Source organism: Methylobacter svalbardensis, assembly GCF_037671525.1.
Classification (GTDB): Bacteria; Pseudomonadota; Gammaproteobacteria; order Methylococcales; family Methylomonadaceae; genus Methylobacter_A; species Methylobacter_A svalbardensis.
Map to the genome: position 1 here is coordinate 1 of NZ_JAWPOH010000003.1, position 57671 is coordinate 57671.

The 57671-nt window shown below is 48.0% G+C and carries 51 protein-coding genes, 1 tRNA gene and 2 pseudogenes (1 of these 54 running past the window's edge); 19 read left to right on the forward strand and 35 right to left on the reverse strand.

Features of this window, described 5'->3' with window-relative positions; all coding sequences use genetic code 11:
* Positions 1 to 332: 332 nt before the first annotated feature.
* The 7 genes from RW114_RS01665 to RW114_RS01695 all read right to left on the reverse strand — a co-directional run bounded on the left by RW114_RS01665 (position 333) and on the right by RW114_RS01695 (position 14862).
* Positions 333 to 1613, reverse strand: a complete 1281-nt coding sequence (locus tag RW114_RS01665) for a nucleotide sugar dehydrogenase (protein ID WP_340120987.1) — start codon at positions 1611 to 1613, stop codon at positions 333 to 335.
* 333 nt (positions 1614 to 1946) lie between these two features.
* Complete coding sequence (locus RW114_RS01670) at positions 1947 to 6026, reverse strand: tetratricopeptide repeat protein (RefSeq protein ID WP_340120988.1); 4080 nt, start codon at positions 6024 to 6026, stop codon at positions 1947 to 1949.
* 263 nt (positions 6027 to 6289) lie between these two features.
* A complete protein-coding gene (locus RW114_RS01675; protein WP_340120989.1) occupies positions 6290 to 10318 on the reverse strand; it encodes an Ig-like domain-containing protein in 4029 nt (1342 codons plus the stop codon).
* The gene (locus tag RW114_RS01680) at positions 10315 to 10953 is read right to left on the reverse strand and encodes a hypothetical protein (RefSeq protein WP_340120990.1); all 639 of its coding nucleotides are present in this window, start codon (positions 10951 to 10953) and stop codon (positions 10315 to 10317) included. The genes RW114_RS01675 and RW114_RS01680 overlap by 4 nt, the downstream gene beginning before the upstream one ends.
* A 386-nt stretch (positions 10954 to 11339) precedes the next feature.
* Complete coding sequence (locus RW114_RS01685) at positions 11340 to 11522, reverse strand: hypothetical protein (protein WP_340120991.1); 183 nt, start codon at positions 11520 to 11522, stop codon at positions 11340 to 11342.
* Positions 11519 to 13531 (reverse strand): polysaccharide deacetylase family protein, encoded by a 2013-nt coding sequence (locus tag RW114_RS01690; protein ID WP_340120992.1) that lies wholly within the window; start codon positions 13529 to 13531, stop codon positions 11519 to 11521. The genes RW114_RS01685 and RW114_RS01690 overlap by 4 nt, the downstream gene beginning before the upstream one ends.
* Positions 13528 to 14862: a glycosyltransferase family 2 protein gene (locus RW114_RS01695; protein WP_340120993.1), complete on the reverse strand. Its 1335-nt coding sequence runs from the start codon at positions 14860 to 14862 to the stop codon at positions 13528 to 13530. The genes RW114_RS01690 and RW114_RS01695 overlap by 4 nt, the downstream gene beginning before the upstream one ends.
* 584 nt (positions 14863 to 15446) lie before the next feature.
* Here RW114_RS01695 and RW114_RS01700 point away from each other — a divergent pair.
* Together RW114_RS01700 and RW114_RS01705 are read left to right on the forward strand one after the other, a co-directional pair.
* A pseudogene (locus RW114_RS01700) lies at positions 15447 to 15545 on the forward strand (transposase family protein); the annotation flags it as partial.
* Positions 15546 to 15701: 156 nt separating this feature from the next.
* Positions 15702 to 16079 (forward strand): helix-turn-helix domain-containing protein, encoded by a 378-nt coding sequence (locus tag RW114_RS01705; protein ID WP_340120994.1) that lies wholly within the window; start codon positions 15702 to 15704, stop codon positions 16077 to 16079.
* 152 nt (positions 16080 to 16231) lie between these two features.
* Here the strand turns inward: RW114_RS01705 and nadC are convergent, their stop codons facing one another.
* Positions 16232 to 17062: a carboxylating nicotinate-nucleotide diphosphorylase gene (gene nadC, locus RW114_RS01710; RefSeq protein WP_340120995.1), complete on the reverse strand. Its 831-nt coding sequence runs from the start codon at positions 17060 to 17062 to the stop codon at positions 16232 to 16234.
* Positions 17059 to 17241 (reverse strand): annotated as a pseudogene (locus RW114_RS01715) (hypothetical protein); the annotation flags it as partial. The gene nadC and the pseudogene RW114_RS01715, both read right to left, overlap by 4 nt.
* Before the next feature lie 386 nt (positions 17242 to 17627).
* Here RW114_RS01715 and ampD point away from each other — a divergent pair.
* On the forward strand, positions 17628 to 18170 hold the full coding sequence (gene ampD / locus RW114_RS01720; protein ID WP_340120996.1) for a 1,6-anhydro-N-acetylmuramyl-L-alanine amidase AmpD: 543 nt from the start codon (positions 17628 to 17630) through the stop codon (positions 18168 to 18170).
* 188 nt (positions 18171 to 18358) lie between these two features.
* On the opposite strand, the gene lspA is transcribed toward ampD, so the two are convergent.
* The 5 genes from lspA to RW114_RS01745 form a co-directional block, all read right to left on the reverse strand.
* Complete coding sequence (gene lspA, locus RW114_RS01725; RefSeq protein WP_340121134.1) at positions 18359 to 18832, reverse strand: signal peptidase II; 474 nt, start codon at positions 18830 to 18832, stop codon at positions 18359 to 18361.
* A 7-nt stretch (positions 18833 to 18839) separates the two neighbouring features.
* Positions 18840 to 21671 (reverse strand): isoleucine--tRNA ligase, encoded by a 2832-nt coding sequence (gene ileS / locus RW114_RS01730; RefSeq protein WP_340120997.1) that lies wholly within the window; start codon positions 21669 to 21671, stop codon positions 18840 to 18842.
* Positions 21655 to 22608: a bifunctional riboflavin kinase/FAD synthetase gene (ribF, locus tag RW114_RS01735; protein ID WP_340120998.1), complete on the reverse strand. Its 954-nt coding sequence runs from the start codon at positions 22606 to 22608 to the stop codon at positions 21655 to 21657. The genes ileS and ribF overlap by 17 nt, the downstream gene beginning before the upstream one ends.
* 145 nt (positions 22609 to 22753) lie before the next feature.
* Positions 22754 to 23032, reverse strand: a complete 279-nt coding sequence (locus tag RW114_RS01740) for an Lpp/OprI family alanine-zipper lipoprotein (RefSeq protein WP_340120999.1) — start codon at positions 23030 to 23032, stop codon at positions 22754 to 22756.
* A 195-nt stretch (positions 23033 to 23227) separates the two neighbouring features.
* Entirely contained in the window at positions 23228 to 23770 is a 543-nt protein-coding gene (locus RW114_RS01745; protein WP_340121000.1) for a L,D-transpeptidase family protein, read from the reverse strand.
* Positions 23771 to 23841: 71 nt separating this feature from the next.
* Between RW114_RS01745 and RW114_RS01750 the strand changes: the two genes are divergently transcribed.
* Complete coding sequence (locus RW114_RS01750) at positions 23842 to 25476, forward strand: alpha-D-glucose phosphate-specific phosphoglucomutase (RefSeq protein ID WP_340121001.1); 1635 nt, start codon at positions 23842 to 23844, stop codon at positions 25474 to 25476.
* A 608-nt stretch (positions 25477 to 26084) separates the two neighbouring features.
* On the opposite strand, the gene RW114_RS01755 is transcribed toward RW114_RS01750, so the two are convergent.
* The gene (locus tag RW114_RS01755) at positions 26085 to 26576 is read right to left on the reverse strand and encodes a sugar phosphate nucleotidyltransferase (protein ID WP_340121002.1); all 492 of its coding nucleotides are present in this window, start codon (positions 26574 to 26576) and stop codon (positions 26085 to 26087) included.
* 431 nt (positions 26577 to 27007) lie between these two features.
* Between RW114_RS01755 and RW114_RS01760 the strand changes: the two genes are divergently transcribed.
* The 7 genes from RW114_RS01760 (at position 27008) to RW114_RS01790 (ending at position 32171) form a co-directional block, all read left to right on the forward strand.
* Positions 27008 to 27445 (forward strand): hypothetical protein, encoded by a 438-nt coding sequence (locus RW114_RS01760; RefSeq protein WP_340121003.1) that lies wholly within the window; start codon positions 27008 to 27010, stop codon positions 27443 to 27445.
* Positions 27446 to 27547: 102 nt separating this feature from the next.
* Complete coding sequence (locus RW114_RS01765) at positions 27548 to 27670, forward strand: hypothetical protein (protein WP_340121004.1); 123 nt, start codon at positions 27548 to 27550, stop codon at positions 27668 to 27670.
* A gap of 318 nt (positions 27671 to 27988) precedes the next feature.
* Complete coding sequence (locus tag RW114_RS01770) at positions 27989 to 29140, forward strand: alpha/beta fold hydrolase (RefSeq protein WP_340121005.1); 1152 nt, start codon at positions 27989 to 27991, stop codon at positions 29138 to 29140.
* 218 nt (positions 29141 to 29358) lie between these two features.
* Positions 29359 to 30318: an ABC transporter substrate-binding protein gene (locus RW114_RS01775; RefSeq protein ID WP_340121006.1), complete on the forward strand. Its 960-nt coding sequence runs from the start codon at positions 29359 to 29361 to the stop codon at positions 30316 to 30318.
* 10 nt (positions 30319 to 30328) lie between these two features.
* Complete coding sequence (locus RW114_RS01780; RefSeq protein WP_340121007.1) at positions 30329 to 31075, forward strand: ABC transporter permease; 747 nt, start codon at positions 30329 to 30331, stop codon at positions 31073 to 31075.
* Positions 31072 to 31800, forward strand: coding sequence for an ABC transporter ATP-binding protein (locus RW114_RS01785; RefSeq protein ID WP_340121008.1), 729 nt, complete (start codon positions 31072 to 31074; stop codon positions 31798 to 31800). Before RW114_RS01780 ends, RW114_RS01785 begins: the two co-directional genes overlap by 4 nt.
* A gap of 122 nt (positions 31801 to 31922) precedes the next feature.
* Positions 31923 to 32171 (forward strand): hypothetical protein, encoded by a 249-nt coding sequence (locus tag RW114_RS01790; protein WP_340121009.1) that lies wholly within the window; start codon positions 31923 to 31925, stop codon positions 32169 to 32171.
* 75 nt (positions 32172 to 32246) lie between these two features.
* On the opposite strand, the gene flgL is transcribed toward RW114_RS01790, so the two are convergent.
* The 11 genes from flgL to flgB all read right to left on the reverse strand — a co-directional run bounded on the left by flgL (position 32247) and on the right by flgB (position 43061).
* Entirely contained in the window at positions 32247 to 33563 is a 1317-nt protein-coding gene (flgL, locus tag RW114_RS01795; protein WP_340121010.1) for a flagellar hook-associated protein FlgL, read from the reverse strand.
* An 11-nt stretch (positions 33564 to 33574) separates the two neighbouring features.
* Positions 33575 to 35353, reverse strand: a complete 1779-nt coding sequence (gene flgK, locus RW114_RS01800; RefSeq protein ID WP_340121011.1) for a flagellar hook-associated protein FlgK — start codon at positions 35351 to 35353, stop codon at positions 33575 to 33577.
* A 46-nt stretch (positions 35354 to 35399) separates the two neighbouring features.
* Positions 35400 to 36440, reverse strand: a complete 1041-nt coding sequence (gene flgJ, locus RW114_RS01805) for a flagellar assembly peptidoglycan hydrolase FlgJ (protein WP_340121012.1) — start codon at positions 36438 to 36440, stop codon at positions 35400 to 35402.
* Between the two features lie 120 nt (positions 36441 to 36560).
* Positions 36561 to 37664, reverse strand: coding sequence for a flagellar basal body P-ring protein FlgI (locus tag RW114_RS01810; protein WP_340121013.1), 1104 nt, complete (start codon positions 37662 to 37664; stop codon positions 36561 to 36563).
* Between the two features lie 13 nt (positions 37665 to 37677).
* Positions 37678 to 38361: a flagellar basal body L-ring protein FlgH gene (locus RW114_RS01815; protein ID WP_340121014.1), complete on the reverse strand. Its 684-nt coding sequence runs from the start codon at positions 38359 to 38361 to the stop codon at positions 37678 to 37680.
* Between the two features lie 18 nt (positions 38362 to 38379).
* Positions 38380 to 39168: a flagellar basal-body rod protein FlgG gene (gene flgG, locus RW114_RS01820; RefSeq protein WP_340121015.1), complete on the reverse strand. Its 789-nt coding sequence runs from the start codon at positions 39166 to 39168 to the stop codon at positions 38380 to 38382.
* A 198-nt stretch (positions 39169 to 39366) separates the two neighbouring features.
* Positions 39367 to 40110, reverse strand: coding sequence for a flagellar basal-body rod protein FlgF (gene flgF, locus RW114_RS01825; RefSeq protein ID WP_340121016.1), 744 nt, complete (start codon positions 40108 to 40110; stop codon positions 39367 to 39369).
* A 53-nt stretch (positions 40111 to 40163) separates the two neighbouring features.
* Complete coding sequence (flgE, locus tag RW114_RS01830) at positions 40164 to 41540, reverse strand: flagellar hook protein FlgE (protein ID WP_340121017.1); 1377 nt, start codon at positions 41538 to 41540, stop codon at positions 40164 to 40166.
* Between the two features lie 15 nt (positions 41541 to 41555).
* Positions 41556 to 42239 carry a flagellar hook assembly protein FlgD gene (locus tag RW114_RS01835; RefSeq protein WP_340121018.1) on the reverse strand — a complete coding sequence of 228 codons (684 nt, stop codon included), beginning with the start codon at positions 42237 to 42239 and terminating at the stop codon, positions 41556 to 41558.
* 10 nt (positions 42240 to 42249) lie between these two features.
* Complete coding sequence (gene flgC / locus RW114_RS01840; protein WP_340121019.1) at positions 42250 to 42666, reverse strand: flagellar basal body rod protein FlgC; 417 nt, start codon at positions 42664 to 42666, stop codon at positions 42250 to 42252.
* A 2-nt stretch (positions 42667 to 42668) separates the two neighbouring features.
* Complete coding sequence (flgB, locus tag RW114_RS01845) at positions 42669 to 43061, reverse strand: flagellar basal body rod protein FlgB (protein WP_340121020.1); 393 nt, start codon at positions 43059 to 43061, stop codon at positions 42669 to 42671.
* A 297-nt stretch (positions 43062 to 43358) separates the two neighbouring features.
* On the opposite strand from flgB, the gene flgA reads away from it, so the two are divergent.
* The 5 genes from flgA to RW114_RS01870 all read left to right on the forward strand — a co-directional run bounded on the left by flgA (position 43359) and on the right by RW114_RS01870 (position 46658).
* Positions 43359 to 44057, forward strand: a complete 699-nt coding sequence (gene flgA, locus RW114_RS01850; protein WP_340121021.1) for a flagellar basal body P-ring formation chaperone FlgA — start codon at positions 43359 to 43361, stop codon at positions 44055 to 44057.
* 80 nt (positions 44058 to 44137) lie between these two features.
* Positions 44138 to 44446 carry a flagellar biosynthesis anti-sigma factor FlgM gene (gene flgM / locus RW114_RS01855; protein WP_340121022.1) on the forward strand — a complete coding sequence of 103 codons (309 nt, stop codon included), beginning with the start codon at positions 44138 to 44140 and terminating at the stop codon, positions 44444 to 44446.
* A gap of 2 nt (positions 44447 to 44448) precedes the next feature.
* Positions 44449 to 44943, forward strand: coding sequence for a flagella synthesis protein FlgN (locus tag RW114_RS01860; RefSeq protein WP_340121023.1), 495 nt, complete (start codon positions 44449 to 44451; stop codon positions 44941 to 44943).
* Positions 44944 to 45129: 186 nt separating this feature from the next.
* Positions 45130 to 45206: transfer RNA gene (locus RW114_RS01865), tRNA-Arg, on the forward strand.
* Between the two features lie 189 nt (positions 45207 to 45395).
* Entirely contained in the window at positions 45396 to 46658 is a 1263-nt protein-coding gene (locus RW114_RS01870) for a DEAD/DEAH box helicase (RefSeq protein ID WP_340121024.1), read from the forward strand.
* Between the two features lie 176 nt (positions 46659 to 46834).
* Here the strand turns inward: RW114_RS01870 and dbpA are convergent, their stop codons facing one another.
* From dbpA to ffh, 9 genes are all read right to left on the reverse strand, one after another.
* Complete coding sequence (dbpA, locus tag RW114_RS01875) at positions 46835 to 48223, reverse strand: ATP-dependent RNA helicase DbpA (protein WP_340121025.1); 1389 nt, start codon at positions 48221 to 48223, stop codon at positions 46835 to 46837.
* Between the two features lie 216 nt (positions 48224 to 48439).
* Positions 48440 to 49216 (reverse strand): acyl-ACP--UDP-N-acetylglucosamine O-acyltransferase, encoded by a 777-nt coding sequence (gene lpxA, locus RW114_RS01880; protein WP_340121026.1) that lies wholly within the window; start codon positions 49214 to 49216, stop codon positions 48440 to 48442.
* Between the two features lie 5 nt (positions 49217 to 49221).
* Positions 49222 to 50106: a site-specific tyrosine recombinase XerD gene (gene xerD / locus RW114_RS01885; protein WP_340121027.1), complete on the reverse strand. Its 885-nt coding sequence runs from the start codon at positions 50104 to 50106 to the stop codon at positions 49222 to 49224.
* Positions 50103 to 50588 (reverse strand): methylated-DNA--[protein]-cysteine S-methyltransferase, encoded by a 486-nt coding sequence (locus RW114_RS01890; protein ID WP_340121028.1) that lies wholly within the window; start codon positions 50586 to 50588, stop codon positions 50103 to 50105. The genes xerD and RW114_RS01890 overlap by 4 nt, the downstream gene beginning before the upstream one ends.
* A gap of 153 nt (positions 50589 to 50741) precedes the next feature.
* On the reverse strand, positions 50742 to 51083 hold the full coding sequence (rplS, locus tag RW114_RS01895) for a 50S ribosomal protein L19 (RefSeq protein ID WP_305269899.1): 342 nt from the start codon (positions 51081 to 51083) through the stop codon (positions 50742 to 50744).
* 14 nt (positions 51084 to 51097) lie between these two features.
* Positions 51098 to 51835 (reverse strand): tRNA (guanosine(37)-N1)-methyltransferase TrmD, encoded by a 738-nt coding sequence (gene trmD / locus RW114_RS01900; protein ID WP_340121029.1) that lies wholly within the window; start codon positions 51833 to 51835, stop codon positions 51098 to 51100.
* An 8-nt stretch (positions 51836 to 51843) separates the two neighbouring features.
* On the reverse strand, positions 51844 to 52350 hold the full coding sequence (gene rimM, locus RW114_RS01905; RefSeq protein WP_340121030.1) for a ribosome maturation factor RimM: 507 nt from the start codon (positions 52348 to 52350) through the stop codon (positions 51844 to 51846).
* A 7-nt stretch (positions 52351 to 52357) separates the two neighbouring features.
* Positions 52358 to 52609 (reverse strand): 30S ribosomal protein S16, encoded by a 252-nt coding sequence (rpsP, locus tag RW114_RS01910; RefSeq protein WP_340121031.1) that lies wholly within the window; start codon positions 52607 to 52609, stop codon positions 52358 to 52360.
* A gap of 283 nt (positions 52610 to 52892) precedes the next feature.
* Positions 52893 to 54254 carry a signal recognition particle protein gene (gene ffh, locus RW114_RS01915; RefSeq protein WP_340121032.1) on the reverse strand — a complete coding sequence of 454 codons (1362 nt, stop codon included), beginning with the start codon at positions 54252 to 54254 and terminating at the stop codon, positions 52893 to 52895.
* Positions 54255 to 54492: 238 nt separating this feature from the next.
* Here ffh and RW114_RS01920 point away from each other — a divergent pair, with 238 nt between their 5' ends.
* From RW114_RS01920 to RW114_RS01930, 3 genes are all read left to right on the forward strand, one after another.
* Positions 54493 to 55284 (forward strand): cytochrome C assembly family protein, encoded by a 792-nt coding sequence (locus tag RW114_RS01920; protein WP_340121033.1) that lies wholly within the window; start codon positions 54493 to 54495, stop codon positions 55282 to 55284.
* Between the two features lie 67 nt (positions 55285 to 55351).
* Entirely contained in the window at positions 55352 to 56800 is a 1449-nt protein-coding gene (locus RW114_RS01925; RefSeq protein ID WP_340121034.1) for a pyridoxal phosphate-dependent decarboxylase family protein, read from the forward strand.
* A 61-nt stretch (positions 56801 to 56861) separates the two neighbouring features.
* A protein-coding gene (locus RW114_RS01930; RefSeq protein ID WP_340121035.1) for an ATP-grasp domain-containing protein crosses the window boundary here: on the forward strand, positions 56862 to 57671 show its 5' portion. The gene runs 405 nt beyond the window's last position; 810 of the gene's 1215 nt are visible here — the first part of the coding sequence; its start codon is at positions 56862 to 56864; the stop codon falls past the right edge of the window.

The window sequence follows — 57671 nt, forward strand, 5'->3', positions numbered from 1 at the left end:
TAGCATCAAAGCAGGACTCAATCAATTCGAGGACTTTGGGTTCGTCGGATAGTTGATTTAAGGCAGCGTTCAGCAGTTTGCGCTGGTGATGATCTAATTCACGGATTGCAGTAATTAATTGAAAAAACTCGGCGTTTTTCATGATGATCTCCAATTGAAAACCTACATGGCTTATTTTATGAAAAAGAAATAAAAAATTCCATAGTTAACGATGACATAGCCTTTTTATAAGATAAGTATCCCTGCCCGCCTCCTCTCAACCCACACATTATCAGGGTTGACGACGGTCGCAATGATCGTTAGGTTAAACCGATGTTACTCAGACACGACCATTAAAGCCTCCAGACCTTGATTCCTGCCTGCTCAAATTCAACCGGATTAAAACAAGATTTCACATCAATAAAACACCCCCCCTTGGCCAGTTTTCTCTCAAAATCCTCAACAGATAAAGAGGTAAATTGATGATGTGATACAGCAACCACAATTGCATCAGCTCTTGGCATGTCTTCCCACGAGAGTAAACTTATACCATAATCGTCCATCGCTTCATCAGGATCAGCATACGGATCATGGACAAAAACTTCCACGCCAAAACTTTTTAACTCATTAATGACATCCATAACTTTTGAGTTGCGTAAATCGGCGCAATTATCTTTAAAGGTAAGTCCCAATATATTAACTCGCGCGCCTTTCACATAACTGCCGCACGAAATCATGCTCTTGAGTGTTTTCTCTGCGATGAATTTACCCATACCGTCATTAATGCGCCTGCCCGCAAGAATAACCTGTGGATTGTAACCGAGCATCTCAGCTTTATGTGTCAAATAATAGGGATCAACACCAATACAATGTCCGCCAACCAGTCCAGGTTTAAAATTTAAAAAATTCCATTTCGTGCCGGCAGCTTCCAATACCTCAGTCGTATCGATGTCGAGCTTATCGCAAATGATTGCCAGTTCATTCATCAAAGCAATATTCAGATCACGCTGCGTATTTTCGATCACTTTGCTCGCCTCAGCCACCTTAATACTTGTACAGCGATGCACTCCAGGTATTACAATTTTTTCATAAAGCTTGGCCACTTTCTTGAGCGTTTCCGGTGTATCACCTGCTACCACCTTAAGAATCAAGGTAAGTGTATGTTCCCGGTCACCGGGATTGATTCGCTCAGGGGAGTACCCAATAAAGAAATCCTCTTTCCATTCCATGCCTGACTCGCGCTCCAGAACTGGGATGCAAATTTCTTCGGTTGCACCTGGATAAACCGTCGACTCATAAACGACAATAGTGCCCTTTTTCATGTACTGGCCTGCACATTGGCTTGCACCTATCAGTGGGCCAAAATCCGGAATATGCGCATCATCAACCGGGGTTGGTACGGCCACAATGATAATATCCGCTTCAGCTAATATCTTGGGATCAGACGAATACTCTGCATGCACCGCTGCACGCATTTCTTCATCAGGTAGCTCATGAGAGGGATCAACTCCACTTTTACAAGATTCGACTTTAAATTCAGCAATATCAAACCCGATAGTACGAGAATGCTTGCCAAATTCAACAACAAGTGGAAGGCCGACATAACCGAGACCTATTACAGCAACAACTGACATGACAAAATCCTTTAATATTTAAATGAAAATTTTTTAATATAAACAAATTGAACAATAGCGAGTACAGACTAGATCCTCTACAAGGGCATAGTCATCTACACAACTTTTTGTATTATAAATACAATGGGTTGTAGGTTGACCTAAGACTAACCCCCTCCTGTTGGAGATGCCTGTGCTACAAGGGCGAAACAGAAGTCAGATCAGCCTCACCACACAAAGTTTACAACTGAATAACGGATTTCTCGTTGATAGACGATTTTTCGAGACGCCCTATTATTTTTTACCAAAGCGCTTACAAACCAAACCAGCCTCCGGAATCTCCTGTTGTTCTTGTTAAAATCTCAGAGAAACACCAGAGAATGCACTAAAACTAGAAAAAGTCGCAGCCTGATAATGGCCCGCCGAAACGTACAGACTGAGGTCATCTCTCAAATCCCAGCTTAATCTTCCGGTTGAGTTAACCTGAAACTGGAAATCGGTACCAGCCTCCTTTCCCATCCCGGGTGCAACGGTGATTTCCGCAACGACTGACTGCCCCCACTCCTTTTTCAACTTAACCGGAGCGGACAAGCCCACGTAATTATTGGGTGCCCAAAATAATAGGGTATTTTTCAGTGTGTCATCGTAAACGAACTGAGCGCCGACAGTGATATCTGGATCGTTCCAGACGGGGCTATCGAGTTCAACCTCGGTTCTATTGCGTCGATTGTCGTCGGTATAGTAAAAGTAGGCATGGTTAGCGCTTAAACTTAACGAGTCGAAAAGTTTTACCTTGAATTCGCCCTGAGCCCGACTGAAGGCAATATCGTTCACGATCGCTCCGGCCGTATTGACATAGGAGTGATCAGCAGCGATTGACAGATCGAGCCGATCACCTACCCCGGCAGTTAACTTGATAGATCCCAATGGAAATATCAAATTCGATTTTGAGGGCGTAGGAGACGCATGCCCGGAAAAATCGGCGGCTCCTGCCGATAATGACAGTAAGGATCGGGAACCCAGCTCGTAATTGAGTTGGCCTTTAAACTCATTCCCGTTTGCCTGAAAGTTCTGTTGACCTTCTGTAGTTCCTGAGCCAGCGCTGAGTGTCTGAGTAAAGTCCAGATACTTGTAATAGGCCGACAATGAAAGCTTGTCCGAAACAGAAAACCGTGTAGATGGACCTAAACTGAAATAGGACCGATCTGCATTGTCTTCGTAATAAAGGCCACTTACTTGCAGGACCGGTCTATGCCGGAGGTCAAGCGCGGCGATCTCCTGCTGAATGACGGGGTTGTTGGGACTCAGTGTCAGGGCTTTTTCGAATCGCTCTCTGGCTGCTGCATGATCACCGCTCCACTTTAATACTTTACCTGAAGTGGTGAGTAATTCTGAGTTATCGAACGCTTTTTCCTGAGACAGCTTATCGAAGATTTCCATAGCCTGCCCATAGCGACCAGCTTGCACATCCAGGTGGGCCAGCTTGTAAGAGGACGATAATACGGGGTCGATAGCTTTCAGCTGATGGACAAGATCTTCGCCTGTGTATGTTCGAGGAACTTCAAATCGTGGCAGCGTAAATCTGGGAACCGCTCCGGTTGTCAGATAAGTATTGTCCACGTTGAAAGCAAGCTGAAAGTGCTTCTTTGCAAAATTTTGGTTGATATTGAACGCATCTGGTGCATTGGATAGTGACCTGTGTCCTTGATCACCATAGGGAAAAGCGAAGGCGAAAACATGCGAACCTGGTATTTCCTGCGCCACAACCTCTTTACACGTTAGCAAATCCTGTTCAATACGCGCGGCGTATTCCTTATCGGTTTCCAGGCGGGCAGAGTCAGCTATCCACGCCTTGTTGGCGAGAAAATGGCCCTGATGACCCTCTGCATTAGTGGGAACATAATGTTGTGCCTCTGCCCCATGGCATTGCATATCCCAGCGCCCGTTCCCGAACATTTTTCTTAGTGTCGGCCACACAGCCGCGTAGGGCTGATGCGCCGCAACATCCTTCACAGGAACGAACATCGTCGCCTGAAATCCCGTTTCCATAAGGACCGGGTCGGCATACTGAAAACTATCAGAACGGGCATCATCGAAAGTAATGAGGATCGGTTTGTCAGGCAGTACCGTCTTACCCTCAAAAAATCCAAGGAGCTGAGCTGGAGTAATCGATTGATAGCCCTCTCGCTTTAGCGCCAACATCTGATCCCGGAATTTCTGCAAAGGTACCGTATCTTGGCGATCGGATTCAGTGATGCCGTGATAGAGCAGGACAGGAATAGCTTGACTAGGCGCATCCAGAAGCTGATTCAGCATCTTAAAGGCTTTTTCTTTGTCGCCGCCATAATAGGTTAGCTCAGCAAGACTTTGCTTTAATGACGTACTGCCGGGAAAAAATGGACTATTGCGTTCAAGTATTTCCCGTGCAGCCGGATAGTCACCCTGTTCCTTATAAAAAGCGGCCAGACGTTTGTTAACATCTACCGAGGTCGGGTACTTGATGTGGAGCTGTTTCCCGAGATCCAGCGCCTCTTCTTGTGCTCCCTGACGGAACAAGGATTCCATCATCTCGACAGGGGCCCCTGACTTAATCGGATCCAGTGCAGCAGCCTGTCGGAATGCCTGCGTCGCCGCGCTATACTGTATGATTGCCGCATCTTGCTCGCCTTTACTGGCCAGACTGTCGCCCAAATCCATATGCAACTTGCCAACCCGAGTTAGCCGTTCCGGCGTCGGTGTGATAGTCGCGAGCTGTTTAGTCCAGTGGATTGCCGTCTCAATGTCTCCGGCAAATAATGCATCATCGGCAAGCAGACCAATAGCAGTTACCTCATTTGGACCTTTAGTAACGACCTCGGTCGCCAGTTTTACGGCTTCCTCGTGACGTCCTGCGACATGTAGAAGTTTCGCGAGTTTTATTTTCCACTTAATTTCTGCTTCGGGATGTTTATCCACTAGGAATCGCAACTCCCGTTCGGCTAGCTCCCAATTCTTGGCGGCCTGCGCGTGCTCGGCAAGCCGCGTACGCACAACATCATTGTCGGGGTGCGTCGCCAAGTAGCGCTGTAAAAGTTCTGTTGATTCGTGATAACGCTGCTGATTCCAATATACATGAGCAAGACCCATCATCGCTTTATCATCATCGGGGGCTAATTGCATGCTTCTTCGAAAATACTTGGCCGACTCCTCGTCTTTGCCGAGATCGGCCAGAATGGTGCCTAAACGATTTAGATTCTTGGGCGACGGATCGAGATTCACAAGTGTACGCAAAATTCGTTCCGCTTCGTCGCGGCGATCCATTACAACTAGGGTCTCAACCAGTGCAAATTTTGCTTCAGTATCCGAAGGTGACTGATCCAGGACTGACTTTATCTCCAACTCAGTAGCCTTGTAGTTTTTTTGAGCAAAAAATATCCTCGCTTTGCCTAAATGTGCGGCTTGGTTTCCTGGTGCTTTTTGCAATGCCTTTGCATAGTAATCGAGGCCTTGTTGCCAAAGCTTATCCTGCTCACTTGCCCGCGCGACGGCTAAGAGTGTCGATAAATCATTCGGGAAGTCTTGCAAAAGACCAGACCAAATCGTATAAGCGCGCTGATTTTGGCCGAGTCGTCGCAGGCTGTAACCCAATCCTCGCCAAGCGGAAAGGGTGTCATCATCGGCTTTGACGCCTAAACTGGCTTTGTAGTAATCAGCCGCTTGCTCGTACTTGCCGAGCTCGGCCAGCGTCATGGCCAGTCGACGCAGATTCCGGGGCACAGGTTCAGTCCGGGCGAGCGTCTGCAACAAGTCTTCGGCTTCTTGATAACGGCCTTGCCCCATCAGGCTGTCAGCCAGCAATGATTTTACGTTATTATCCGACGGAGCATCGTTCAGTGCCGCTCTTAAGTCCTGTTCTGCAGATTGAAATTTGCGTTGACTAATCAATATCCTCGCACTTCCTTGGCGAGCGGAGCTCTCATGCGGATGAAGTTTCAGCACCTGAGTATAGTAATCAATCGCATCATTCCAACGATGATCTTGCTCACTGGCCATGCCTAGCGCCAACAGTGTCGGCAAATCGCCCGGAAAAGCCTTAACCAGATCAGCCCAGATCTGATAGGCGCGCTCTTTTTGCCCTAGTGCCCAATGGCTCCAGCCTAGACCTCGCCAAGCCGAAAGAGATCCTCTGTCGAGCTCAATCGCGTGTTCGAATTCCCTGCGAGCCGCATCAAATTTCTTTTCCAAATAAAGGCTATCTGCACGCTCCAAAACCGGGCCGATAGTAGTCGACTCCTCGGCTATCGCTGTTCCTTCGAGAAGGAATAATGTTAGACCGAGCGCAATACATCGACACGCATGATTGCTGAGCGGCAAGCAAGACCTAAGTGGAGACAATATCAACATTGAACACCAATCCTTGCTCTCATTGCAGAAAACGTTGTCATTTTTTTTCATTCTAGGGCAAACCTGTAAAAACTATTAAATGGCTGGGTGGAGCCGTCTAACCGGCTATCCAGCCAAATACTGAAGAACCGGTAGTGTTATAAACAAAGTTTATAACACAGTCTGAAGACCATCATCAATGCCTAGATACTGCAACAGATAACAACCACCAAAACCACCGCATGGCTTTAGCCTCTTGCGGTGATAATTTTCTTTTTCATAAATAAACTCAAGTCAAGCGACTATAGAACCAAGATTTGAGTCATTGATGGTCCTCACGGCGCGAGTGTCATTGCATAGTCATCCGTTATCAGCGTACCCACGTTATTCAAGTACAAACCGAAGGAAATCGCGGTCGCTCCGGCCGGTACAGGGGGCGTGGTATAACTGGCTTGCGCCCAGTTGGTGGCCGCAGCGAAGTTGGCGCTGGTCTGCCAGTACTGCCAGACACCCGTACTGGTCCGGTAATACACGACGAGTCCTGCAGCAATAGTCGATTTGTACCAGCCACTCACGGTATAACGAGCGCCAACGGTGACCGCAGGCGCGCACGTGCTCGAGTCCTGACGCTGCACCAGTTTGCGGTCACCGCTAGTTCGACTGGTCACCTGCAGCGATTCAGAAAAATTGCCACTATGGGCATCGCCGCTGATGCGGGTCCAACTATAGGCATTGGTACCGAATCCGGCGCGCTGCCAGCAGTCGGCAATGCCGTCATTATTGGCATCGACTTCCAGCGAGGGATTAGTGAGTAAATTTCCCGCTTGGTTATTATTCACCGTCACATTGACAATAGGGGTTGACGTGCCGTTGCCGGCGGCATCAAACGCTGTGGCAGCAATCGTTGCCGGTCCGTCAGGATTTAACAGTGAGTTCCAGTTGATCGAATACGGGGCGACAGTGGAAGATCCTACCACGGAACCGTTGACAAGAAAATCTACTCGGGTCACGCCCACATTATCGGTTGCCGTTGCGGTTAACGACACTGTGCCGCTTACGGTCGTCCCATCCGCGGGCGCGAAGTTCGATACAATAGGCGGGGTGGTATCGGTAGGCGGCGGACTATCCAAAACCTGCGCCACAGAATAGTCATCCGTTATCAGCGTACCCACGTTATTCAAGTACAAACCGAAGGAAATCGCGGTCGCTCCGGCCGGTACAGGGGGCGTGGTATAACTGGCTTGCGCCCAGTTGGTGGCCGCAGCGAAGTTGGCGCTGGTCTGCCAGTACTGCCAGACACCCGTACTGGTCCGGTAATACACGACGAGTCCTGCAGCAATAGTCGATTTGTACCAGCCACTCACGGTATAACGAGCGCCAACGGTGACCGCAGGCGCGCACGTGCTCGAGTCCTGACGCTGCACCAGTTTGCGGTCACCGCTAGTTCGACTGGTCACCTGCAGCGATTCAGAAAAATTGCCACTATGGGCATCGCCGCTGATGCGGGTCCAACTATAGGCATTGGTACCGAATCCGGCGCGCTGCCAGCAGTCGGCAATGCCGTCATTATTGGCATCGACTTCCAGCGAGGGATTAGTGAGTAAATTTCCCGCTTGGTTATTATTCACCGTCACATTGACAATAGGGGTTGACGTGCCGTTGCCGGCGGCATCAAACGCTGTGGCAGCAATCGTTGCCGGTCCGTCAGGATTTAACAGTGAGTTCCAGTTGATCGAATACGGGGCGACAGTGGAAGATCCTACCACGGAACCGTTGACAAGAAAATCTACTCGGGTCACGCCCACATTATCGGTTGCCGTTGCGGTTAACGACACTGTGCCGCTTACGGTCGTCCCATCCGCGGGCGCGAAGTTCGATACAATAGGCGGGGTGGTATCGGTAGGCGGCGGACTATCCAAAACCTGCGCCACAGAATAGTCATCCGTTATCAGCGTACCCACGTTATTCAAGTACAAACCGAAGGAAATCGCGGTCGCTCCGGCCGGTACAGGGGGCGTGGTATAACTGGCTTGCGCCCAGTTGGTGGCCGCAGCGAAGTTGGCGCTGGTCTGCCAGTACTGCCAGACACCCGTACTGGTCCGGTAATACACGACGAGTCCTGCAGCAATAGTCGATTTGTACCAGCCACTCACGGTATAACGAGCGCCAACGGTGACCGCAGGCGCGCACGTGCTCGAGTCCTGACGCTGCACCAGTTTGCGGTCACCGCTAGTTCGACTGGTCACCTGCAGCGATTCAGAAAAATTGCCACTATGGGCATCGCCGCTGATGCGGGTCCAACTATAGGCATTGGTACCGAATCCGGCGCGCTGCCAGCAGTCGGCAATGCCGTCATTATTGGCATCGACTTCCAGCGAGGGATTAGTGAGTAAATTTCCCGCTTGGTTATTATTCACCGTCACATTGACAATAGGGGTTGACGTGCCGTTGCCGGCGGCATCAAACGCTGTGGCAGCAATCGTTGCCGGTCCGTCAGGATTTAACAGTGAGTTCCAGTTGATCGAATACGGGGCGACAGTGGAAGATCCTACCACGGAACCGTTGACAAGAAAATCTACTCGGGTCACGCCCACATTATCGGTTGCCGTTGCCGCGAGAGTCACCTGCCCGGACACGGCTGCACCCTCGGTCGGTGTCGGCGGCTGGTTGAAAGCCACTGTCGGCGGCGCTAAGTCATTGTTAACTACGAGCTGATTGACGGTAGAATCGGCTACGTTCCCGCTATAATCAACCGCACTCACCGAGTACGCCACGGTGCCGTTCGCAACCGATGTCGAATCCCATGAGGCAGCGTACGGACTGGTTGTGTCGGTCGTTATAACTGTCCCATTGATCAGGAACTCAACCTTCTGCAGACCTACATCATCAGTAGCCGATACGTTTAACGACACGGTGCCGCTTACGGTCGCCCCATCCGCGGGCGCGAAGCCCGATATAATAGGCGGGGTGGTATCGGTAGTCGGCGCACTATCCAAAACCTGCGCCACGGAATAGTCATCCGTGGTCAGAGTACCGATTTTGTTCAAAGAGATGCCAAAACTTATCGCCTGGGTACCCGCCGGCGCACTGCTCACATAGTGGGTCATCTGAGCCCAACTGACCGATGCCGGCAGTTGTGGGCCATCCATCCAATACTGCCACACCCCGTTCGCATCACGATAGTACAACACCACGGCCGCCGAAACGGTGGCCTTGTACCAAGCACTAAGCTGGTAAATCTCCCCCACTGCTACTGTTGGTGCGCAACCGCCAGCAGACTGTCCGGCATCCAATGTCGGCAACAATTTACGGTCGCCGCTGGTGTAGCTGGTGATTTTCAACTGTTCGCCAAAATTTCCGCTATGAGCGTCGTTGGTGCGCGTCCAGGTGGCACTGTTGCTGCCGTAGCCCGTACGTTGCCAGCAATCCGCCTGATTATTCCCGTCAGCGTCGATCTCCAAAGAAGGGTTAATCAGCTCGTTGGGGTCTAGCTGAGGAGGAGGAGGAGGAGCGGGATAGTCGCCGGACATCACCTGATGCACAGTCCTGACATAAGTGCTCTGCGACGTCCTTGCTTCCAACCAAGTCAGAAAGGCATCCAGCGTCGCTGGACTCACCGCCAGGGTACCACAGCCATCGCAGATGTTGTGAAAAACCAGGGGCACCCAGCCGCCCCCGTTGGTTTCCGCCTGTATCACATAATTTTGCATATCCGCCAACGTCGTTGTCGAAATGACTGAATTGTTGGTGGAAATATAATAGGGGTTAGCCGGGGGAACCGTCTCGGCCCAAGGACAGCCAGAACATTGTGTCCCCGACACCAAACCACCAACCGCGCGCGCACTTTCATAGGTGCCGACACCCGGACAACCTCCCGCCACTATGCTCTGTGTAGTCGGACCGGTGGACGAGAACGGATAGGCAAACGAGTGAACCGAATACCCCCAATCGACGAGGTTCTGCATATCATTGCAAATCGCGGCTTGCTGTTCGGTGTCGGACAGCGTTGCCATATTGGCATGTCCAATGTTGTGTCCGGCTATCTCGTTGCCATCAGCATATAACGCGTCCAATTCAGGCTTCGTCAGAAAAGTCCCTCCGCTGTTGATCTTGTCCGAGTTGATGTAAAAAGTGCCTTGCATGCCATGCCTGGCCAGAAGGTCACGTGCAGCAGATTGATTCCGACCGTCGTCGAAGGTCAACGACACCAGCGTGAGCCAGTGCACAGTGGCCGCTTGAGCTGACTGCGTCAAGGTCGCGGCCGACAGCCAAATGAGCAGCATCAGGCTGATAGAAGATAAGATGGCACGAACTCCGCTCCGCTTGGGATCAGCTTTTAACGTTTTAATGAATATTGTATTCATAACACTTTCATGCTTAAACTTACCGGTTGGGCCAAGTGCGTCGCACCGTTATCAGGAGAAACGGTCACGACCATTGAATAGCGGCCAGGTAAACGGATTGTCACCCGCAGTGGCCAGTTCTTATTAACTTTCTCACCGACGGCGAAACCTCCGCGTTGGTGACGCTCCTTATGAGTTTTCCCCTGTTCACCAATCGCGCCCATAACGCCGCCATCGATCACCTCGACCTGCACCTCTTTCCAAGAGCTTCCTTCCTGAACGTCTATCTTGATGTCGTCTACTCCCAGATCACGATCGCCTTCATCATGGATGAACAAACGTAGCCGTGAATCCGGCACAGCCAATCCCGGGTTGGAGAGTCGCACATGAATGCCACTAAGCGGCTCACCCGCTTTTGCCTGTTGTGGCCCGGTCACGGCGAGACCTAGGGGCAGTGGCGGATGTGCCATGGCTGAGCGCACACCCCAGTCGCCGGTACTCACAAACACTACCGAACATACTGCTATAACCAATATGCCTACACAGCACAACCGAGAAACAGTCACCCATACCCTGGCGATTTTTCCGCGCAGGTCCGCACTGTCGCTCCACCCTATAAAGGCTGTGTAATCTCTACTTTTTCGATATTTATTCATGACATTACGCCCATAGCCTGTTGATTTTGTGAATACACTTGAGCCTCAATGGAAACCTGTTCAAATTTGTCCTGCGGCTAATGAAGAGCCTCAAGAAGCAAGAATCATTGCGTAATCATCAGTGTGACCAACATACTCGTAACTTCTCATTAGTCACAGGTAGATTATAAATCAATAGATTACCGCGCATAAAAATTGAAAATTTAAGCCTCCTTTAATACCAAGTCACCGTAACTCATTGATTCCTGGCTGGAAGGCAATAAAAAAAGAAAATTTTAGCGAATTTTCAAAGATATAAGTCATTGATAAATATGGTTACCTGCAACTAATGAGAAGTTACACATACTCACATTGATGAGGTATGACCCGAAGGAAATTGTGGTCGCTCAGGCCAGTGTAGCCGATATGTTGTAGCTTGCTTTCGCCCGGTTGTTGGCCGCCGCGAAATTGGCGCCGTCTGCCAGACACTCATGTAGTCTCGACATACACAGGCGATTCCTCTCCCTTGCTATACGAATTTTTCCATTTCGTGGACTGCCCATCGCCTCATTAAATAGCGATAAATTCATAGTGACGGCTCCGCACTGAGCGGATACAGCAATTTTGGCGCTGCTGATAACAGATCCGTATGGGTGGTAACCAGCAACAATCCATCATTCTCGGCTATTGGCATGCGCGGCTCTGTGCTGCCCAGTAGCGTGACCGTCAGTGTCTTGTCCATTTCGCTCATGCGGTGGTTAAGGTCACTCAGAAACGTCCGCCATTCATCCTTGACCGTTGAGCTTTTTAGAATGACGTTGAGACCTTGATAAGCAGGATCCGATGCCCACGTTAATGCCTGCTCGGTCAGTGCCGACGTATCAGATAACGGGGTGTCTTCGTCAATGAATAGGGCTGGCAGGAGCTTTAGATGATGATGGTGAGCGAAAATTTCCATAGTGGTATCGCGAACCCGAGATGCCTGGGGTTTGCCACCTGTCCAAGAGAAATAGCTTGGACTGATTATAGACAGCTCTTCCGATTGTTGGCGCAGCTGTGCCCATGCGACCGATCCTGTTGTTGGTGCGACAATTCCGCCTTTCGTAAACAAAGGGCTTGCGTTGACTTGCGTTAGATTGACTGAGCCTTTGCCAGAGCCTTCGATTCCCGCATCATTCCACACCGCCAGTGCGAATGCACCATGATCGACGGTGGACGACACATCACTTGGCCTTGTCAACAAAGGTTTCCCATTGAGATAAGCGATCGCACGCGAGCCGACAATCCGGAGCCTCAACGTGAGATCACCTGAAGGTGAATCGCGACTCGCAAGTTGACTGATCGTGCCACTATCATCTGATGACTGCAGCATGACTTTATCTTCTGCTACACCCAGTCGAACAAACGATTGGCCATTCCGTGACAAGAAGATCCAGAACTGGCCATCGGGTTTCCCCTTTAGTTGAACTTCAACATCGGCATCTTGCCACTTCTCGGTACCGCCGAGCGTCATCAGCGCTCCCTGTTCTCCCTCCTTGTTGAACAGGCGAAAGATACCGTTCTCAATCGCAATTTCACCACTATCTACCACCCAATCCGAGGCAGGGCGATCGGATTGGAACTTATCGACAAAAGACACTCGACGTGGTGTGTGGCTCTTGATCTGAGACAGAAGATCCGCTTGATCCCAGGCTTTTGAAACCCGAATGCGTTTGAAGCTGGATGCAGGATCATTTCGATAATTTGCGCCGAGCGGTGCAGTCACGAAGCCTATCTGCAAGGCAGCGGTGTTCAAGGCTTGGGTCCAGGTAGCCTCGCCGTCGTCATAATTGGAATTCAACGAGCGTGAGCAGTCTGCAGTGACTACGGGAACCTGAAGGCGGCTCTCAAGCAGTTCGCGCTGCTGTGTAAACTTTTGCGCCAGCAGTTTGGGAGAAGTGATGGCCTGATCATCACCGCCTAGACAACCGGAGATGCCCACTTCCCAGCGACCGCTTTTGACCAGTTGCTCAAGCTGATGCCAGGAAACTAATTGAATGTTACCTTGATCGAGCTGATTGACATCGATAAATACTAGAGCCGTCATCCCTTGTGCAGCCAGTATTTTATCCGCAACCTCCATTGTTTCTCGATTCGCTTCATCGAAAGTTAACAATATAGGCTTGGCCGGTAGCGAAGCTGTGTTGGTGCCGGTGTCCGTTTGTCGCCACCGATTGACCTGTTCGAGACGCACCGAAGAATAGTCGGCCTGTTTTAAGGCGGCTATCTGGGCCTCAAACGAAGATGCCGAAATTGCCAATTCGCGAGTTGCACTGACCCTGCCAAAAACGAGAGCGATGAAAGCCTCTTTTTCCGTGCCTTTTGCTGTCGATGACACGGGAGCAGGCGGCGGTGGCGATTCACTGCCAAGAAAACTTGGCAGCTCTTTAACCGCTATGACTACACAGATTAAGACTAGCCATCCCACAATATTGCGCCAGTGACGAACATACTGAGATCGTGCTTTGCGACGGCGATCATCTTGCTCAGGTCGCGCTTTGCGGCGGCGGCCATGTTGTGATTGTGGTGAGTTTTTGGTAGATGTGCCTATCATCGTCACCTAGTTCCCCATCTATTATCTCGCTGAGTGGCTATGGCATAAGGCATCTGCCAAACCAGAAAGATTAAGTAATAAAGCGTAAAGTAAAGACCATAGAACCAATAACGATCGGCTTTCCAGAATAAGTAGTAAGCTGAAAACATGACCCCGATCATGACCGATCCCAGCAAGTAGATGGCTGGTGATAAAAAGTCGCCGTGAGAGAAGGGCTGCCATAAACAGATCCGCAGAATCAAGATCGGCGCTATGATCGGGAACATCAGTTGCGCGTAAAAGGCGATTGAGGCAAGCGGTGGTTTTTTCCACATGAAAGTTCCAGCGATCAAAGTTTCCCTAAACCATGATTTTTTCCAACGCAACTGCTGCTTTAAAAATTGCTTGTGCCCTTCAGGTACGATGGTGGTGGCCACAGCATCGGCCGAGTAGATGACTCGATATTTTCGCAACAGATAGTTGGTCAGACTTCGGTCGTCGCCAAACGTGGCCTGGACGCCGAGAAAGTGCTGATTTAGCCAAGGATCTAGCACTTCCATCACGCAACTACGTCGATAAGCGGAAAAGCAGCCTGGACAGCAGGTTACCGCGCCAAACACGCTCTCAGCCGCCTTGAACACTCGGAATGCCACGTAATATCGAGCTTGTTGCATTTTGGTGAGGCCATTTTTTGTCACGTTGGCAACCTCCGTATGCCCCGCAACAGCAGCAACCCTGGGATCATAAAATCCTTGGACGATCTTGCGGACACCGTCGCGCCTTAAAAAGCTGTCCGAATCGACGTAGACAAGAATTTCGTTTTTAGCTAAATGGGCGCCAGCGGCCATCGCTTCGCGTTTACCCTTGTTACGCTCGAAAGGTACCAGTACCAATTCAGGCCATCGTTCTTGGGCTCTTTTCACTTCCGCTACGGTTCCATCGCTTGAACCATCATCAACGACGATGACATTAAAAAGCTGTTCCGGATAGTCGACGGCATAGCAACATTCAACAGTTCGATAGATAGCATCTTCTTCGTTGAATGCGGTGATGATGATGCTCACCGTTGGCGTCATACCGATATCCTTGGGAGGCTTGTAAAAGAGCGAAAGTACGAAGCGCGAAAAGATAAAACCTGCTATTGCAATCGAATAGGCATTCGCCAGGGGTTGATACCAGTAGTAGGTAAAATTACTCCAACGAAGCCCAAAGACCACTGCCATGGAGAACGTAATGAGCACTATCGCCCCTAGTCTAATCAGCAGTCTCCTGGTTCCTGTAGACCTTGGTAACGCCGGATTTAAAAAAGTAGTAGAGCCGCAGCCTGCAACGGAAGTTGCACTTTCGGTTGAAAGCATTGCTTTCTCCTAGATTGAAAGTTAGTTACTGGTTTTTTGATTTCTAAGGAAAGAGCCAGTGTGTGAAATTACATCGTCATATATAAATTGATAGTGAACTAAGACAGACTTCATCTTTTCATCTTTTCAGCTATCGCTATAACTATAACTATAACTATAACTATAACTGTCATTATACACTTTATTTTAAGTAGCAGCGCAAAAGTTATTCAGAAGTGCAGGGCAATCACGCTTAAATCAACTTGACTTTTATAATCATTGGTTAATTAGGTGGTTAGAAATGTGGTTCTTTCAAATTTCGTTATTTAATGCATAAAATAACGAAACAGAAAATTATATCATATTGATTTTTAATGGTTAAAATTTAAGCGCGATTGCCCTGTTCAGAAGTGAGAGCAAGCGCATATAAATTAATTTAACTGATGTTACGCACCGACTACGAACTATCAATAACTTATAGTCATTTCTTGCTTCGTAAGTTAGTGATTTTTGGTTTTCCTGCGTAACATCAGTTAATTTAAAAATCAGTGATACTATCCAATTTTCGTGAGAAGTTTTCATGCCATTAAGTTTACAAGAAGCCTTTTTCATCGCTCGAAGATCCACGAGTAGAGAGACATAAACGCCATAAGTTGCTCGATATTATTGTTTTGACTATCTGTGCCGTTATCAGTGGAGCTGAAGGGAAAGTGTGATTTTCTTGGCCTGAAATTTATATGCGCTTGCCCTGATTCGGCACTAAATTATCGTGTCAAACTGTCAGAAACTGCAATAACAGACAAAAATAAGGCGTTCAACTGAAATTCATCGTCAAACTGAGCCCGGAAGAAGAAATAACCTTGACTAAAGCCTATCGCAATCACCCCTTATTTCGAGCAAGACAACGGGCGCATGCTATCTTGTTGAACAATAGAGGTTATGTGATTGCTCGTCTGAGTGAGTTGTTTGAAACCCAGCATGAGACTGTTAGCTCATGGTTGGGCAAATGGGAAACAGAAGGATTGATAGGCCTTTACGATTGCCCACGAAGTGGCAGGTCAGCACCCTTTACAGACAAAGAACAAGTCATTTTTCTGGGCTATATTGACGAAAATCCGCATCAAGCTAAGACTGCGACTGCGCGTTTGCAGGAGGAAACAGGCAAAAAGGCTAGCCTTGACACCTTCAAGCGGGTGTTTAAAAAAAGCCTACGCCTAGAAACGTTGCCGACAAAGTGAAGGGAAAACGTAACGAGGCAAACTTCCAGTATGACAAGGAACATCTGAGGTCATTGAAACAACAGAAGGATAAAGAGGAGTTGATGCCGACACCGATCACATAAACACCGTGACTGATCTGTTTAAGCAATGTTTCCGCATGTTCAATCATGTTAATGCACCAGTTTAATACGCATCGATAAATCGACCGCCCGGACATGTTTGGTTAATGCGCCGATCGAAATAAAATCGACGCCGGTCTCGGCAATTGCCCTGATATTGTCCAGGCTGATATTGCCGGAAGCCTCAAGCTCTATGGCTCCGGAGTTTAATTTCACAGCCTCGGCCAACATTTCAAGGCTGAAATTGTCGAGCATGATCCGGTCAGGCTTTGCTGCGCTTGCTTCCAGAAATTCCTGCATCGATTCGACCTCTACTTCCACAGGAACCGACGTCAACTCACGCGCCGACCGGATTGCCTGAGCAATCGAACCTGCCGCTATGATATGATTTTCCTTGATCAAAACCCCGTCATACAAGCCGATCCGATGGTTATAACAACCGCCACAGGCTACCGCATATTTTTGCGCATTTCTGAGGCCCGGAATGGTTTTTCGGGTATCCAGCACTTTACAGCCTGTACCGGAAACCGCATTGGCATATTGCCTGGCAACCGTGGCTGTTGCCGACAAGGTTTGCAGCAAATTCAGCGCGGTACGCTCACCGGTCAGCAATCCTCTAGCTGAACCATTGAGTTTACATAAAACCGTATCCTTGCCGACCGCTTCGCCTTCAGCAGCTAACCAATTGATATAAACGCCAGCATCCAAAGATTTAAATACCGCATCAAACCAAGCCTGACCGCAAAGCACCATGTCTTCCCGGGTAATCACTTCAGCTTCTGCCGTCATGGTTTCAGGAATAATGGCGGCGGTTATATCGCCGGAACCGATGTCTTCTTCGAGGAAGGATACTATTTCTGCCCTGTTCAATTGTTCTGTCATAAGTCCATTAATTCTGAAAGCACTCGTTTGGTGATCGTTCTTTGATCAAATATAACAATAGCCGCTTGCCCGTGGCGCAGTTTTTTTGCCAACTCATCCATTTGAATTTCAAATATTTTTACTCCTTTTTTTCCAAAAAACAGCATATTTTCGGTATCTTTCCAGATCAGCTTGCCCCATTGCTTTTCGGATCCTGTCGTGAATGGGTGTCTCTACGAACTGAACGAAGATAATCCAGCAATTTTATATACTGCTCTTTGTTCGTTTTTTCGCGATTTTTACCTAACTGCAAGCCGAATTCAAGCTCGATACGCATACAGCAATCGTCGACTGCTTGCTCAAAATACTGAAAAAAATCAACGTAACTTTGCTTAATATCGTCGTCTTTTTCACTTTATCCAAACCTGAATTTAGTTGCTGCCGGTTACCCTATAGTAATATATCCGTTGTCACTTCAAGATAAATTAATCATAGCCTAGTACTCCCATAGTATTTTGACTAATAATAGGCGTATCCAGCCTAAATACTGTGCTTTGTTTCCGTTTTTTACTTCTTTGTCTAGCCCATGAAAATACACCAACACTGGTTAACTGACATTAGCCGAATCCCTTCACCCAACGTTGATGACCGCCCCAACCCGGAGGATATTTCATTATTGGTTATCCACTGCATCAGTCTTCCGCCCGGCGAATTTGGCAATCATTATATAGACCAGCTGTTTTGCAATCAGCTTAATCCTGACCAACACCCCTATTTTAAGGACGTTTATCAATTGACTGTATCGGCACATTTACTGATTAAGCGCGATGGAAGTTGTGTACAGTACGTGCCATTTGATAAGCGCGCTTGGCATGCCGGCAATTCGACATTTGAGGGTCGGGAACGGTGCAATGATTTTTCTATTGGCATAGAACTTGAAGGCGCCGAATTTGTCGAATATACCGATCAGCAATACCGGCAACTCGTCGCAGTGATCAAAACCTTGCTTGAAGCTTATCCCAAGCTATCGAAACAACGCATTATCGGGCATAGTGATATTGCGCCTGGACGAAAAAACGATCCGGGCGCATCGTTTGACTGGCAAAAACTTTTAGGGTTATTAAAGTAACCGGAAAAAAATGAACCCCCGATTAGACTGATTAACGTCTATTAACCAACAACATCTGTCCACGAAAAGCACGAAAGACACGAAAAAAATAAATATGTTGTGGTGATTTAGTCATTCACCCTTTGGATGACGAGCCACAAATTGTTATCTCTTTTGAAAAATTTCGTGCTTTTTGTGTTTTTCGTGGATCAAATGATTTTTTTAGCTTGCACCAATCCGAACGATTCCGCCAGCATTAAAATCACTCCCAAGGTAATTGCAGAATCTGCGATATTAAAAGCAGGCCAGTGCCAGGCATCGTAATACACATCAAGAAAGTCGATCACATAACCATAAGCCAGCCGATCAATCAAATTGCCGACAGCACCACCCAAAACCAGCGCTAAAGCCACTGCCAGCAAGGTCTCGTGTTTTTTCAACCGGGTCAGCCAAACCGCTATGACCACGCTAATCGCCAAAGCCAATCCGGCAAAAAACCAGCGTTGCCAGCCCCCGGCCTCGCTTAGGAAACTGAAAGCCGCACCGGTGTTGTGTACATACGTCAGCTTAAAAAACGGCATAATCTGAATCGACTCATAAAGCTGCATAGAACTCGCTATCGCAAGCTTGCTGCCTTGATCCAGAATTACCGCCAGCAATGACAGCCATAACCATTTCACCATAACGACATCACGCATAGTGTCGGATTTCGCCATCACCCGCTACGTTTTCCACGCAACGACCGCACAGCTCGGGGTATTCTGCTGCTATGCCCACGTCAGCTTGCTGATGCCAGCAACGCACACATTTTTCATGTTCGGAAACGACAACGTTTAATTGAATACCGTCAATTTCTGTCTGAATGGCTTCTGCCGGGGCATCGTGCTCTGCCATAAGCGAGACATTGGACACAATAAAGATAAAATGCAGTTCACTCGCTAATTGATTTAAAACCTCAAAATACTCGGCATTACAATACAGTTCGAGTTCCGCATTCAGTGATGAACCTATATCGCCTTTGGCTCGACTCTTTTCCAGCTCCTTGCCGACAGCGGCTCGAACGGCCATAATTTTTTGCCAGCATTCGCGATTCAAAACGGCATCATCGTCCAGCTTGACCAAGCCCTGATACCAGGTTTCCAAAAACACCGACTCGCTACGCTCACCCGGCAAATATTGCCAGAGTTCATCAGCGGTATAGCTGATGATCGGCGCCAGCCAGCGCGTCAGGGCTTCAAGCACATGATACATAGCCGTTTGCGCCGAACGCCGCGCCAAACCGTCGGCTTTTGCGGTGTATTGCCTATCCTTAATGATATCCAGATAAAACCCACCCAGATCAATCACGCAAAAATGATGCACTTTCTGATAAATATGCTGAAATTGATAGGTATCGTAGGCCGTCTTGACTTCTTCCTGCAACGTGTATGCCCTATCCACCACCCAGCGATCCAATGCCAGCAAATCTTTATCTTCGACCAAATGTTGCGCCGGGTCGAAATCGTCCAGATTGGACAGCAAAAAGCGCGCGGTATTCCGGAGGCGCCTGTAACCATCTGAGGTGCGATTAAGAATTTCATCCGATACGGTCATCTCACCGCGATAATCGGTCGCTGCAACCCATAAACGCAACACATCGGCACCCAAATTCTTCATCACCGATTGCGGCGCGACCACATTGCCCTTCGATTTTGACATCTTTTTACCTTCAGCATCGACGGTAAATCCATGCGTCAACACGGCCTTGTAGGGCGCAACCTCGTTCATCGCAACCGAAGTCAGTAATGATGACTGAAACCAACCGCGATGCTGATCTGAGCCTTCCAGATACAAATCGGCCGGAAAGCTCAGCTGCTCGCGCTTTTCCAACACGCAGGCGTGAGTCACGCCGGAGTCGAACCAGACATCCAAGGTATCGGACATTTTTTCGTAATGTTCGGCTTCATCGCCCAACAATTCAGCCGCTTCCAGTTCAAACCAGGCTTCTATGCCTTGTTGTTCGATGCGCTGGGCCACCTGCTCAACCAATTCGGCCGTGCGCGGATGCAATTCGCCGCTTTCTTTATGGACAAAAAACGTGATCGGCACGCCCCAGGTGCGCTGACGGGAAATACACCAGTCAGGCCGGCCTTCGATCATGCTTTCGATGCGCGCCTGACCCCATTCGGGAATCCAGGCGACGCGCTTGACTTCATCCAGCGCCTGCTCGCGCAGCTTGTTTTTATTCATCGAGATAAACCACTGCGGCGTAGCCCGAAAAATAATCGGGGTTTTATGCCGCCAGCAATGCGGATAGCTGTGCAGTATCGCGACGTGATGCAGCAGTTTGCCTTTTTCCTCTAGCACTTCCAAGACATGAGCATTAGCGTTGAATACATGCTCGCCGGCAAAGATTTCGGTGTTCGGCAGAAAAACGCCGTCATTGCCGACCGGATTATCAACCGGCAAACCGTATTTCAAGCCGACGATATAATCGTCCTGGCCGTGTCCGGGCGCGGTATGCACCGCGCCGGTACCGGCTTCGGTGGTGACATGATCGCCCAGAATGATCGGCACTTGCCGGTCATAAAAAGGATGTTGCAATAATTGATGCTCCAGTTCAGAGCCTTTGCAGTAGGCAATGACATGGTAATTTTCGATGTCGTACCGCAACATCGCATCCTTAAGCAGGGCTTCTGCGACGACCAAGCGCTCTTTGTTGCCGTCTTTTTCATATTGCACGACTGAGTATTCCAGCCCGGGATTTAATGCGACGCCTTGATTGGCGGGCAAGGTCCACGGTGTGGTCGTCCAGATGACCACCGATAACGGCCCAAAACCTTCATGCTCAGGTACATGATGACACCGACTCAAGAATCCGGTTTCATCGACAACCTGAAAACGCACATCGACCGCAGGCGAATGTTTATCTTCATACTCGACTTCCGCTTCAGCCAGTGCTGAGCCGCAATCGGTACACCAGTGCACAGGCTTGGCGCCTTTTACTATGTGACCTTTTTGGCTGATTTTGCCCAACGAGCGCACGATGTCGGCTTCAAAGGTAAAATCCATGGTTAAATACGGATGTTCCCAATCGCCTAAAATACCCAGCCGGATAAAAGCCTCTTTTTGTATGTTAACCTGTTTTCCCGCATATTCGCGGCAGGCTTTGCGGAACACGGCAGCAGAAACCTTAACCCCCGCTTTGCCGATTTTCTTCTCTACCTGCAATTCAATCGGCAAACCGTGACAATCCCAACCAGGCACATAAGGTGCATCGAAACCGCTTAACGATTTCGATTTAACGATGATGTCCTTTAACACCTTGTTAACCGCATGGCCGATATGAATTTCGCCATTAGCATAGGGAGGTCCGTCATGCAGAACAAACTTAGGTCTGCCGGCAAATTCCTGCCTGATCTTGTTATACAGGTCCACTTCGTTCCATTTTTTCAAACGTTCAGGCTCACGTTGAGCCAGATTGCCTTTCATCGGAAACGCAGTATTGGGTAAATTCAGTGTTTTTTTATAATCCATCGTCATAACAATTAATCTCGGCAAAAATCTTTTTGGCCTTAGCCACATCTTTTATAATCTGAACTTTAAGCTCATCCAGCGACTGAAAACGCATTTCATCCCTGATTTTTTGTTTGAAATGCACTTCCACATAGCGGCCATAAATTTCCTTATTAAAATTGAATAAATGCGCTTCCAGTATAACCTTTGAACCACCGTCAAATGTCGGCCGGGTACCTACATTCGCAACACCTTCAAATTCACCGCCATCAATACCGGTCATGGTAACGGCAAACACCCCATTGACAGGCGTATTTTTTCTAAACATCTGTATATTAGCAGTAGGATAGCCGATAGTTCTGCCGCGCTTGTCACCATGTGCCACACGCCCGCAAACAGAATAACAGCAACCCAGCATTTTTTCAGCCAGGGCTAAATCGCCATCGCCCAACGCATCCCTGATTAACGTACTGCTTACTCGAAGCCCGGTTACTTGAAAAGATCCGGTATCTTCAACCTCAAAATCGAATATCTTGCCCTTCTCCTTGAGCATCGCGAAATTGCCGCGCCGGGTCTTACCAAAATGAAAATCATCCCCAACCACCAGATGCTTTACATTCAGTTTTTTCACTAAAATGTCCTCAATAAAGCGCTCGGCATCACAGTCAGCAAAATTTTGATTGAATCGCAATATCAATAAATCATCAACGGGTAATTTGGAAAATCCGAGCACTTTTTCCCGCAAGCACATTAACCGTGACGGCGCATTTTCTCCCAGAAAATACTCCAGCGGCTGCGGTTCAAAAGTCATAACAACAACAGGCAAAGCTAATGCTTCGCCTCGCTCAGCCAGCTTGTTTATTACCGCTCTATGCCCTAAATGCAGACCGTCAAAATTTCCAATCGTCAGTACACAGCCCGATTTTAACGGTTTTAAATGGGGTAATCCTCTAATGAGACGCATGAAATGTGGCAAATTTAGAAAAAGTTTTTATTCTATCATGTGTAAGCATTGCTTGAATTCAAAACATCATAACTGAATCATATACTCAAAAAAAAAGCCCGGTGGAAAATTCCACCGGGCTTTTTATTTTTAAATCAGCGATGATTTATTTCATCATTGATTTTTTGAACATGCTGTCCAGCTTGCTGTTTGTATCTTGAGCATACTGGGCTGCACGATTAGCAGCAGCTTCAGCAGCAGCAGCTTGTGAAGAAGCAGAGTCAGCAGCGCTTTTTGCGCTAGCTGCATCAGCAGATGCTTGTGCAACAGAAGTTTTCAAGCCATCAACTTGTGATTGCAAGTTTTCGACATCGGAAGTACTTGCACAACCAACAGCCAAGCTAGCAACCAGAGCAATCATTGATAATTTTATTACTTTTTTCATTTTTATTTCCCTTCTAAAAGTTATTACACAAAAAAAAACTCATCAAGTTCAAATTCTGAACTGTTTTTAAACTATTTTCCAGTTTTATTTTAAGAAAACTCAAATAATAATCCCCCCTACAACACAGAAAAATACAAGCCATTGTTTCTTAATTTAAAATACCGTTACAATGCCAACTCAATAACGGCAATTTTTTTATTTTATTTTCACTACCGTTCCCTTGCCTAACCATTGACTTAAATGATCAATCTGCCCGTTAGTTAATGCAATACACCCATGAGTCCAATTCATGGATTTATGAATTTTCTCATCCGCTCGACCCAAGCCATGAATGCCGATTCGTCCACCTAAAGCCGTGTTTTGCGGCGGCACTTGATGATACCGATGAGCAATCATAATACTATTGTAAGCTACCCGATCAATAACACCCTGTTCCAGGGCTTTTTGAGCATCCTCTGTGGACGGATAAGTTAAACCAAAAAACTTCCGGAAGGAACTTTGTTTGCCAACCCAGCCTATTTGGTAATTTCCAAAAGGCGTGACGTTATCGCCCCGATGGTTTTTAAACCCGGCACCTCCTTGACCAATGGCAATATCATTTATAACTTCAAGCGTTTGCCGGCCTTTTTTTACCTCAATAGTCAGCGCTTTCGTATCGACTAAAAGCCAGACATCATCGCCTGCGATGACAGCAAAAGAAAAAACACTGCAACACAGCAATAAATTAATTCGTAACATAAATGATCTACACTAGATAAGAATTTTGGTGTACTTTAGTCCACCAGGTTAATTGAAAAGGAGGATCTAACATGCAAATAGAAACTATCACAACGCATCCATACAACGACCAAAATCCAGGAACTTCCGGACTCAGAAAAAAAGTTAAAGTATTTCAGCAACCCGGATATCTGGAAAATTTTGTTCAAGCAATTTTTGACTCGCTAGATGGCTTTACCGGAAAAACGTTGGTACTGGGCGGAGACGGGCGGTATTTTAACAGACCCGCCATACAAATCATCATCAAAATGGCGGCAGCCAACGGTTTCGGCAAACTTATTATAGGTCAAGGCGGGCTGCTGTCTACTCCGGCCGCATCGCATATCATCAGAAAATATAACGCATTCGGCGGCCTGATCCTTTCTGCCAGCCACAATCCCGGCGGCCCTGACGAAGATTTCGGTATTAAATACAATATCAGCAATGGCGGCCCTGCCCCGGAAAAAGACACCAGCGCGTTTTATCAGCGCAGCCTGGTTATCGACAGCTATAAAACAGCGCATATCGAAGACATAGACCTGGATCGCATCGGTACTCAGCAAATGGACAACCTTAACATCACTATCATCGATCCGGTAACCGATTATGCTGAGCTGATGCAGTCTATTTTCGATTTCAATTTACTCAAACAAAGCATCGGCTCCGGCTATATCACCCTGCTCTTCGATGCGATGCATGCCATTACCGGCCCTTACGCCAAAAGAATTCTAGTGGACATGTTGGGCGCAACACCGGATTCGGTCATTAATGCCGAACCGCTGGAAGATTTTGGCGGTCATCACCCCGATCCCAATTTGGCTCATGCCCAGGAATTGGCCGAGCGCATGTTCGGTTCAGCCCCCCCGGTTTTTGGTGCTGCATCTGACGGCGATGGTGACCGCAACATGATTACCGGCAGTCATATTTTTGTAACGCCCAGCGACAGCCTAGCCATTATGGCGGCTAACGCGCATCTGATTCCGGCCTATGCCCAAGGATTACGCGGCGTGGCTAGATCCATGCCCACCAGCCAGGCGGTTGACCGCGTCGCCGCCTGTTACAACATCCCCTGCTACGAAACGCCGACCGGCTGGAAATTTTTCGGCAATCTTCTGGACGCGGGAAAAATCACCCTGTGCGGCGAAGAAAGTTTTGGCACCGGTTCGGATCATGTACGCGAAAAAGACGGTTTATGGGCGGTGTTATTCTGGCTAAATCTAATCGCCATAAAACGCCAGTCTGTTGCCGACATTGTCAATGAACACTGGCAAAAATTCGGCAGGGACATTTATTGTAGACACGACTATGAAGCTGTAGAAATGGATAGTGCTAACGGCATTGTTGAGCACCTGAGAAATCAGTTAGCCACATTGCCGGGACAAATATTTGGTGAATATATCATTAAATATGCCGATGAATTCAGCTATGAAGATCCTATAGACGGCAGCATCAGCCGCAATCAAGGCATACGCATCGGTTTTGAAAACGGTTCGCGCATTATTTTTCGTTTATCGGGAACCGGAACAGTCGGCGCAACCTTAAGAATCTATTTGGAACGCTTTGAAGCGGACGCCTCCAAACATGATCAGGATGCCCAAGTGGCTCTGGCAGAGTTAATCAACCTTGCCGAGCAGTTTTGTGAAATTAAAAAACGCACCGGCAGGACTGAGCCTAATGTAGTAACTTAAAAACAGACGCAAGGTAACAGATTCAAGATGGATTACGACTTGTATGATTAAACCTAAAAAGGCGGCCCGCATTTTCTCCTGACCATAATCCGATTGAGGAATTGTGGAAAAGTACTAAACGCGATTCGACCCATATAAAGCACTTTAAAACCTTTGAATATCTTTATGACTCCGTCATAACAACTTTCAAAACATAGAGCCAAGATGCCAGTAAAGTTTTGTCCGTCATGAAAAAAATACGTGAATATTTTACGCGATCAAGGCATAAATTTTACTGTAGTGGCTTGGAAAGCATTGACATGAGAAGCCATAAACGAGCGGGATATTCGTGATTACGTCAGAAAACGAAAAATAAGCGGAGGCACACGGAGTTAATCGGGGTAAAAGTACGGGATACTTTTGCCGGCTTAAAAAAAAATCAGCCTGAAGCACGCGCTTTTATTTTGGCATTACCTTAAGGATAGGACTGGGCAAAAGCAACTACCGCCATCCGATTTGATTCGGGCCGCGGCTATACTGGTGGTAATGAGAAGCCGTCCTTAAAAAGCAATAACACGTTAATTTAACAGTATATTTTTTTGTTGGCATATCAGAATCGCCCCCTATTACTATTCAGGGCTGTGCGAAATATTAGTCAGAAAGCGGTATCCCTTCAGAACGATGGTGATGCCGGATTCCGGGACAGTGGAGCGGACCGCATCGGCGGCGGAGTCAAACCCGATCTGTTCGCCGGGCGGAATCTGTACGTTTTTGTCGACGATGCAGCGTTTCAAGTGCGCGCTGGCTGCGACATGCGCCCTGTCATATAAGATCGAGTCTTCGACTACGGCATTTTCATCCACCTGGACTTGAGAAGTCGGAAATTTCCGGGTTGAAGATGGCCCAGCCATCGCGCAAATGTTTTGCAGTGAGTGAGACTTGTATTGAGTCAGCACCAACACACGTCGCAATCCGGAGTGTAAACAGTTTGTCAGTGTGAAATCGATGATCCGGTAATTGCCGCCGAATGGCACAGTCGGTTTGGCTCGATCGGCAGTCAATGGATAAAGCCGCAAACCCATACCGCCGGCCAGTATGATAGCTAGAGTTTTATCGAGCATCCGGCACCTCATTAATTCAGTCGACAAGCATGAGTGAAATCATGTCATCATTGCTTTTTCTAAGTGAAGCTAGATGGAATTTAAGTGATTCTGGTTTTGCAACAACTCTTCAAGCCTGAGCAATCAGTTATTAGCCTCTCTGAAGTCGGATGGGGCAGCATACCCATAAGCGCCAACTTAAAAAAAACATCTTTAAAAATGAATAAGTAGGCGCATATTGGTGATTTTGTAATGAAACATGCCAGTCCCAGCTAAATCACAAGACATTGAGTTTGAAGAATTCCTGAAAGAATTACCCGCCGATTATCACGAAATGGCTTATGAATTCATAAGCGTTTACGCGAAGTCGAAAGATTAAAACACCTGCCCAATTATTACAAGTCGTTATGCTTTACTGCGGGTTAGACAATGCTCTTCGAGAAACAGCGGGAGTGTTCACACTCCAGGACGAACGGATTACGGATACTGCGACTCATAAGCGTTTAAAAGCGTGTGAGTCTTGGTTAAAAGCACGGCTAACAAAGTTGCTCTCCACCGTAAAAATACCTTCCTCATCGCAACGGATTTCAGTGGTTTACGGCTCATTTATACAAGGGCCTGGGGCTAAAGGTACCGATTTTCGTCTGCATTTGGCGTTAGCTTTGGTGAGCATGACGCTTCATGAAGTCCATGCGACCGGTGCCGACCAAGGCGAAAGCCTGAGGCGATGTGGTATGGCTGATCGCGGTTATAACCATCCTAACCAGTCGGAGTGTTTTAAGGTGCTTATGGAGCGCCCACGTCGTCGAGCATTGCAGACACTGCCATCCGAGGCTGCAAGCTGGCTGAAACTATCAGATAAATTGGAGTTGAGTGCCAGCGTGATTTAATATACTTAACCTTAAGTTGGCGATTATGGGGCAAATGCCCCGTCCCGCTTGAGGGATCGGCTGAAAAAGTGTCTATTATAATAATTATAAATTGGTGCATTAATGAAAAAATCAAACAAACACCGCGGGCAACGCGAAGAAGAGCAGGGCAAAATTGCCGTGGTTGTGATTCTAGGTCTTATCATAATGGCCGGATTGGCTATGATAATCAATGGTGCAGGATGAGCAAGAAACTGATTGATTCAGCCGCCATTGCTATGACAAAGGGTACGCACTGCGCACCACAACACTTTAAAACAGTCCCACACGGGACGAGGTTTGGATAAGAACGGTGGGCAGAAAAGCATTGCCCACCGGATCATCTAAGCGCGACAAGGCATTCAAGATTTTCGTTCGGGTATTAAATAGAGGAAATGACTTATTTTAACGCCCTCGCCCTGCCCTCTCCTGCAGGAAAAAGTTTTTGCGCTTCGCGCTGAATCGTCACAAATAATGAAAATATCATTAAGAAAACCAATCCTTCCGTGCTGTTTAATCGTTCTGATGACCAGCAGTAGTTGCTCATGCGCGCAAATTGCAACCCAAGCTTATCCGATCTGGGGTGAATCGATTTTCCTGCCGACTGAAGACGGAAAATCCCGACGTCATCTTCAAGTTCTTGAGCCTTCGCAACAACAATTTGCTGATGCTTGCCTGCTTATTGTGCACGGCATGAACGAACATTCCGGCCGTTACGAAGATATCGCCCGGCACTTTGCCGAGCGCTATCGGGTTGCCGGTATCGATATGACCGCTCACGGCCTGAGTAATGAAGTATTTTTAAAGGCACATCATAGCATCGCGTCAAGTGCACCCGAGTACGATGTCAGCAGCGCCTATCTTGAACAATCCCAAGTTAGGAATCTGGATACGATGCGCAGCGATATCCGGAATGCGCTGATTTATTTAACCGAACACTGTAATCGGCCCGATGGCGGCAAACTCCCCCTCTTTATTCTGTCACACAGCCTGGGTTCTCTGGTAAGCGCCTCTTATTTACTCGACGCAAAAAACGATACAGCAGCGCGTCAAATCAAAGGCATCATTTTCACCGGCCCGGCATTTTCCGGAACCAAAGTACCCGGTTGGCGTGGCTGGTTTCAAAACCCATTGATTCGCTTTACTTTTCATACTCAAGAGCATTTTCTCAACCCACACGACGAAGCGTTTCCCTTGATGTTGTTAAACCAATTTCTGGCATTACTGGCAGTCCCCTTACAGAACGGTCTGATCGAGTTTTTGTCCCTGCCGGGTATGCGCAATCTGTTTTCCCCTAGCAGCCCCGACTGGGTAGCGGATTATTTAAGCGACTGGGAGGAAGAAAAAATCCGTCATCAGAGCGACAAGTACATTATGCACCGCTCGATATTGCGCTACGTTCAAGGCGTGCAAAAAGAGATTATCCAGTTTAGAAGTAAAATGGACGGGTTCGATCTCCCTTATCTGCTCATTTACTCCGAACACGATCCGATTACCGCAGCCTGGGGTAATATTGAATTTGCCGCCGTGACGCTTGGAAAACACGCCGATAATGAAGTCATGGCATTATCCGGAGCCAGCCACCACGAACAGCTTTTTTCAGAACCCAAACGCCGAAAAGAAATTTTGCAACGAATCGATCAATGGCTCATACGGAGAATTGAGCACGCAAACTGATCCGGAACGCTTAAAACCCAAAAGGTTCGATACCGGAAAAATGCTGACAGATCAACCTCTAATCGGCAGGCCTATTGTGCAAATTTACTTGTATCCCGCGGGTATTCGCAGCCCCAAAAGTGAAATGCGGCAACATAGGTAATTGCAATCATCCTCGCACCAAGTTCTTCGTCCAGATAGAATAGACAACTTTCTCCTTAGTCATTGAGATAGTTTCTATGAAATTTAACGCCTTTTTTATCAGCCTGTGCCTGCTTGCCTCAGGCAACAGTTATGCTGCGGAAAAAACCGTCATTCGCATCGGCGTTCAGGCTTCCGGCACGGCCGCTTGGGAATTGGCGGCTTTACAGGATAATCCCCAAGCCGCTGACTTTCAATTGAAAATACAGCATTTAGCCAATGCGGAAGCGGGCAAGATTGCGTTGCAATCCGGCGCTGTCGATATGATTGTGTCGGACTGGATTTGGGTTTCCAGGCTGCGCGCTACCGGTTCCGATTTTACCTTTTACCCTTATTCGAATACCTCGGGTGCCTTGGTTGTACCGGAAAACAGCCCTATCCATTCGATAAAAGATCTCCAAGATAAACGGCTGGGAATTGCCGGAGGCGAACTGGACAAAAACTGGCTCTTGCTACAGGCCTTGGCCGGGCAAGAACAATTCGATCTGAATGCTTCGGTGGAAAAAGTCTTCGGTGCACCGCCGCTGATCACCGAGCAAATCAAGCACAACCGCGTGGATGCGGTGCTCACCTATTGGCATTTTGCGGCCAGACTTGAAGCCCAGCAGTATCGTCAGCTTATTGACGGCAAAGGGATTTTAGAAGGCTTAGGCATTATGGAAGATGTCCCTAGCCTGGGTTATGTGTTCAAGCAAAGTTGGGCCAATGAACACAAACAGGCGGTCAACCATTTTTTTAACGCCAGCAAGCATGCTAAAAATCAGCTGTGTACGGCTGATGCCGTCTGGAAAAAAATTATCCCGTTAACCCAGGCGGATGATTTGCCCACCCAGACCAAACTGCGCCAGCGTTATTGTGAAGGCAACATTGAGCATTGGGGCAAACCGGAACAGCTGGCTGCAGAGCGCATTTATACGATGCTCCGTCAGCTAAGTAACAATCAGTTAACCGGGAAATCAGAGCACCTGCAACCCGGTACTTTCTGGTCCATTAAATAAAGGATTCGGTTTGATTAGCCTTAAAAATCTTTTACCGACCCTGTCATTACTGGCTTTTTTAGTCATCTGGCAGGGTTTGGCTGTTTATTTAGACAGCAACACCTTGCCGACGCCCGAAGCAGTCGCCAAGGTTTTCTGGCAAGCCTGCGTATCGGGACAGCTGCCTTTTCACTTGGGCGTCACCCTGCTGCGACTGGTGATCAGTTTTGCGATTGCGATGTTGCTCGGTTGCGCTATCGGTATCGTACTGGGGCGCAGTAAAAAACTCGATGCGTTCTTCGACAACTGGCTGGTAATCTTCTTAAATGTCCCGGCTCTGGTCACCATTATCTTGTGCTATGTCTGGTTCGGCCTGATTGAATCGGCGGCGATACTCGCGGTGGTGATCAACAAACTGCCCAATGTCATTGTTACGATCCGGGAAGGCACACGCATGCTGGATCAGGACTTACTGGACATGGCGCGCTGTTACCGTTTCGGCAAACGTAAAACCCTGACTCACGTTATCTGGCCGCAACTGCATCCGTTTGTGATGGGCGCAACCCGTTCCGGTCTGGCCTTGATCTGGAAAATCATTCTGGTGGTCGAGTTATTAGGCCGCAGCAACGGCATGGGCTATCAATTGCATTTGTTCTTTCAACTGTTCGATGTCGCCGGCATACTGGCTTATACCATCGCTTTTGTTGCGGTCATTCAGCTGATAGAACTGCTGATTTTAAAACCTCTGGACAAAAAAGCCCTACGGTGGCGCAAATGACCGACATCCAAATCCAAATCGACAACAAAACCTATCAGGCGGCGGCCGATCCCAGTATCGTCGACCTTAAACTGTCGCTAACTTCGGAGGAATTTATTTGTCTGGTCGGCCCGTCCGGCTGCGGCAAAACCACGCTGTTAAATATTATTGCCGGCCTGGATAATGATTACGAAGGCGATATTCTAGTGGGCCAGCAACACACCTCCCCCAAGATCGGTTACGTTTTCCAGAATCCGCGCCTGTTGCCTTGGCGTACGGTCAGGGAAAATATTGAGCTGGCAGTGGATAAGCATCAAGCTCCCGATGTGATTGATGTGATGCTTGAGGCGATGCAATTAACCGCAGCGCAGCATAGTTATCCAGAACATCTGTCACTGGGCATGAGTCGCCGGGTCGCGATCATCAGGGCATTTGCTATTGATCCCGAGGTGTTGCTGATGGATGAGCCGTTTGTGTCGCTGGATGCGCCGACCGCCAGGCAAGTCAGGGAGCTGTTGCTGAATCTATGGCAACAACGTCCGCATACGATTTTATTTGTCACTCATGATCTGCGCGAGGCCATCGCCTTGGCTGATCGACTGATATTTTTATCGGCAGCGCCGATGCAGGTCGTTAGCGAAATCGTCGTACCTATCCCCCGAAGTGAGCGCGGCAATGAGCTGGCTATTGAATCATTCAGGCAGCTATTACTGAAAAATCATCCCGAAATAAAGCAACTTTTGTGATCACTTTCCGGCTCGAAAAACAGTTGCAGCCTCGGCCAAAATACCCGATACTCTTGAATCGTCAAGCCTTGTTAGAGTTACTTCTGCCGGGCTTACTGCACAAACTACCCAGGTTAAATCATATGAAAAAAACAATTATCTTAGGATTGACGACCGCTGTTATTGCGTTGGCGTCATTAACGGCTTCAGCCGGAAGCGATGCCCAATACCCGGCGGCAAATTTTCAACCTAAAGTCATCTATCTCGATAAAGACTCCGTCAAACCTTCAACTAAATGTCCAGCCCAAAAAACCGCCGAAAAGGAAATCGAATTTGACGCTAAATACCCGGCGGCCAATTTTCAGCCTAAAGTCATTTACCCGCAATCCTAAACTGGCTATTCGACGAGTAGAAAATAGCCAAGAGTGAAAAGCGATTTTTTCTCCTTTCACTCTTAGCCTTCATATTTAGAGATAATTAAACAACGATAATTTATTGACTTGGGCAAAAGCCTGTTGTCCGGCTTGCAAAGCTATAGATTGCAATTGAAACTTGCTGATCGCATCGGCATAATCGAGATCTTGAGTTTCAGAAAGCGTTGTCGTGGTATCCAATACAAATTTTTCATTTTGGGATTCTTGATTGTCCAAAGCATTCAGCCTCGTTCCGACACTGGTTCTTGCCTGCAAAAAACTGTCCAGGGCCGCATCAAGATCGGTTAAAACATCGCCCAGTTGACTTTGAAAGATTTGCGCGTCAACCCCTGTACTGGTTTGACTATCAGTAAAACCGGCGTCCGTTAAAAATGTGCCTGAAGCGGGGGTGCTATTAGTAATAGTTATGCTGGAAGTCGAGCCTGTGGCTACCGAAACAAACTCGATTTTATTGCCGTTGCTTCGCGCTTGCATAGTCGCAGAAACGGGTACAGCGGCGGCTGCAAGTTGGTTATTAACTTCGGTGACAATATCTTCGACACCTGCAAACGAATCACTCAAGCTTATCGTTGTTGTAACCCCACCGTCAGTCAAGTCAAATGTAGTTGGGGCGGCAGAATAATCCAAGCCGTAGCGCAAAAACCGGTCGCCGGTGATTTCGCCGGGAGTGGCAGTAAAAGTGTCACTCAAGCCATCAGACAGCGCCTTTAGCGTATTGAAAATACTACGAATTTTAGTAGGATTGCCATTCTGATCAACAGCTTGATCAGCCGCCGGACTGCTCGACGTTATATTTTCAAATACATTAAAGCCTAAATCGCCATCAGCAACCTGCCGGGTAGAGCCGATTTGCAAAGCTCGCTGTTGTGTTCCGCCTTGATACACATATTCGCCTGTTGTCGGGTGTTTGGCAAAGGCAGGCACCGTCGAAAGATCGCCGGAAAAAATAAATTCACCATTGGCGTTTTTGGTATTGGCAACACCGGCCATTTCTTCAATCAGCTGATCCACTTCAAACTTGATCGATAGCCTGTCGCTGCTGTTTAGACTAGTGTTCATGCCTTGAATAGTCAGTTCTTTGACGCGAAACATAATATTATTTGCCGTTTCCAGAGCGGATTCCTCAAGGTTCAACCGTCCGCGAACCGTGGCAATATTACTTTGATACTGATTGGTTTTTGCAATCGTTCCTTCCAAATCCAAAACTCTTACCGCTGCCGCCGGGTCTTCAGCAGGCGTAGACACTTTAAGTCCGGAGCTTAATTGCTGCTGCACCTTGGCCAATTGATTTTGCTGACTACTCATTGCGTTAACACTAAGCTGTTGCGCCCAAGCCGTTGAAATTCTCATCGCTATCGCTCCTATCTCACTGCGCCTAATAAGGTATCGAATAAGGATCTGGCTACTGAAATGGCTTGCGCCGATGCCTGATAAGCCTGTTGAAATTTTATCAAGTTGGCCGCCTCTTCATCCAGGTTCACACCGGCCAGACTCTCCCTATCTCCCTTGGCCTGATTTAATAATATTTCCTGTCCGGAAGCACCCAGTTTAGCGGCCCGCGTCAACGTTCCGACACCGGAAACCACTTCATTATAAGCACTATTAAATGTGGCGGTTCCGCCTAACATGCCCAATTTATTAGCCAGATTTGCCAGTTGCAAGGCATTTCTATTATCACCGGGCATCGCGCCGTTGATAATAACGGGATTGCCAAATCCGTCCACCACCGGCAATTTAGTCACCGGGTCAACTTCTATATTGGTGGCTGCCGCTATTTTTCTCGGGTCATCAATATTGACTCCAAGTTTTTGGGCCGCATTGAACGTCGGCCTGATTAGAAATTGATCGTCATCCGATATAGTTTTACCCCCACTCAAATCAACGGTTATATCAATGCCCGGCAAAGCAGTTGCACCCGACAAGGTGAAAATATTCGTACCTAGCCCTGTCTCAGTAGCCGTCAGATTAATCACCTGATTATCCCGAGCTCTGGTCAGGGTGTAATCAGTTCCGCTAACATACTCCAAGCGAAAATCGCTAAAATCCAGATTCCCTGCCGCCGATGGATTGCTATTAATGCCCTGAAAATTAGCGGTAACGATTGCATTACCGGCATTCTGGGAGCTTTTAATAACCGGAATATCATCACCGGAAAAGCTAAATAAGGCCTCTCCTGCTTTACCGCTCAAATCAAAACCCTTTTCATGCAGCGCATTAATCTCCATGGCCAAACCGGCAGCAACCCGACCGAGTTTTTGCTGCGCCGGATCCAGCACTTCATCCCGGAAGCGCAATGAACCCGCCAAAGAACCGCCACTGATCTGATTGGTGATTTCCGTGACACTATTCCTTGTTACCAGCCCGATTTCCAACCGGTTTGGATCGAATGTAGACTGCATCGTGGTGAATGTTGAGGTTCCGCCGCCAAGCACTAATGACTGCCCATTGCCAATAAAAATACTGGAGGTGCCGTCTTGCTGCGGCAGTACAGACACATTGACGATTGCGGATAACTTTGCAATCAAAGCGTCCTGCTGGTCGAGCAAGTCATTGGGCTGTTTCAGAGCTTGCGATTTACCAATGCCTTCGGTGATCTGTACATTAAGGTTAGCTATCGCCGTAGCGTAGGAATTAATGTCGTTCACCATGGCAATCATGTCGTTATTGTTCTGCGTGCGTATCTCTTCAAAACGGCCGCTCATGGTGTTGAAACTTTGCGTCAAAATTTCGGCTTCAGACAACATCACCTGCCTGGCAGGCACCGATGAAGGATCATCCGCCACTTCATTGATGGCATTGAAAAAACGGTTCATCGCCGGCGCTATCCCGGTATCGGGGTCTGCCATGATATTATCGACGTTAGTGGCAAGCCGGTGATAACGGTCGACATCGCCAAATGCCGAAAGACTGGAACTCAATTGCTTATTAATAAACTGGTCATAACTGCGCGTAATATTGGTGACGTTTACGCCCTGACCGATATAGCCATCGCCGGTAAACATTGCAGGATTAGTGCCTTGCTGCACTCGTTGACGGCTATAACCCTCCGTGTTTGCATTGGAAATATTGTGTTGTACAGTCTCCAATGAGCGTTGAGCCGCCATCAAGCCTGATAATGATGTTGCTAATAATCCGCTCATGAGTGCGTCCTTTTCCGAGAGTTAACTGCCAAACTTAATCTGTTCATTAGTTCATTGCCACGATGACATCAGGCTCAAATCCGGCCATGGTATTGCCTTGATAGATGTTCATGACCTTGGCGGCATATTTCGGATCGGTGGCATAACCCGCCCGTTGTAATTCATGCATATAGTGTTCCGCATTGCCTGCTTTTTTTAAGGCATCGCCATAACGTGGATTGCTTTTTATAAAATCGACATAATCCCTAAAGCTTTCCTCGTAGGAATCGTAGGATCTGAATCCGGCATTCACTTTTCTAGCAATACCCTGATCAAACTCCAGCGTAGACACTTGCGCCTGTTTGCCCTGCCAGGATTTATCGGCTTTAATATTAAACAAATTAAAACTGTTATCGCCATGACTGTTTTTTATTACCGAGCGTCCCCAGCCGCTTTCCAGCGCGGCTTGCGCCAAAAGAACCTTGGGTTCAACACCCAATTCTCTGGCGGCCTGGACGGCTAGGGGATGCAGGCGACTGACAAACTCATCTGCTGACTGTATCGGCAAGACGTGACCAGTCTTTAATCCGCTCATAGACTGCATCGGCAATTCAGTCGCCGCCTCAAGTGGGCTTCTATCCTGAACATAAGGAGTAACCGTCACTTGACCGTCTTTAAAGCTGACGACAGGGCTGTCGGTTTTACCACTTACCAGCCGGTTAACGGCGTGAGCCTGTTCAGAACCGCTAGGTGATATTCCCCCTGATCTATTCAGGGCATCTTCCGTATCCTGCTTCTGATGTTTTGGTTCATCGTGGCTCAATTGCTTAACGATCAAGTCGGCCAGACCAACGCCGGGAGAACCCGACAAATGGACGGCCAACTGCTGATCATACATATCGTTATAAAATTTGCTTTGATCGTTATCCATGGCGCCATCGGCCAGCTTGGCTTGACGCATACTTTTCAGCACATTATTGAGAAAAATGGACTCGAATTGCTTGGCAACTTCCTTCAACGCTTCCGGCGACTCTTTTCGGGCCTCGCCTTTTAATTTAGCCAAGCCATTAAAGTCGGTATAAACATCGGCATTTTGTACCTTTAACATAACAACCCCCGCGTAAGGTGGATTCGCAATAGAGACTGTGAAAGAATCCGATATAGAAGATTAATAGCAATCCGCCACGGTCAACGGTGGATTGCCTTACGGCAAATCCACCCTACAAATTTAAATAACAATTAACTCAGCATGCAAGGAGCCGGCTGATTTCAGCGCTTCAAGAATAGCCACCAAATCACTGGGTGCGGCACCTATCTTGTTGACCGCCTGGACAATTTCATCCAGGGAGACGCCGGGATTAAACACAAACATGTGATTTTTTTCCTCTTCAATCTTGAGATTAGATTGCGGTGTAACTGCCGTTTGACCGCCGGAGAATGCATTGGGCTGACTGACCTGAGGAGTTTCACTGATAGTCACTATCAAACTGCCATGAGACACCGCCGCCGGCTGCACCCTGACCTTACCGTTAATAACGACAGTCCCGGTGCGGGAATTAACAATGATACGCGCCGGTGCATCATCCGGAATCACCATCATATTCTCGACCACCGACGCAAAGGTCACTTTTTGATTGGGATCCACCGGCGCACTAACCCTGACAGAAGTCGCATCAAGCGCCTTTGCGGTATTAGCGCCCAATATTTTGTTAATGGACTCCGCCATCCGATTGGCGGTGGTAAAATCCGAGGTATGTAAATTAAACACCAATGCATCGCCTTCAGAAAAAGAGGTGTTGACGGTACGCTCAACAGTCGCTCCATTGGGAATACGGCCCACATTGGGATTATTGACGGTAATGCTTGAACCGTCCTGGCCTGAAGCACTCAGGCCGCTGACAATCAAACTACCCTGAGCAATGGCATAAACCTGTCCATCTGCGCCTTTCAAAGGACTCATTAACAAGGTCCCGCCTCGCAGGCTTTTTGCATCACCCAATGAAGACACGGTGACGTCAATCGCTTGACCCGGTTTGGCAAATGCCGGCAGTTCCGCCTGAATAGAAACCGCTGCAATATTTTTTGATTTAGGATCAATGCCGGGAGGCAAGGTCAGCCCAAGACGCGCCAGCATGCTGCGTAAGCTTTGTCCGGTAAAAGTCGTTTTATCACCGGATTTATCCAGACCGACAACCAGACCGTAACCGACCAACTGATTGCTGCGTACACCCTCAATGGAGGCGATATCCTTGATCCGTTCGGCATAAACCGGCCCGCTGATGACACTGCCTAGTAGGAGCAGTAAAACAAAGCTTTTACGTGTTGTGTTCATATCAAAATCCTTCTTAGAAGGGGAACCAGGGGCTGTTAAGAATCCTTGCCATCCAGCCCATTTTACTGGCATCGGCCATGGCACCCTCGCCTACATACATAATAGTGACATCGGCCACTTTATCCGAGGTGATAATATTGGCTGAATTGATATCGACCGGCCTGACGATGCCGGATAACCGGATGAATTCATCGCCCTGATTTAAGGTGACTCTTTTCTCGCCCCGGACGCTTAAATTGCCGTTGGGTAACAGCTCGACAACCGTAACGGAAATATTGCCGATTAAGCTGTTGCTTTGATCGGCAGCGCCCTTCCCGGTAAATTCCTTTGCTGACGCCAGCGTGGTTCTAACATCCTGCCCGGTCAAGGCAGATGCCGCAATGCCAAACATTGAGGGAACCTCGGCTGACATTGAGGTATCTTTTTGCGTTTTAAGATCGTCAGCCTTTTTTGCCTGGGTTTTCTCCAAGAGAGTAATCGTCAGAATATCCCCGACCCTTTTTGCTGTGTGATCTTCAAACAGGCGCATATCGTAACCGGCCTGATAGATCGATCCGCTGCTTTGTACCGGCGGTCTTAAGTCGGCTGGCGCAACCGGAGCAAAGGCAGGATCCCTTGACGGTATGAAGGTACAAGCCTCTAGCAGCGACAGCGTGACGGCAACGATGCTTAAGGAAAAGCTAGGTTTTTTAGTCATCATCCCGTCACCCCTGGCTTATAATTGTTGCGTCACAAAGGACAGCATCTGATCGGTGGTTGAAATCGCCTTGGAGTTCATCTCATAAGCCCGTTGCGTTTCAATCATATTGACCAGTTCCTCAACGACATTGACATTGGAAGTTTCCAATGCGCCTTGAGTCAACGTCCCGTATTCTGCTTCCCCCGGCGTTCCCACTATCGGCGCGCCGCTGGCGGCAGATTCCCGATAAAGGTTTTCGCCAATTGCCTCCAACCCGGTAGGATTGATGAAATTGGCGGTCTGTATTTGGCCCAACACGCTCGGTGCAGCAACCCCCGGTTGCAAAACGGATACCGTACCGTCAGTGCCGATAGTGACGCTCAGCGCATCTTGAGGCACGGTAATCGCAGGATTCAACGTTAACCCGCCTGAAGTAACCAACTGCCCCGTGGCGTCTAATTTGAACGAACCATCGCGGGTATAATTGGTATCGCCGTTAGGCATTAATATTTGCAGGAACCCCCGGCCATTTATTGCCACATCCAGCGAATTTTCCGTCGGCTGAACATTGCCCTGCGTATGCAGTTTTTCGGTGGCAACCGTTCTTACACCGGTTCCTAACTGCAAACCCGTCGGCAGTTGGGTATTTTGCGTGGATTGCCCGCCGACCTGACGGATATTCTGATACATCAGGTCTTCAAAAACAGCTCGGCCTCTTTTAAACCCGGTGGTATTTACGTTCGCCAAGTTATTGGAAATAACCGCCATTCTTGTTTGCTGGGCATCCAGACCGGATTTAGCCACCCATAATGCGCGTTCTGTCATGATAATCTCCTCAGTGCCAATTTATTGTCTTACTTAAAATATAAAGCATGATCCGTGCCATTTTATTTGGCCGCCTAAAACCCAATTCGCCACGCAAAAAAAAGCCGAGTTAAACTCGGCTTTTGTGAAAATAAATTCTGCTCTATCGTTCCCACGCCGGAGCGTGGGAACGATACAATTTGCAAATTTGGGCTTATCCTAGCCCATTTGCATCAGCTTGGCACCCACTGCCGAGTTTTCATCGACACTCTTCATCACCTTCGTTTGCAGCTCGAAATTTCTTGCCAGCTCAATCATATCGACCATCGCGCTAATCGCATTCACATTACTGCCTTCCAAAACGCCTTGTGCCAGTCTGACATCAGCACTGGCTACCACCGGCTTGCCATCTTTGGCATGCAGCAAACTATCAGTAGATTTTTCCAGGTTGTCCGTCTCTATCTTAACCATTTTGATCCGACCAACCTCCACCTGTGTAGTCGCGTTACCCGAACCCAATGGAATAATGCTGATCGTACCGTCACTGCCTATGGTCAGCTTTTCTGCCGGCTGAATGGTGATAGGCCCATCCTCTCCCAGTACTTGCAAACCCGCTCCGGTCTGCAATAAACCCTCGGGGGTAACGCGCAGATCACCGGCGCGCGTATAAGCCTCTTTACCATCAGTCCCCTGAACGGCAAAATAACCCTCACCGTTAATAGCCACATCCAAATCGCCGCCGGTCGTTTGCATCGCGCCGGTGGAAAGATCGACCCCTGGCTTTTCATTCATCGCATAAACCCGGGTAGGAAAGCTGGCACCCAGCACAGGCCTACTACGGAACTGCTCCAAATCGGATTTAAATCCGGTAGTCTGGGCATTCGCCAAATTATTGGCATTTACCGTTTGCGCCATGAGCGTCTGCTTGGCGCCGCTCATGGCAATATATAAACTACGATCCATAACGGTTCTCCTTTAGCTTAAAACCAGATATAAGCAAACATTACTCCAGTAAATTACGCATTCAGAATAGTTTGTATCAAGGTTTTTTCGGTGGTGATGGTTTGAGAGTTAGCCTGATAAGCCTGCTGTGCAATAATTAACTTAACCAGCTGCTCGGACAAATCCACATTGGAACCTTCCAAGGCTGACGATTGAATCCCGCCAAAATTATTATCGCCGGCAGCACCGTAAATAGGCGAACCGGAACTTGATGTCTGAGCCCAGGATGTGTCCCCCAATTTAGCCAAGGATTGATTGCTTTGAAACCGCGCCAATGCCACCTGCCCTAAAGCCTTGGATCCGCCATTGCTGTATCTTGCAAACACCACCCCGGTGGCATCCACATCAATGCCGGTCAGATTACCGGCCGGTAAGCCATCCTGATTTAAGCCATTAACGCTAAAAGGCGTGGCGAACTGGGTAGTGCCGAAAAAATCCAGATCAAAGGCCATCGGATCGACACTGATATTAGGATCAATGTCCGATAAATCGATAGCCCCAAAATCCACCTTGGTCGCGGCAACGGTATTAACGGTATCGAGCACCCCTGTCGAAGTAAAAGCCAACTTCATTGGCGTTCCGGGAGTATTAACTGGCGTAATCACTGTCGATGGCCCCGCTGCTACCGACGGAGGACCAGGATCAGCAGGTGTTCCCGCTGTAATACCATAATCATCGAGAAACAGATAAGCATCCCATTCGTTAGCCGTCGTTGTTTTCACATAATAGGTTGATGCGATATGCGCGTTACCCTGGATATCATAAGTAGTGACCGATGTCGTATTGTTATAGGACAAAGGGTCGGTAGGATCAAACGCTGCCGTTGGCGGCACAGCGGCAGCCGCGTTGATATTCAGTTTCATATTGATATTTTCGGTAGCGTTGGGCAAGCCCTGGGCGGTATCAATCGTCAGCGGCCTAAAAACTCCGACACTAAAACCCTCCGCTGCGCTAGTGCCGTTAGCGGCAAAAGCCAATAAAAACTGGCCCTTATCATTAACCACGTTACCTGAGCTGTCTAACTGAAAAGCGCCATTACGGGTATAGGCGCTGGGTACCGAAGGGTCCACGGGGGCATTCGGGTTATTTTTGTCAGGAAGATTCACCGTATCCGCCAATACAAAAAAACCATTGCCGCTGACCGCAAGATCAAGACTGTTTTGAGTGGACTCGATATTGCCCTGATTAAATTGCTGCGCCACTTCGGTGACCTTTACACCCGAACCCGGCTGAGTCTTACTGACGCCACCGATACTGGAAGCATAGACATCGGCAAATTCCGCGCGTGATTCCTTAAAACCGGTGGTTTGCGAATTGGCAATATTATTACCGGTCACCTGTAAGTTTGTTGATGCGGCTTTTAAGCCGCTTAATGCTGTTGCAAAACCCATGTTACACCCCCAATCCTAAAGAATTTGTTTGATCTGATTAAAAGCAACACTGTCCAATCCGGTCAGATTAATTTTCATTCCCGTAGTGCCGCTAGCCATGCTGACACTGTCAACCCGCGAATTAATATCTGTCTCCAACACGCTATTTTTTCCATCAATATAGGCCGTTGCTTCAATTTTATAGACGCCGGGATTGGCCATAACGCCGTTTGAATTCAGGCCATCCCAGATAAAAGGTATTTTTCCCGCGCTATGACTACCCATATCCACATCTTGTACCAGCTCTCCGCTGGCAGCGTTGATTACTTTGACCTTAATATTGGTTGCGCTGTCTGTTAAATTAATATTACCGGATATATCCCCCCCGACTTTCAATAAGCCCTGCGTCCCGGGCGCAGACACGTATCGTCCCACCAAGCTGGTTGCCTGCAAGGCCTGACTGGAGTTGATTGAACCGGCAAAATCACCAAATGACTTTTGCAAATCCTGGATACCTGACACTGTCCCGAACTGCGCTATTTGCGTCAAGAAATCACCGTTTTCCATCGGCTTCGTAGGGTCTTGATGGGTCATCTGCGTGGTCATTAACTTTAAAAACTGATCCTGTCCTAATGAGGTTTTTTTAGGTGTTGCCGCCGTCTCTGGTTTGGGCGTAACGGTTAAGTTGCTGTATGGATTTACTGCGCCTTGAATAGCCATCGTTATCTCCTTACTGTCCCATTTTTAAGGTCTGAAGCATCATCTGCTTTGCCGTATTCAACACTTCGACATTATTTTGGTAAGAGCGTGATGCCGACATCATATTGGCCATTTCTTCGACCGTATTCACATTCGATTTAAAGATATAGCCGTCTTTATCAGCCATAGGATGACTCGGGGAATACTCCATAACAGGAGCCTCTTGACTCTCGATCACGCCCAGCACATTGACCTGACTGGTGGCATTATGCTTATTCATCGCATTATGTAATTCAGCGGCAAACACCGGCTGCCTGGATTTGTATGCCTCAGCCGCACTGCTGCTGACACTGTTCGCATTGGATATATTGCTGGCGACCAGATTCAGCCTTAACGACTGAGCATTCATGCCGCTGCCGGCAATATCGAATATACTTAAAGCAGTCATGATTATTGTCCTCTCAAAGCGGCCATCAGACCGGAAAACTTACCATTAATAAACTGTAGGCTAGCCTGATATTGCACCGCATTTTCAGCGTATTTAGCCTGTTCAACATGCGCTTCAACGGTATTACCATCTAATGACACCTGACTGGGGTTCCGATACATGACATTAGCGCCAAATACTTGTTGCTGCGGTGTAATATGCCCGGCATGGGTACGCTCCATGCTTACGCCCGAAGCCAAGCTTTGTTTTAAAACTGACTTGAAATCCAGATCACGGGCTTTAAAGTTGGGCGTATCTGCATTGGCTAAATTAGCCGCCAGTATCTCACCCCGTTTTTCTCGAACAGCCAGGGCCTTAGGTTCAATGCCAAGCGCTGTGTCAAAATTAATAGCCATGATAGTTGCCTCACTGATTACTGATACAAAAACAAAAGCACAGCATATGCCAAAAATACATAAACCAATTAAAATCAATTAGCTATGGTTTTTTAAAATTATTTGCCACTACTCGGCAACTGATTAGGATTAGAATACCTTTAAATAATCCGGCAAAAAGTAGCCGCTAATAAATAACCAGCCAATTAATCGACTTGCAGACCAAGCAACATGTCAATAAATTGACCACTACCTAACAAACAGCCTAATTTTAATCATGCCTAGTCACTTGACCACGTCACAAAACAAAGCGCTACAATGATAAAAAACGCCCCACTCTTTTTGGCATTAAGCTTTATTTTTTTCGCCCCGGCCCATGCGGAACAAGGTTCGCAATCTCACGAATCTATTGCCGAGGTCGTTAACGGTTATATTGCACAAAATATCAACCTCCCGGGAGAATACGAAGTCAGTCTAGTTCCATTGGACAGTCGCTTAAATTTACCTCAATGCATCGATCCGCTGGAGGCATACACAACCAACAATCTCATTAAGGCAGGCAGGTCGACTATCGGCGTACGCTGTAACACAGGAAAAAAATGGTCGATTTTCACTTCTGCGATCATCAAGACTTATCAAATGGTCGTCGTCCTATCTCACCCGATACAACGCGGTGACATCATAACCCTGCAACATATTGCTATCGAAAAAAGAGAAGTGTCTAGCCTCAGAGAAGATTTTGCCACTCAACTGGAACAAGTTGAAAACAAACAGGTCACACGCCAACTTAATAGCGGAACCATTCTCAGCCTGAGAAACCTTGCCGAACCCAAGCTTATCAAAAGAGGGGATAAAGTTGTTATCAGCTCAACAAAACCGAATTTTTCTATCAAGATGAGTGGGGTAGCGATGATGGACGGCACTAAAGGACAACTCATCAGGATTAAAAACCAGAACTCAGGACGTCTCATTAATGCAACCGTTATCGAGCCTGGATTAGTCTCTGTTAATGACTAAACACACACAGAAAATCGTTAAAGTTTTTTACCGCCCTGCCGATATAAATTTCAAATGAAAAAATTATTAAGGAATTTATCATGGCTATCGAGATAAACGGCAGAATGAACAGCCCGGTGCCGCTCAAAACGATCCCAAAAGCTGGAGTCGATGGTGAGCAAAAAGCTGCTGTTACCCCCACAAAAAAAGACGACAGCGTTGCACTTACGAACGCAACGCAAGAAATAAAAAAAGCCTTGGGCTCATCTTCTGCCTCACCCGTAGATATTGTCAAGGTCAACTCCATCAAAAAAGCGCTTGCTGACGGAAGCTATAAAGTAGATGCTGAAAAAGTTGCCAAGAAATTGATCCAACTTGAGAAATTAATGCCCCAAGAAAATAGCACATAGCCATGATACAAAAAACATTCCCCATTACCGAACAACTCATCCTTAATGCACTACAATTGGCGCAGCAGCTTCATCAGGAACTCAGTCGGGAGCTTGATGCCTTAAAAAAAACTCAGCAAGCTGAATTGATTAGCACTATCGCAGCCAATAAAAAGCAATTGGTTGTGCAACTGGAGCAGTTCAACGCACAGCTAGCTCAAGTCTTGGCAACCGAAAAGCTGCCTAATGATCAAAAAAGTATCAGTGAATATTTTAACCGGGCTGAAACTGCTGGCCTGCAAACCGCCGAATCTATCAGCAACTGGGCACAGCTAATGCTGGTCTGCGCAGAATGCAGAAGATTGAATGAGCAAAACGGTGCCGGTATTGATCTTTTATCTCGCCACACCAAGCGCTCACTGGATATTTTAAAAGGCAAGCCGGAATTTGCAAATACTTACGGTTCCGATGGCTCAGCCAAAAGCGACCGGTATTCCCGTACCTTGATTTCGGTATAATCACTTAGCCCGCACAGGGTGATACTCGAAAATCATTTAAAGAACAACGGCCCCTGTACTCAGTTACCCTTATTTTATTCAAATAAACCTTTTCCATCACCATAGACCCTGTTTCGACTTATTGGTGGATAGTGCACAGAACCAATGAATTAAATACCCATCTATGGTAGAATTCAATTTGTGTTTGCCCCGATAGCTCAGCTGGATAGAGCGGTCCCCTCCTAAGGGACAGGCCGGTGGTTCAAATCCGCCTCGGGGCACCATTCATATCAACAACTTACAACACGCCTACCCGCGACAAGATATTCCACCTCTATCAAAAACGCCAATATTACCACAATCAACTTAAGCACCGTTCATTGCCGCGTTTTTTTAAATAAGCCCCCTACACTGTTTTCACCAAGCTGTAAGACCTTTTGTCAACAGCAACCTTTTATTGAGACTCTAAAAATATGCCATTTACCACCCTCGGTTTATCTGATCCACTGTTGCGCGCCATTGCTGATGCCGGCTATACCACGCCGTCCCCCATCCAGTCACAAGCCATTCCAGCCGTTTTAGGCGGTCATGATGTGTTGGCCGCCGCACAGACTGGAACCGGTAAAACAGCAGGATTCACCTTACCCATCCTGCACCGCTTATCACAAAAATCCTACGGCAATAACCGGCCGGTCAGGGTATTGATCCTGACCCCAACCAGAGAACTTGCGGCGCAAATAGGCGAATCGGTCAACAAGTATGGAGCGCATCTGCATCCCCGTTTAAAATCCGAAGTCGTTTTTGGCGGGGTAAAAATCAACCCGCAGATGATGAGATTAAGAGGTGGCGTAGATATACTGGTGGCCACGCCTGGTCGGCTTTTAGACCTAGTCAGTCAGAATGCGGTAAAACTTGATCAAGTAGAAACACTGATACTCGACGAAGCCGACCGCATGCTCGATATGGGCTTTATTCGGGATATTCGTAAAATTGTCGCCTTCCTGCCGAAAAAACGCCAAAACCTGCTATTTTCGGCGACTTTTTCCGAAGATATACGCAAACTGACGACAGGGCTTCTGGTCAATCCGATAAAAATCGAAGTCGCTGCGCGTAACACCGCTGCAGAACTGGTTGACCAAGTCGCTTATCTGGTTAATAAAGCCAACAAAACCGAACTGCTCTGTCACCTGATAAAAGAAAATAATTGGCAACAGGTTTTGGTATTCACTACGACCAAACATGGCGCGAATCGACTTACCGAAAAACTCAACAAAGTTGACATTAAGGCAGCCGCCATACATGGCAACAAAAGCCAGGGCGCCAGAACCAGTGCATTATCAGGCTTTAAAGCCGGTGAAATCAGAGTGCTGGTGGCGACCGATGTGGCAGCTCGCGGCATTGATATCAACCTGCTGCCGCATGTAGTCAATTTTGAACTGCCCAGAGCGCCGGAAGATTACGTCCATAGAATTGGTCGTACCGGACGTGCGGGCGAAGAAGGTCAAGCCATATCACTGGTATCCCATGATGAATACAGCTTCTTGCGTCTGGTTGAAAAACTGATCGGTAAAGAGATTAAACGCGAACAAATTACCGGCTTTGAAGCCTCCGCAGTGGCCCCGCCGATGCCTCCAGAGGAACCGCGCGGCCCACGTCCGACCAGAAACTCAAATCAAGCGCGCAAGCCGGCCGGTGGCAATCAGTCCAGAAATAAGCCCCGGACAAGAAGCGCTTAGGTTGTCGAGTTACTTCGCGACAGCCGGACGAGTGACTGTTGCCCCGTCCGAAACGTTTCGTGCTGACTGTCCCTTGCCGTATCACTCAGGCTAGCAAAACGTTAAGAACGGGGTTGCAAAACCCGTCCCGCTTAGGACATACCGTTAAAAGGGCGACCGGCAGGTCGCCCTTTCGCTTATCCCCACTGGGACTTACGAACGTTAAAATTGCGCCCCTTTATTTTGCCGCTTCTCAAACAAGCCAGGGCCTTATCAACACTGCCATGCTTGATAGCCACGTAAGCATGGGCATCAAAAATATCGATTTTACCGACTTCACTGCCTGCAATCCCTGCGTCTCCGGTTAAAGCACCGAGTATATCCCCCGGACGCACTTTATTTTTTCGCCCGCCGTCTATCCACAAGGTCACCATCGGCGGCTCAAAGCGCGGCTCATGGCTCATCTGAAAAGGTGCCACTTCGTCCCACTTAACGGGAATAGCTTGATACTCCTCAATCGCTTTAACCCGGTTTAATTCCTGTTCCGTACATAAGCTGAGCGCCAAGCCCTTGTTACCGGCGCGGCCGGTACGCCCAATCCGGTGTACGTAAATTTCAGGATCCCAAGGCAATTCGTAATTGATCACCGCCTGCATATCCTTAATATCCAGCCCTCGCGCGGCCACATCGGTCGCCACCAGAACAGAGCAGCTCTTATTGGCAAAGCGCACCAATACCTGATCCCGATGCTTTTGCTCCAGATCGCCATGCAAGGCCTGAACCGAAAAACCGCTGTTTTCAAGCGAACTTGCCACATCCTGACAATCCCGTTTGGTATTGCAAAAGACCACGGCTGATTCGGGCCGATAGTAAGATAAAAGATAACCCAGCGCGCTGATTCTTTTCGACTTTTCTACCTGATAAAAACGCTGTTCAATATCGCTGTCCTGGTGACTGCTCTCAATACTGACGGAAACCGGCTTAAACTGGAATTTCTGGCTTATTTCCCGAATAGGATCGGTATACGTCGCTGAAAACAGCAAGGTTTGCCGGTGCGTCGGTGCGTAGGAAATCACGTCGGTAATAGCCTCTTCAAAGCCCATATCCAGCATCCGGTCTGCCTCATCCAGCACAAGCACCTTTAGATTGCTCAATCGTAAGCTGCGCTTGCGCAGATGTTCCTGCAACCGGCCCGGCGTGCCGACAACCACATGTACACCATGCTCCAAGGAACCCAGCTGCGGCCCGAAAGGCACGCCGCCGCACAAGGTCAATACCTTAATATTTTGCGTGAATCGCGCTAAGCGCCGAATCTCCTTGCCGACCTGATCCGCAAGTTCCCGTGTCGGGCAAACAACCATCGCCTGAACTCTAAAACTGTTCAGATCCAACTTGGACAACAGACCAATACCAAATGCAGCAGTTTTACCACTGCCGGTTTTAGCCTGCGCAATCACATCCCTGCCCTCAAGAATATGCGGCAGGCTCTCCGCCTGTATCGGCGTTAATTGGGTATATCCCAGGGATTCGATGTTTTCAAGCAGGGCGGGTTTTAAAGCTAGGGATGAAAATTTGGCAGTACTCACTAAGGACTCTTTATGTTGACGTAAATGGCGGCGAAGTGCCGTAATTCAATCGCTTATGATACCAGATACTGGAAATTTAAGCCGGACAAGGTTAATTTTTCAGCATCCATCATTAGCCGCAATACTGAATTGACGTTTCCACATTGAAGGGGTATCAGCGATTAAAATCCTCATCCGACTTGAAATCTTATGCGGGCAAAAAAAGCGCTGCTCACCCTACTTTTTCGACACATCAACAAAGCCATGCACGCCGCGCTTGGACTTAACGGCCAGCCAGTCTTTCAATTGCTTTAATTCTTCCGTTTCTTCCAAGTCATCCAGGCTTTGTTTGTTCTTTAACAGGCGAAATGCCGCCGACAGCACCTTATAGCGCTCTCCGGTAATTCCTGCACGTCTTAATCCTACGGTGTTTAACTTATAATGCCGCGCGGGACGCCCGCCAATCAGCATAAAGGGAATAACATCCATATTAAGACCGGTTGTGCCTTGCACTATCGCAAACGAACCGATCCGGCAAAACTGATGCGCAACCACTGCCCCGCCGATAAAAACATTATTGCCGACCTCAACATGTCCGCCAATCGCGACATTATTGGCGAATATAGTGTTATTTCCGATTATGCTGTCATGCGCGACATGGCTGTTGTTCATAAAGAAACAACCCGAGCCAATGTGCGTTTCGGCATGTTCTTTGGAGGCTCGATGTGCAGTAAAACCCTCTCTAAAAACGTTATTATCGCCACAAATAAGCCAGGAAACCGTTTCGGCTTTAAATCCGGTATCTTGCGGCAATCCGCCCAATACCGCATGCGGATGTAAAATATTGCCATTGCCCATTTTTACATGACTGTGCACCACCGCATGAGCGCCTACCTGGCAGTTAGCACCCATTTGAGCACCGGTCTCAATAACGGCAAAAGGCCCTACCGTCACATTGTCTCCCAGCGACACATCCGGTGCTATGTAAGCGGTCGGGTGAATATTTTGAGCCATCTTAGCTATCCTCTTGGATGATATTTTGCATGTAATTCTTTGAGTCTTTCGCGGGCAATATGGGTATAAATTTGCGTGGTCGATAAATCGGCATGACCGAGCAATAATTGTACCACGCGCAAATCCGCGCCATGATTTAACAAATGCGTAGCGAAAGCATGTCTTAAGGTATGCGGCGACAGTTCTTTGTTGATGCCGGCTTTTTTTGCATGACGTTTGATAATATGCCAAAAAGCCTGCCTAGTCATGCCGTCCGCCCGATTGGTGACAAACAAATAATCACATTGGCGTTCACCAAGTAGGGTCTTTCTCGCTTGACTCATATAATCTTCCAGCCAGCTCATAGCCTCTTCACCGACCGGCACCAAGCGCTCTTTGTTGCCTTTACCGATAATTCTGACCACACCCTGCCTAAAACTGATCTGCTCAAACTTTAAATTGACCAGTTCCGATACCCTAAGCCCGGTTGCATAAAGCATTTCCAGCATGGCTCTATCCCTAAAACCCAACGCATTGGTGACTTCAGGCGCATCCAGCAATAACTCGACATCCTTTTCAGAGAGCGATGTGGGCAACAGTTGGCCAATATGGGGCGATTCGATCAAGGCGGTCGGGTCGACCTTGATGCTGTTTTCTCGAATATAATAGCCATAGAACCGTCGAAGACTGGACAGAATGCGCGCAGTAGATCGGTTGCCTATGCCGTCTTTATAGCGGCTGGCAAGAAAACTTGATAGCTCCCCACCATCCACTTCCAACATAGGCTTTCCTGCCAACCATTTGGCAAAAATCCTCAAATCACTGCCGTAGGCCGAAAGCGTATTCTCGCTCAAGCCCTGCTCTACCCAGGCTGCATCGAGAAATTGGTCGATCAAAACGGTTGAATTCATTTTTTATAGCTGGCTTCAAACTCCAGCAATTTGTATTTTATTGCCATCAAATCGCCGTCGGTTTGCCCGCAATAACCGCCCATACCGGAAACGGAAACCACTCGGTGACAGGGAATAAATACAGCATAGGGATTGTCCCGGCACGCATTGCCGACTGCTCGCGCCGATGAGCCTATTTTCTTGGCCAATGCCGAATAAGTCATGGTTTCGCCAAAGGGTATCTGGCAAAGCGCCGCCCAGACCTGGTTTCTGTACAGGCTGCCTTGTTTTAACAATTTGATGTTAATGGATTTGTCGGGATTCTGCCAATAGGCGTTTAATTCATGTTCAGAGGGCGAGTTCTGGCTAGCGCCCGGCTCCCAGTCTGTTTTAATGATCACACCTTCTCGGCTAGTTAAAACAAACTGTCCTGCCGGAGTCTGAAGCCTTACAACATTCTCGGATCCCAAGCAGCTTTCCACCCATTCGATGATAAACGGCATTAAACAAATCCTGACGACTATTAATTATTCGGTAAACAGCAACCAACCAATGAAAGAAATCTACCGTTTTAAATGTAAATATGCAACCAAATCATTAGCCACAAAAAAAGGCAGCTCAAAGCTGCCTTTTTTATCTCATGCAAAAAAGCCTTATTAAAGTTTTTCTTTAATACGGGCCGCTTTACCTGTCAAGTCACGCAAGTAATACAATTTGGCACGACGGACATCGCCGCGACGCTTAACATTGATCTCGCTAATGATAGGACTGTGAGTTTGAAAAACACGCTCAACACCGGTACCGTGAGAAATTTTTCTTACTGTGAAAGCCGAGTTTAATCCGCGATTACGTTTTGCAATCACGATACCTTCAAAAGCCTGAATTCTTTCGCGCTCGCCTTCTTTTACCTTAACCTGCACAACAACCGTGTCACCTGGACCAAAGTCAGGAATCTGTTTCAGTTGTTCTGCTTCCAATTCATCAATAATATTGCTCATTACCACACCTTAATTTAAACCAACTCCACAATAAATTCTCTAAGCAAATTTTCCTGCTCTGCACTCAAATTCTTTTTTTCCAGCAAATCCGGCCGTTTCTGCCAAGTTCTACCCAAAGCCTGCTTCATTCGCCAGCGGTCTATATCCGCATGATTGCCGCCTAATAAAACCTCCGGCACCGAACGTCCTTCAATCTGTTCGGGCCTGGTAAAGTGAGGGCAATCCAGCAAACCGTCGCTGTGAGAGTCCTGCTGGGCAGAGCTCTCATCGCCAAGCACACCCGGTAACAACCGTGTTATTGCATCGATGACTACCAAGGCTGCAAGTTCGCCGCCACTGATAACATAGTCACCGATAGACCATTCATCGTCGCAATCCAACTCGACAAAACGCTCATCAATGCCTTCGTAACGCCCCGCAACTAAAATTATCTGCGAAACATCGCAAGCTTCTGCCAACAAAGCCTGAGTAATCGGCTTGCCTTGCGGACTCAAATAAACCACTTTCGCGGTTTTTTCGCCAGCCTGTTTTGCAGCATTAACCGCATCATGCAAGGGCTGATATTTCATGACCATACCAGGACCGCCGCCGTAAGGCCGATCATCGACAGTCCTGTGTCTATCCACGGTATAATCCCGAGGATTCCATACCGACAAACTGACGATGTTGCGTTCGATTGCCCTGCCGGTTACGCCGTAACCCGCAGCCGCTACCACCATTTCAGGAAATAAGCTTACAACATCAAAACGCATGACGGCAATTAGAACTCGGGATCCCAGTCGACAATAATTCTGCCTGCAACCAGATCAACGTTAATTATCGTTTGTCCCTGTAAAAACGGAATAACCCGTTCTCGCTCTCCCTGAACAATGATCACATCATTAGCGCCCGTTTCCAGCAGACTATCAACCCGGCCTAGCTGAACGCCATCAACGGTTTCAACATGCAAACCAATCAAATCAGACCAGTAATATTCATCTTTAGCAGCTTTAGGCAATTGATCCTGGGTTATAAAAATATCCCAGCCCATCAGATCTTCTGCTTGATTCCTATCATTAACACCCGTCAGCTGAGCGACTATCGTCTTACCCTGTAGCTGCCCGTCAACAATACTAACCGTTTTTGTTTCATCGTCTTTTTTCAACAACCAGGGGGAATAAGTTAAAATATTTTCCCTCGGATCAGTAAAGGAAAATACCTTAACCCATCCCTTTATACCAAAAACGCCGGAAATCTTTCCGACACTTATGTGCTGTTGCTTTGACAATTTAAGTTTATGCCGCCGCTTTACGTGCGTCTTTAATCAATTTTGCAACACGCTCAGAAGGCTGTGCGCCATTGGCTTTCCAATGATCAACACGGTCGCAATCCAAACGCAATTTTTCTTCATTGCCACGCGCCAACGGGTTAAAAAAACCAAGGCGTTCGATATAACGACCGTCACGACCGCTTCTGCTATCGGTTACAACAACGTGGTAGAAAGGACGATTTTTCGCGCCACCTCTAGAAAGACGAATGGTTACCATCTAAGTTCCTCAAAAACAATTAGTCAAAATTTAATCGACTCATTTTACGCGATTTTCCATACAAGTAAAGAACAACACACAATCCGTCAAATTCATTTACTTTGCCCATCGAATAAGCCGTCATTAATACTACAAAAAGCTTCCGCTCCTCGGCAACCAATCCATGCGTCGCCTAAAGCTCCTATTTTTTTAATTCTACCCCATCCTTGGTGCCGTAGCTCCTGCATAAGGCCATGAATGACCTGCAATAGAGCAATGCAGGAGCGATTACCGAGGGGCAAAACTACCTTCTCATACCCATGCCGCGCACATTATTTTTTATGCCCCGCATCATATTTGTCATGTTGCCTGCTTTAAAACGCTTCATCATTTTCTGCATCATCATAAACTGCTTCAAGATACGATTAACATCCGATAACTGCTGTCCGCAACCCTCAGCGATACGCTTCTTGCGATTGCCTTTAATCAGATCCGGATAACGCCGTTCCTTCATAGTCATGGAATTAATCACCCCAATCTGGCGCGATAATTCCTTGTCATTAACCTTATCTTTCATTTCCTGGGGGATGCTACTCATGCCCGGCAATTTATCCAGCATGGAACCGACTCCGCCCATATTCTGCATTTGCTGCAATTGCTCACGAAAATCTTCCAGATCAAAAGCCTTGCCCTTTTGCAGTTTTTTGACCAGTTTCTCGGCCTTTTCCTTATCAACTTTCTGCTCAATCTCTTCAATCAAGCCCAGCACATCGCCCATACCCAAAATGCGGGAGGCGATACGATCAGGGTAGAAAGGTTCCAAAGCATCGGTTTTCTCGCCCATCCCGATAAATTTTATCGGCTTGCCGGTAATATGACGTATAGACAACGCCGCACCGCCTCGCGCATCGCCATCCGCCTTGGTCAAGATAATCCCGGTCAACGGCAACGCATCATTAAAGGCTTTTGCAGTAATCGCGGCATCCTGCCCGGTCATGCTATCAACCACAAACAAGGTTTCGATAGGATTGATTGCCGCATGCAATTCCTTAATCTCCCCCATCATCTCATCATCAATATGCAGACGACCTGCGGTATCGATAATAATGACATCGAGAAACTTTCTCTTGGCCGCTTCAATCGCATTTTTAGCAATATCTACCGGTTTTTGCGACACATCACTGTCAAAAAAGTCTAAAGAAATCTCATTTGCCAGCATCTGCAATTGCTTAATAGCCGCCGGCCGATAAACGTCAGTACTGACCACACCGACTTTTTTCTTTTGATTTTCTTTTAGCCAGCGGCCTAACTTAGCCACCGTCGTGGTTTTACCCGCACCCTGCAAACCGGCCATTAAAATAATTGCAGGCGGAACCGCGTTGAGATTCAGCTTTTCGTTGGCCTCACCCATCACCGTAACCAGTTCAGCCTGAACCAGCTTAATCAGCGACTGACCGGGCGAAAGACTGGACTGAACCTCTTGGCCTAATGCACCTATCTTGATACGCTCAATAAAATCCGTAACCACCGGCAAAGCGACATCAGCCTCAAGCAAAGCCATACGCACTTCACGCAGGGTGTCCTTGATATTGTCCTCAGTCAAGCGCCCCTGACCCTTAATTTTTTTAAGCGTGCTACTTAATCGATCGGTTAAATTATCAAACATATCAGTGTCTTTATTAATCTTTAAGGAAACCACTCACTAACGCAAATGCGCTAGGACTATTTAGCGGGATATATTAACATAGCCATTGAGGCCTTTGCATTAATCTCAAGGGAATTTGTGGCGCCCTGTAGATTCCGCCAGTCTTATCATGAGGACGCTACCACTGCTTACCTGCATTCATTCAGGCAATAAGCCCACACCGTTATCACTTGATCATAAAACCATACAAACAACTCTAATGAACACCACACTCGTTACCCTGTCAATTTGCACTTATCTGGCAAGCACGCTGCTTATTGCCCGAGATACCCATCTGAACAGACGGAAGCGTACACCGCTTTATCTGGCATGGACAGCAGTATGCGCGCACACCTTATATACAACTATCGCCTTTCAGCAGAACGCCAGCTTTAATTTTAGCTTTATCAGCACCGCCTCCCTGATTTCTCTGATTGTCGCCCTACTGCTGCTGATAGCAACAATCACCAAACCTGTCGAAAAACTGGGCCTGGTTATATTTCCGATTGCAGCCATCATGCTGGCACTGGAACTGAACCTGCCCGAAAAACCCCGTCTTCTGCACACCCACAACTGGCAAATGAGCGTCCATATATTAACCTCCATCATCGCCTTCAGTCTGCTCAACATTGCCGCCCTGCAAGCTATTTTGCTCGCCATTCAAGACCAGCAGCTTAAAAGCCATCCGCCCAAACGCTTTATCCAGTCATTGCCTTCCTTGCAAACCATGGAATCCTTATTGTTTCAAATGCTCGGCACAGGGCTTTTTTTTCTGACCATTTCCTTGGTCAGCGGCTTTATTTTTATTGAAGATTTATTTGCGCAGCATTTAGCACACAAGACCATTTTATCCATTATCGCCTGGATTATTTTTTCTTGTCTTTTGATAGGCCGATTGCGTTATGGGTGGCGAGGAAAAACGGCAGTCCGCTGGACTTTAACGGGCTTTATTTTGCTGCTGCTGGCTTACTTTGGCAGCAAACTGGTGCTGGAAATTATTTTAAACCGATAACAGTCACTCACAACTTTTTACTGCTGCCTCACCAAACCCCATACCGATTTCAATTCACTAACCCATGATGGAAACCTCCGAAGACACACTGGATCCGTCCGATTGGAATGCCTTTCGCTTACAAGGCCATCGGATGCTGGACGACATGGTCGACTATCTTGAACATCTGCGCAATCAACCGGTCTGGCAGCCTATGCCCCAGGAAGTACGCCATTCATTTCAGCAACCCCTGGACGACGGACAACATGATCTCGGAAAAGCGCATGCCACCTTCATGAAAGATGTGCTCCCCTATGCCTTAGGCAACGTCCATCCCGGTTTTATGGGCTGGGTTCATGGCGGAGGAACCCCGGTCGGCATGCTCGCGGAAATGCTGGCAGCCGGGCTTAATGCCAATCTAGGAGGACGCGACCAAGCGCCCATCGAAATCGAACGACAAGTGGTGCAGTGGGTCCGGGAATTGTTTCATTTTCCGAAAACCGCCAACGGCCTGTTTGTGACCGGAACCTCGATGGCCAACCTGCTTGGCGTGTTGATTGCGCGCACCGCCCGGTTAGGCGCCGACGTGCGCCATAAGGGCATTACTGCCGACAACCAACAGTTGATCGCCTATACCTCGGCAAGCGCTCATCTCAGCATTACCCAGGCCATGGATATTGCCGGTTTCGGTAGCGACGCGTTACGCAAAATACCTATCGATGAACTGCACCAAATGGATATAGCGGCACTTGAACTTGCCATTGCCGAAGACAAAAAAGCAGGCTTAACGCCGTTTTTCATTGCCGGAACGGCGGGCAGCGTAGATGTCGGCGCCATTGACAATCTTCGGGCTATTGCCGAGCTTTGCCAACGCGAAAACATCTGGTTCCACATTGACGGCGCTTACGGCGCACTAGGCATGCTGGCGCCTGATATTGCACCGCGCCTGCAAGGCATCGAGCGCGCCGATTCCATTGCCTTTGATTTTCATAAATGGGGACAAGTTCCTTATGATGCAGGATTCATATTAGTGCGGGACGGCAAGCTGCATCACAGCGCATTCGCCTCGCCCGCCGCTTACCTGAAACGGGAATCCCGCGGCATGGCGGCCGGTTCGCCATGGCCGTGCGACTTCGGCCCGGACCTCTCTCGCGGTTTCAGGGCGCTCAAAGCATGGTTCACAATAAAAGTGTATGGCGCAGAAAAATTAGGCCAGGTTATTTCAAACACCTGCGCACTGGCTCAGCACCTGAAGCGGCGCATCGAAGCCGAACCACAGTTGGAACTGCTCGCGCCCGTTGCATTGAATATCGTCTGCTTCCGCTATCGCAGCACCGATGCCAACCGGGTCAATGCAGACCTTGTGGTCGCATTGCAGGAATCAGGCATTGCCGCACCGTCAACGACAACCATCAACGGACAGTTAGCCATTCGAGCCGCCATCGTCAATCATCGCACCACCACAAGCGACATTGATGCGTTGATAGATGCCACGCTCGCACTGGGTCGTTGTGCCGCTCGCTGCGCCTGTTCCTGACAGGCTTGCTGCATACACACCATCCCTGGCGATAAAAAATGCCCAATTTTAGGAAAAACTGATGCACACCAATGAACATACCGAACCGCTGATCGGCCTGGCAAAGCTGATGCGGATGACCTACTCCGGCTGCGATCTTGCCCCCTTGGGCACGCAATTAATCGAACGCGCCGAGACCGATGCCGGCGGCCATGCCCTGATGGATTTATCCACGGTTTTGCAACTCCGGGGCAATCGCGACTTAGCCCTGACCATGCAAGCCCAAGCCATCGAAACCCAGCAAATTTACTCCCCGCCCACAGCCACAGGATCAGTTAATATCCGGCTGCTTGTGATCATGGGGGCGGGCGATTTAATGGCGAACACACCATTGGAATTCCTGCTGGAAGACTCCGATGTTGCGCTCGATATAGTCTATGTGACCAAGGACTTGCCTTTACCGGATCATCTCCCGGATCACGACATACTGTTCGTCGCCATCGCCCAATCCGATCAGAATATGCCGCTGTTAAAACAGATCGACGCGGCTATAGCCTCATGGCCGCGCCCGGTGCTGAACCGGCCGGATCGTATTGCGTTAATGTCGCGTAATGAGGCTTGCGCATTGCTAAAATCCGCTCCGGGCGTGGCTATGCCGATCACGGTGCGCATAGCCCGGCAAGCTCTGGAACAAGTTACCAATGAACGGCTGTCGCTTACCGATATTCTTGCAGACGGCAAATTCCCGATCATTATCCGTCCCGTCGATTCCCACGCGGGGAAAGACTTGGACAAAATAGAAGATTTGGGGGCGCTGGTTAACTATCTGCAAAACATGTCCAATAGCGAGTTTTATGTATCTCGTTTTATCGACTATCGCGGACTGGATGGA

Excerpts from the sequence above, each read along its gene's own strand:
- RW114_RS01775 (WP_340121006.1), top strand. The coding sequence starts at position 29,359 with ATGAAATTTAACGCCTTTTTTATCAGCCTGTGCCTGCTTGCCTCAGGC.
- lspA (WP_340121134.1), bottom strand. The coding sequence starts at position 18,832 with ATGGTGAAATGGTTATGGCTGTCATTGCTGGCGGTAATTCTGGATCAA.
- RW114_RS01745 (WP_340121000.1), bottom strand. The coding sequence starts at position 23,770 with ATGTTACGAATTAATTTATTGCTGTGTTGCAGTGTTTTTTCTTTTGCT.
- RW114_RS01920 (WP_340121033.1), top strand. The coding sequence starts at position 54,493 with ATGAACACCACACTCGTTACCCTGTCAATTTGCACTTATCTGGCAAGC.
- ffh (WP_340121032.1), bottom strand. The coding sequence starts at position 54,254 with ATGTTTGATAATTTAACCGATCGATTAAGTAGCACGCTTAAAAAAATT.
- RW114_RS01765 (WP_340121004.1), top strand. The coding sequence starts at position 27,548 with ATGAAAAAATCAAACAAACACCGCGGGCAACGCGAAGAAGAGCAGGGC.
- RW114_RS01785 (WP_340121008.1), top strand. The coding sequence starts at position 31,072 with ATGACCGACATCCAAATCCAAATCGACAACAAAACCTATCAGGCGGCG.
- flgC (WP_340121019.1), bottom strand. The coding sequence starts at position 42,666 with ATGACTGCTTTAAGTATATTCGATATTGCCGGCAGCGGCATGAATGCT.
- lpxA (WP_340121026.1), bottom strand. The coding sequence starts at position 49,216 with ATGGCTCAAAATATTCACCCGACCGCTTACATAGCACCGGATGTGTCG.
- flgK (WP_340121011.1), bottom strand. The coding sequence starts at position 35,353 with ATGAGCGGATTATTAGCAACATCATTATCAGGCTTGATGGCGGCTCAA.
- RW114_RS01755 (WP_340121002.1), bottom strand. The coding sequence starts at position 26,576 with ATGCTCGATAAAACTCTAGCTATCATACTGGCCGGCGGTATGGGTTTG.
- flgB (WP_340121020.1), bottom strand. The coding sequence starts at position 43,061 with ATGGCTATTAATTTTGACACAGCGCTTGGCATTGAACCTAAGGCCCTG.
- trmD (WP_340121029.1), bottom strand. The coding sequence starts at position 51,835 with ATGCGTTTTGATGTTGTAAGCTTATTTCCTGAAATGGTGGTAGCGGCT.
- RW114_RS01835 (WP_340121018.1), bottom strand. The coding sequence starts at position 42,239 with ATGGCTATTCAAGGCGCAGTAAATCCATACAGCAACTTAACCGTTACG.
- ileS (WP_340120997.1), bottom strand. The coding sequence starts at position 21,671 with ATGACGATGGATTATAAAAAAACACTGAATTTACCCAATACTGCGTTT.
- RW114_RS01750 (WP_340121001.1), top strand. The coding sequence starts at position 23,842 with ATGCAAATAGAAACTATCACAACGCATCCATACAACGACCAAAATCCA.
- ribF (WP_340120998.1), bottom strand. The coding sequence starts at position 22,608 with ATGCGTCTCATTAGAGGATTACCCCATTTAAAACCGTTAAAATCGGGC.
- RW114_RS01925 (WP_340121034.1), top strand. The coding sequence starts at position 55,352 with ATGGAAACCTCCGAAGACACACTGGATCCGTCCGATTGGAATGCCTTT.
- xerD (WP_340121027.1), bottom strand. The coding sequence starts at position 50,106 with ATGAATTCAACCGTTTTGATCGACCAATTTCTCGATGCAGCCTGGGTA.
- flgJ (WP_340121012.1), bottom strand. The coding sequence starts at position 36,440 with ATGTTAAAGGTACAAAATGCCGATGTTTATACCGACTTTAATGGCTTG.
- RW114_RS01890 (WP_340121028.1), bottom strand. The coding sequence starts at position 50,588 with ATGCCGTTTATCATCGAATGGGTGGAAAGCTGCTTGGGATCCGAGAAT.
- flgM (WP_340121022.1), top strand. The coding sequence starts at position 44,138 with ATGGCTATCGAGATAAACGGCAGAATGAACAGCCCGGTGCCGCTCAAA.
- nadC (WP_340120995.1), bottom strand. The coding sequence starts at position 17,062 with ATGACAGAACAATTGAACAGGGCAGAAATAGTATCCTTCCTCGAAGAA.
- flgG (WP_340121015.1), bottom strand. The coding sequence starts at position 39,168 with ATGACAGAACGCGCATTATGGGTGGCTAAATCCGGTCTGGATGCCCAG.
- flgL (WP_340121010.1), bottom strand. The coding sequence starts at position 33,563 with ATGAGAATTTCAACGGCTTGGGCGCAACAGCTTAGTGTTAACGCAATG.
- rplS (WP_305269899.1), bottom strand. The coding sequence starts at position 51,083 with ATGAGCAATATTATTGATGAATTGGAAGCAGAACAACTGAAACAGATT.
- RW114_RS01810 (WP_340121013.1), bottom strand. The coding sequence starts at position 37,664 with ATGAACACAACACGTAAAAGCTTTGTTTTACTGCTCCTACTAGGCAGT.
- RW114_RS01770 (WP_340121005.1), top strand. The coding sequence starts at position 27,989 with ATGACCAGCAGTAGTTGCTCATGCGCGCAAATTGCAACCCAAGCTTAT.
- RW114_RS01695 (WP_340120993.1), bottom strand. The coding sequence starts at position 14,862 with ATGCTTTCAACCGAAAGTGCAACTTCCGTTGCAGGCTGCGGCTCTACT.
- ampD (WP_340120996.1), top strand. The coding sequence starts at position 17,628 with ATGAAAATACACCAACACTGGTTAACTGACATTAGCCGAATCCCTTCA.
- flgE (WP_340121017.1), bottom strand. The coding sequence starts at position 41,540 with ATGGGTTTTGCAACAGCATTAAGCGGCTTAAAAGCCGCATCAACAAAC.
- RW114_RS01665 (WP_340120987.1), bottom strand. The coding sequence starts at position 1,613 with ATGTCAGTTGTTGCTGTAATAGGTCTCGGTTATGTCGGCCTTCCACTT.
- RW114_RS01680 (WP_340120990.1), bottom strand. The coding sequence starts at position 10,953 with ATGAATAAATATCGAAAAAGTAGAGATTACACAGCCTTTATAGGGTGG.
- flgA (WP_340121021.1), top strand. The coding sequence starts at position 43,359 with ATGATAAAAAACGCCCCACTCTTTTTGGCATTAAGCTTTATTTTTTTC.
- RW114_RS01740 (WP_340120999.1), bottom strand. The coding sequence starts at position 23,032 with ATGAAAAAAGTAATAAAATTATCAATGATTGCTCTGGTTGCTAGCTTG.
- RW114_RS01670 (WP_340120988.1), bottom strand. The coding sequence starts at position 6,026 with ATGAAAAAAAATGACAACGTTTTCTGCAATGAGAGCAAGGATTGGTGT.
- RW114_RS01860 (WP_340121023.1), top strand. The coding sequence starts at position 44,449 with ATGATACAAAAAACATTCCCCATTACCGAACAACTCATCCTTAATGCA.
- RW114_RS01675 (WP_340120989.1), bottom strand. The coding sequence starts at position 10,318 with ATGAATACAATATTCATTAAAACGTTAAAAGCTGATCCCAAGCGGAGC.
- RW114_RS01870 (WP_340121024.1), top strand. The coding sequence starts at position 45,396 with ATGCCATTTACCACCCTCGGTTTATCTGATCCACTGTTGCGCGCCATT.
- RW114_RS01685 (WP_340120991.1), bottom strand. The coding sequence starts at position 11,522 with ATGAATTTATCGCTATTTAATGAGGCGATGGGCAGTCCACGAAATGGA.
- rpsP (WP_340121031.1), bottom strand. The coding sequence starts at position 52,609 with ATGGTAACCATTCGTCTTTCTAGAGGTGGCGCGAAAAATCGTCCTTTC.
- RW114_RS01815 (WP_340121014.1), bottom strand. The coding sequence starts at position 38,361 with ATGACTAAAAAACCTAGCTTTTCCTTAAGCATCGTTGCCGTCACGCTG.
- RW114_RS01790 (WP_340121009.1), top strand. The coding sequence starts at position 31,923 with ATGAAAAAAACAATTATCTTAGGATTGACGACCGCTGTTATTGCGTTG.
- flgF (WP_340121016.1), bottom strand. The coding sequence starts at position 40,110 with ATGGATCGTAGTTTATATATTGCCATGAGCGGCGCCAAGCAGACGCTC.